Annotated in this window: 48 protein-coding genes, 1 other RNA gene and 5 pseudogenes (2 of these 54 cut by a window edge); 27 read left to right on the top strand and 27 right to left on the bottom strand. The window is 63.5% G+C overall.

From position 1 onward, the window contains the following. Positions 1 to 1,103, bottom strand: the 5' end (the start) of a protein-coding gene (locus tag AB3L03_RS13520; RefSeq protein ID WP_368508794.1) for an EAL domain-containing protein. 1,774 nt of this gene lie to the left of the window's left edge; the window shows 1,103 of its 2,877 coding nt (coding positions 1-1,103); its start codon is at positions 1,101 to 1,103; its stop codon lies beyond the left edge, outside the window. Between the two features lie 154 nt (positions 1,104 to 1,257). Continuing rightward, positions 1,258 to 2,256, bottom strand: coding sequence for an NAD(P)H-quinone oxidoreductase (locus tag AB3L03_RS13515; protein ID WP_018454625.1), 999 nt, complete (start codon positions 2,254 to 2,256; stop codon positions 1,258 to 1,260). A gap of 111 nt (positions 2,257 to 2,367) precedes the next feature. Between AB3L03_RS13515 and AB3L03_RS13510 the strand changes: the two genes are divergently transcribed. Both AB3L03_RS13510 and AB3L03_RS13505 read left to right on the top strand, forming a co-directional pair. After that, entirely contained in the window at positions 2,368 to 2,559 is a 192-nt protein-coding gene (locus tag AB3L03_RS13510; protein ID WP_007605502.1) for a DUF1192 domain-containing protein, read from the top strand. Positions 2,560 to 3,091: 532 nt separating this feature from the next. After that, the gene (locus tag AB3L03_RS13505; RefSeq protein WP_018454623.1) at positions 3,092 to 3,601 is read left to right on the top strand and encodes a DUF1465 family protein; all 510 of its coding nucleotides are present in this window, start codon (positions 3,092 to 3,094) and stop codon (positions 3,599 to 3,601) included. Between the two features lie 88 nt (positions 3,602 to 3,689). Here AB3L03_RS13505 and rpmE read toward each other — a convergent pair whose 3' ends face one another. Continuing rightward, positions 3,690 to 3,917, bottom strand: coding sequence for a 50S ribosomal protein L31 (rpmE, locus tag AB3L03_RS13500; RefSeq protein WP_018454622.1), 228 nt, complete (start codon positions 3,915 to 3,917; stop codon positions 3,690 to 3,692). 213 nt (positions 3,918 to 4,130) lie between these two features. Here rpmE and AB3L03_RS13495 point away from each other — a divergent pair, with 213 nt between their 5' ends. The 4 genes from AB3L03_RS13495 (at position 4,131) to AB3L03_RS13480 (ending at position 7,097) form a co-directional block, all read left to right on the top strand. Continuing rightward, complete coding sequence (locus tag AB3L03_RS13495; protein WP_368508793.1) at positions 4,131 to 5,957, top strand: ABC transporter ATP-binding protein/permease; 1,827 nt, start codon at positions 4,131 to 4,133, stop codon at positions 5,955 to 5,957. A 413-nt stretch (positions 5,958 to 6,370) separates the two neighbouring features. Further along, a complete protein-coding gene (locus tag AB3L03_RS13490) occupies positions 6,371 to 6,580 on the top strand; it encodes a hypothetical protein (protein ID WP_085361611.1) in 210 nt (69 codons plus the stop codon). Between the two features lie 25 nt (positions 6,581 to 6,605). Further along, positions 6,606 to 6,779, top strand: a complete 174-nt coding sequence (locus AB3L03_RS13485; RefSeq protein WP_162847278.1) for a hypothetical protein — start codon at positions 6,606 to 6,608, stop codon at positions 6,777 to 6,779. A gap of 147 nt (positions 6,780 to 6,926) precedes the next feature. Further along, positions 6,927 to 7,097 carry a hypothetical protein gene (locus AB3L03_RS13480; RefSeq protein ID WP_157642917.1) on the top strand — a complete coding sequence of 57 codons (171 nt, stop codon included), beginning with the start codon at positions 6,927 to 6,929 and terminating at the stop codon, positions 7,095 to 7,097. Between the two features lie 15 nt (positions 7,098 to 7,112). Here AB3L03_RS13480 and AB3L03_RS13475 read toward each other — a convergent pair whose 3' ends face one another. The 4 genes from AB3L03_RS13475 to AB3L03_RS13460 form a co-directional block, all read right to left on the bottom strand. After that, the gene (locus AB3L03_RS13475; RefSeq protein WP_018454617.1) at positions 7,113 to 7,331 is read right to left on the bottom strand and encodes a hypothetical protein; all 219 of its coding nucleotides are present in this window, start codon (positions 7,329 to 7,331) and stop codon (positions 7,113 to 7,115) included. Between the two features lie 110 nt (positions 7,332 to 7,441). Continuing rightward, entirely contained in the window at positions 7,442 to 7,888 is a 447-nt protein-coding gene (locus AB3L03_RS13470; RefSeq protein ID WP_368508792.1) for a GNAT family N-acetyltransferase, read from the bottom strand. After that, the gene (locus tag AB3L03_RS13465) at positions 7,888 to 8,916 is read right to left on the bottom strand and encodes a peptidoglycan -binding protein (RefSeq protein WP_018454615.1); all 1,029 of its coding nucleotides are present in this window, start codon (positions 8,914 to 8,916) and stop codon (positions 7,888 to 7,890) included. Before AB3L03_RS13465 ends, AB3L03_RS13470 begins: the two co-directional genes overlap by 1 nt. A 4-nt stretch (positions 8,917 to 8,920) precedes the next feature. Continuing rightward, a complete protein-coding gene (locus tag AB3L03_RS13460) occupies positions 8,921 to 9,940 on the bottom strand; it encodes a flagellar motor protein MotA (RefSeq protein ID WP_018454614.1) in 1,020 nt (339 codons plus the stop codon). 218 nt (positions 9,941 to 10,158) lie between these two features. Here AB3L03_RS13460 and AB3L03_RS13455 point away from each other — a divergent pair, with 218 nt between their 5' ends. The 4 genes and pseudogenes from AB3L03_RS13455 to AB3L03_RS13440 all read left to right on the top strand — a co-directional run. After that, a complete protein-coding gene (locus AB3L03_RS13455; RefSeq protein WP_368508791.1) occupies positions 10,159 to 11,178 on the top strand; it encodes a cyclopropane-fatty-acyl-phospholipid synthase family protein in 1,020 nt (339 codons plus the stop codon). A 231-nt stretch (positions 11,179 to 11,409) separates the two neighbouring features. Continuing rightward, positions 11,410 to 12,603: an efflux RND transporter periplasmic adaptor subunit gene (locus AB3L03_RS13450; protein ID WP_085351844.1), complete on the top strand. Its 1,194-nt coding sequence runs from the start codon at positions 11,410 to 11,412 to the stop codon at positions 12,601 to 12,603. A gap of 6 nt (positions 12,604 to 12,609) precedes the next feature. Then, positions 12,610 to 15,762, top strand: a complete 3,153-nt coding sequence (locus AB3L03_RS13445; protein WP_368508790.1) for a multidrug efflux RND transporter permease subunit — start codon at positions 12,610 to 12,612, stop codon at positions 15,760 to 15,762. 261 nt (positions 15,763 to 16,023) lie between these two features. After that, a pseudogene (locus AB3L03_RS13440) lies at positions 16,024 to 17,157 on the top strand (AAA family ATPase); the annotation flags it as partial. A gap of 38 nt (positions 17,158 to 17,195) precedes the next feature. On the opposite strand, the gene AB3L03_RS13435 reads toward AB3L03_RS13440, so the two are convergent. The 9 genes and pseudogenes from AB3L03_RS13435 to AB3L03_RS13395 all read right to left on the bottom strand — a co-directional run bounded on the left by AB3L03_RS13435 (position 17,196) and on the right by AB3L03_RS13395 (position 27,116). Next, a complete protein-coding gene (locus AB3L03_RS13435; protein WP_018454609.1) occupies positions 17,196 to 17,981 on the bottom strand; it encodes an inositol monophosphatase family protein in 786 nt (261 codons plus the stop codon). Between the two features lie 84 nt (positions 17,982 to 18,065). Beyond that, on the bottom strand, positions 18,066 to 19,160 hold the full coding sequence (locus AB3L03_RS13430) for a tetratricopeptide repeat protein (protein ID WP_018454608.1): 1,095 nt from the start codon (positions 19,158 to 19,160) through the stop codon (positions 18,066 to 18,068). A gap of 8 nt (positions 19,161 to 19,168) precedes the next feature. After that, entirely contained in the window at positions 19,169 to 19,843 is a 675-nt protein-coding gene (locus tag AB3L03_RS13425; RefSeq protein WP_018454607.1) for a thiamine phosphate synthase, read from the bottom strand. A gap of 3 nt (positions 19,844 to 19,846) precedes the next feature. Beyond that, positions 19,847 to 20,873: pseudogene (locus tag AB3L03_RS13420) on the bottom strand (class I fructose-bisphosphate aldolase). A 274-nt stretch (positions 20,874 to 21,147) separates the two neighbouring features. Further along, on the bottom strand, positions 21,148 to 22,215 hold the full coding sequence (gene fba / locus AB3L03_RS13415) for a class II fructose-bisphosphate aldolase (RefSeq protein ID WP_007599942.1): 1,068 nt from the start codon (positions 22,213 to 22,215) through the stop codon (positions 21,148 to 21,150). A 67-nt stretch (positions 22,216 to 22,282) separates the two neighbouring features. Continuing rightward, a complete protein-coding gene (pgk, locus tag AB3L03_RS13410; protein WP_204513311.1) occupies positions 22,283 to 23,479 on the bottom strand; it encodes a phosphoglycerate kinase in 1,197 nt (398 codons plus the stop codon). A gap of 152 nt (positions 23,480 to 23,631) precedes the next feature. Beyond that, entirely contained in the window at positions 23,632 to 24,639 is a 1,008-nt protein-coding gene (gene gap / locus AB3L03_RS13405; RefSeq protein WP_368508789.1) for a type I glyceraldehyde-3-phosphate dehydrogenase, read from the bottom strand. A 147-nt stretch (positions 24,640 to 24,786) separates the two neighbouring features. Beyond that, the gene (gene tkt / locus AB3L03_RS13400) at positions 24,787 to 26,772 is read right to left on the bottom strand and encodes a transketolase (RefSeq protein WP_085351770.1); all 1,986 of its coding nucleotides are present in this window, start codon (positions 26,770 to 26,772) and stop codon (positions 24,787 to 24,789) included. 185 nt (positions 26,773 to 26,957) lie between these two features. Further along, complete coding sequence (locus AB3L03_RS13395) at positions 26,958 to 27,116, bottom strand: hypothetical protein (RefSeq protein ID WP_158091727.1); 159 nt, start codon at positions 27,114 to 27,116, stop codon at positions 26,958 to 26,960. On the opposite strand from AB3L03_RS13395, the gene AB3L03_RS13390 reads away from it, so the two are divergent. The 5 genes from AB3L03_RS13390 to AB3L03_RS13370 all read left to right on the top strand — a co-directional run bounded on the left by AB3L03_RS13390 (position 27,115) and on the right by AB3L03_RS13370 (position 29,599). Continuing rightward, positions 27,115 to 27,405, top strand: coding sequence for a DUF4164 domain-containing protein (locus AB3L03_RS13390; protein ID WP_007599949.1), 291 nt, complete (start codon positions 27,115 to 27,117; stop codon positions 27,403 to 27,405). The genes AB3L03_RS13395 and AB3L03_RS13390 overlap by 2 nt on opposite strands. Continuing rightward, positions 27,402 to 27,785: a cell division protein ZapA gene (locus AB3L03_RS13385; RefSeq protein WP_007599950.1), complete on the top strand. Its 384-nt coding sequence runs from the start codon at positions 27,402 to 27,404 to the stop codon at positions 27,783 to 27,785. Before AB3L03_RS13390 ends, AB3L03_RS13385 begins: the two co-directional genes overlap by 4 nt. Before the next feature lie 48 nt (positions 27,786 to 27,833). Continuing rightward, a non-coding RNA gene (gene ssrS, locus AB3L03_RS13380) (6S RNA) lies at positions 27,834 to 27,993 on the top strand. Positions 27,994 to 28,200: 207 nt separating this feature from the next. Next, positions 28,201 to 28,797, top strand: coding sequence for a 5-formyltetrahydrofolate cyclo-ligase (locus tag AB3L03_RS13375; RefSeq protein WP_085361600.1), 597 nt, complete (start codon positions 28,201 to 28,203; stop codon positions 28,795 to 28,797). Further along, on the top strand, positions 28,775 to 29,599 hold the full coding sequence (locus tag AB3L03_RS13370) for a TIGR00282 family metallophosphoesterase (protein WP_085385086.1): 825 nt from the start codon (positions 28,775 to 28,777) through the stop codon (positions 29,597 to 29,599). The genes AB3L03_RS13375 and AB3L03_RS13370 overlap by 23 nt, the downstream gene beginning before the upstream one ends. A gap of 190 nt (positions 29,600 to 29,789) precedes the next feature. On the opposite strand, the gene AB3L03_RS13365 is transcribed toward AB3L03_RS13370, so the two are convergent. From AB3L03_RS13365 to AB3L03_RS13345, 5 genes are all read right to left on the bottom strand, one after another. Further along, complete coding sequence (locus tag AB3L03_RS13365) at positions 29,790 to 31,133, bottom strand: cytochrome c (RefSeq protein WP_085351771.1); 1,344 nt, start codon at positions 31,131 to 31,133, stop codon at positions 29,790 to 29,792. Further along, the gene (locus tag AB3L03_RS13360) at positions 31,130 to 33,307 is read right to left on the bottom strand and encodes a molybdopterin cofactor-binding domain-containing protein (protein ID WP_368508788.1); all 2,178 of its coding nucleotides are present in this window, start codon (positions 33,305 to 33,307) and stop codon (positions 31,130 to 31,132) included. Before AB3L03_RS13360 ends, AB3L03_RS13365 begins: the two co-directional genes overlap by 4 nt. 8 nt (positions 33,308 to 33,315) lie before the next feature. After that, the gene (locus AB3L03_RS13355) at positions 33,316 to 33,780 is read right to left on the bottom strand and encodes a (2Fe-2S)-binding protein (protein ID WP_018454596.1); all 465 of its coding nucleotides are present in this window, start codon (positions 33,778 to 33,780) and stop codon (positions 33,316 to 33,318) included. 389 nt (positions 33,781 to 34,169) lie between these two features. Continuing rightward, entirely contained in the window at positions 34,170 to 36,113 is a 1,944-nt protein-coding gene (locus AB3L03_RS13350) for an ATP-binding protein (protein ID WP_368509053.1), read from the bottom strand. Positions 36,114 to 36,486: 373 nt separating this feature from the next. Further along, positions 36,487 to 36,822, bottom strand: a complete 336-nt coding sequence (locus AB3L03_RS13345) for a hypothetical protein (RefSeq protein ID WP_083926372.1) — start codon at positions 36,820 to 36,822, stop codon at positions 36,487 to 36,489. Between the two features lie 175 nt (positions 36,823 to 36,997). On the opposite strand from AB3L03_RS13345, the gene AB3L03_RS13340 reads away from it, so the two are divergent. After that, positions 36,998 to 37,261, top strand: a complete 264-nt coding sequence (locus tag AB3L03_RS13340; protein WP_368508787.1) for a hypothetical protein — start codon at positions 36,998 to 37,000, stop codon at positions 37,259 to 37,261. Beyond that, positions 37,227 to 37,616 carry a hypothetical protein gene (locus AB3L03_RS13335; protein ID WP_240544094.1) on the top strand — a complete coding sequence of 130 codons (390 nt, stop codon included), beginning with the start codon at positions 37,227 to 37,229 and terminating at the stop codon, positions 37,614 to 37,616. Before AB3L03_RS13340 ends, AB3L03_RS13335 begins: the two co-directional genes overlap by 35 nt. A gap of 740 nt (positions 37,617 to 38,356) precedes the next feature. Here AB3L03_RS13335 and AB3L03_RS13330 read toward each other — a convergent pair. Together AB3L03_RS13330 and AB3L03_RS13325 are read right to left on the bottom strand one after the other, a co-directional pair. Next, positions 38,357 to 39,781 carry a methyl-accepting chemotaxis protein gene (locus tag AB3L03_RS13330; protein WP_368508786.1) on the bottom strand — a complete coding sequence of 475 codons (1,425 nt, stop codon included), beginning with the start codon at positions 39,779 to 39,781 and terminating at the stop codon, positions 38,357 to 38,359. A 108-nt stretch (positions 39,782 to 39,889) separates the two neighbouring features. Next, positions 39,890 to 41,638 carry a methyl-accepting chemotaxis protein gene (locus AB3L03_RS13325; protein WP_368508785.1) on the bottom strand — a complete coding sequence of 583 codons (1,749 nt, stop codon included), beginning with the start codon at positions 41,636 to 41,638 and terminating at the stop codon, positions 39,890 to 39,892. Positions 41,639 to 41,843: 205 nt separating this feature from the next. On the opposite strand from AB3L03_RS13325, the gene AB3L03_RS13320 reads away from it, so the two are divergent. From AB3L03_RS13320 to AB3L03_RS13295, 6 genes and pseudogenes are all read left to right on the top strand, one after another. After that, positions 41,844 to 42,590: a YebC/PmpR family DNA-binding transcriptional regulator gene (locus AB3L03_RS13320; protein WP_085361596.1), complete on the top strand. Its 747-nt coding sequence runs from the start codon at positions 41,844 to 41,846 to the stop codon at positions 42,588 to 42,590. A 71-nt stretch (positions 42,591 to 42,661) separates the two neighbouring features. Then, complete coding sequence (ruvC, locus tag AB3L03_RS13315; RefSeq protein ID WP_018454591.1) at positions 42,662 to 43,189, top strand: crossover junction endodeoxyribonuclease RuvC; 528 nt, start codon at positions 42,662 to 42,664, stop codon at positions 43,187 to 43,189. Beyond that, entirely contained in the window at positions 43,186 to 43,803 is a 618-nt protein-coding gene (gene ruvA / locus AB3L03_RS13310) for a Holliday junction branch migration protein RuvA (protein ID WP_018454590.1), read from the top strand. Before ruvC ends, ruvA begins: the two co-directional genes overlap by 4 nt. Further along, a complete protein-coding gene (gene ruvB, locus AB3L03_RS13305; protein WP_026232771.1) occupies positions 43,800 to 44,858 on the top strand; it encodes a Holliday junction branch migration DNA helicase RuvB in 1,059 nt (352 codons plus the stop codon). Before ruvA ends, ruvB begins: the two co-directional genes overlap by 4 nt. A gap of 128 nt (positions 44,859 to 44,986) precedes the next feature. Then, a pseudogene (locus tag AB3L03_RS13300) lies at positions 44,987 to 45,903 on the top strand (metallophosphoesterase). A gap of 70 nt (positions 45,904 to 45,973) precedes the next feature. Continuing rightward, positions 45,974 to 46,063: pseudogene (locus AB3L03_RS13295) on the top strand (acyl-CoA thioester hydrolase); the annotation flags it as partial. Here the strand turns inward: AB3L03_RS13295 and AB3L03_RS13290 are convergent. From AB3L03_RS13290 to AB3L03_RS13280, 3 genes and pseudogenes are all read right to left on the bottom strand, one after another. Then, on the bottom strand, positions 46,036 to 46,599 hold the full coding sequence (locus AB3L03_RS13290) for a hypothetical protein (RefSeq protein WP_368508784.1): 564 nt from the start codon (positions 46,597 to 46,599) through the stop codon (positions 46,036 to 46,038). The pseudogene AB3L03_RS13295 and the gene AB3L03_RS13290 sit on opposite strands and share 28 nt — an antisense overlap. Further along, on the bottom strand, positions 46,596 to 47,738 hold the full coding sequence (locus tag AB3L03_RS13285; protein ID WP_368508783.1) for a recombinase family protein: 1,143 nt from the start codon (positions 47,736 to 47,738) through the stop codon (positions 46,596 to 46,598). The genes AB3L03_RS13290 and AB3L03_RS13285 overlap by 4 nt, the downstream gene beginning before the upstream one ends. Before the next feature lie 781 nt (positions 47,739 to 48,519). Next, positions 48,520 to 48,684, bottom strand: a pseudogene (locus AB3L03_RS13280) (IS256 family transposase); the annotation flags it as partial. A gap of 440 nt (positions 48,685 to 49,124) precedes the next feature. Here AB3L03_RS13280 and AB3L03_RS13275 point away from each other — a divergent pair. Together AB3L03_RS13275 and AB3L03_RS13270 are read left to right on the top strand one after the other, a co-directional pair. Continuing rightward, positions 49,125 to 49,568 carry a hypothetical protein gene (locus AB3L03_RS13275; protein ID WP_368508782.1) on the top strand — a complete coding sequence of 148 codons (444 nt, stop codon included), beginning with the start codon at positions 49,125 to 49,127 and terminating at the stop codon, positions 49,566 to 49,568. A gap of 587 nt (positions 49,569 to 50,155) precedes the next feature. After that, complete coding sequence (locus tag AB3L03_RS13270) at positions 50,156 to 53,260, top strand: efflux RND transporter permease subunit (protein WP_368508781.1); 3,105 nt, start codon at positions 50,156 to 50,158, stop codon at positions 53,258 to 53,260. Between the two features lie 1,225 nt (positions 53,261 to 54,485). Here AB3L03_RS13270 and queD read toward each other — a convergent pair. Continuing rightward, positions 54,486 to 54,848, bottom strand: a complete 363-nt coding sequence (queD, locus tag AB3L03_RS13265) for a 6-carboxytetrahydropterin synthase QueD (RefSeq protein ID WP_368508780.1) — start codon at positions 54,846 to 54,848, stop codon at positions 54,486 to 54,488. A gap of 752 nt (positions 54,849 to 55,600) precedes the next feature. Between queD and AB3L03_RS13260 the strand changes: the two genes are divergently transcribed. Both AB3L03_RS13260 and AB3L03_RS13255 read left to right on the top strand, forming a co-directional pair. Further along, positions 55,601 to 56,098, top strand: coding sequence for an MATE family efflux transporter (locus AB3L03_RS13260; protein WP_368508779.1), 498 nt, complete (start codon positions 55,601 to 55,603; stop codon positions 56,096 to 56,098). Position 56,099: 1 nt separating this feature from the next. After that, positions 56,100 to 56,247 carry the 5' portion of an MATE family efflux transporter gene (locus AB3L03_RS13255; RefSeq protein WP_368508778.1) on the top strand. Its footprint extends 719 nt past the window's final position, so the window shows 148 of its 867 coding nt (coding positions 1-148); it begins with the start codon at positions 56,100 to 56,102; its stop codon lies beyond the right edge, outside the window.

Below are 56,247 nucleotides of genomic sequence, written 5' to 3'. Positions count from 1 at the left end.
ACGAGGCCGCCGAGCAGGGCAGGGCCGACGATGTCGTTGGTGACGGAGCCTGCGACCGTCATGCCGGCCGCGACCACCCAGACCACCAGCAGGAACCAGGTCGGGATCAGCAGCACCGCGCGGTCGAAGCCGTGGGTGGAGAGATAGACGATCAGCGCGAAGCCGGCGAAGGCAATCAGCACCAGCGAGATGCGCGCGATGCCGGAGGCCACCGCAGGGTCGAACAGGGCCAGCGCAACGAGAGAGCCCAGGAACGAGAGCCAGCCCACCGTGATGTGCGAATAGCGCACGTGCCATCGACTGAGATTGAGATAGGCGAACAGGAACACCAGCAGCGTCGCCGCCAGGATCGCCTCACCCGCCGCGCGCCAGATGCGCTCGGCGTTGTTCGACATGTCGAGCACCTTGCCCCAGAAGCCGAAATCGACGCCGATATAGACCAGCACCGCCCAGGCCAGCGCCGCGGCGGCCGGGAACATGATGCTGCCCTTGACCACGAACAGGATGGTCAGCACCAGCGCCAGCAAGCCGGAGATGCCGATCACGATGCCCTGGTACAGCGTGAATGAGTTGACCTTGTCCTTGTAGGATTCCGGCTCCCACAGATAGAGCTGCGGCAGCTTGTCGGTGCGCAGCTCCGCGACGAAGGTGACGACGGCGCCGGGATCGAGCGTGACGCGGAAGACGTCGGCGGTCGGGCTCTCCTGTCGCTCCGGCCGGTCGCCGGTCGAGGGCGTGATGGTCGCGATGCGCGACAGCCCGAGGTCGGGCCACAGCAGCCCCGAGGAGACTATACGGTAATGCGGGGCGACGATCAGGCGGTCGAGCTGGTCGTCGGTGTTGTTGGCGAGCGCGAACACCACCCAGTTCTGGCCGCCTTCGCGGGCGCGCACCTCGATGCGGCGGACGATGCCGTCGGTGCCGGGCGCGGTGGAGACCTGGATGCGGTCGGCGTCGCTGCGCTGATGCTCGAGCACACCGGTGAGGTCGATCGCGGGCGCGTCACCGCGGACGCTGACAGCGTCCAGCGCGCGCGCCGGGAACGCGCAGACGAGAATCATGAGGCCCAGCGCTATGGGCGCGAGGCACCTGATCAGACGCAAGGTCAGTTCTCCGCGTTCGACGCAAACTCTTCGGTGCAGGCTCTTCGGTGCACGGCGTTTTCCGAACGGAACAAGGTGGTTCGGTGCGTCGCGATAGATGCCACGAAAGCGAGGAAAATCAAAGGGTTTCCGGCTTGCCCTGTGGGCCGTTGGCCTAGACCTCCAACACAATTTTGCCAATATGTGCCGAGGTTTCCATCCGCCGGTGCGCGTCGGATGCTTTTTCCAGCGGGAAAGTGCTGTCCATCAGCGGCTTGACGCGGCCTTCGCGCAACAGCGGCATCACTTTCGCCTCGATCGCGGCCACCATCGCCGCCTTGTCCGCATTACTACGGGGGCGCAGCGTCGAGCCGGTATGGGTCAGGCGCTTCACCATCACCTTGGCGATGTTGACGGTGACCTTGGGCCCGTTGAGGGTCGCGATCTGCACGATGCGGCCGTCGAGCGCTGCGGCGTCATAGTTGCGATCGACATAGTCGCCGGCGACCATGTCGAGGATCAGATTGGCGCCGGCATTGTTGGTCTCCGCCTTGACCACGGCGACGAAGTCTTCGGTCTTGTAGTTGATGGCACGATCCGCGCCGAGCTTGAGGCATGCATCGATCTTGTCCTGCGATCCCACGGTGACGATCACCTTGGCGCCGAAAGCTTTTGCGAGCTGGATCGCCATGGTGCCGATGCCGGAAGAGCCGCCGTGGATCAGCAGCGTCTCGCCGGCCTTCAGGGCGCCGCGCTCGAACACATTGTGCCAGACCGTCATCAGTGTTTCCGGCAGTGCGCCGGCTTCCTTGATCGACAGCGACGGCGGCACGCTCATCGCCTGACCGTCCTGCGCGATGCAGTACTGCGCATAACCGCCACCGGCGACCAGCGACATCACCTTGTCACCGATCTTGTGCCGCTTGGCGTTGCTGCCGACGGCCACCACTTCGCCGGCGATTTCGAGGCCGGGCAGGTCGCTGGCGCCGGGCGGCGGCGGATAGGCGCCGGAGCGCTGCGCGACGTCGGGCCGGTTGACGCCGGCGGCCTGCACCTTGACCAGGATCTCGTCGGGGCCGGGCTGCGGCAGCGCCCGTTGTTCCGGCACCAGCACTTCCGGTCCGCCGGGTTTCGAGATGGCGACCACGGTCATTTGCGCGGGCAGCTTGTCCATGATGTGTCCTTGAGCAAAGGTGCGGGATGGAACGAGGCCATTGCTTAGCCAGCGGGGTGCAGGCTGGCAACCGCCTCAGCCGCTTGTGAGGCGAACGCAGGAGGAACCAGGATGGCGATGGAAGACGACGACCGCCCGCGCAAGAAGATCAGCCATGACATCGGACAGGATCTCTCACTGTTGTCGGTGGAAGAACTGACCGAGCGCATCGCGCTGCTCAAGGGCGAGATCGCAAGATTGGAAGAAGCCGCAACAAAGAAACGCGCCTCGCGCGATGCGGCCAACAGCGTTTTCAAGAAGTAGGCTCGAAACAATAGCTGTCGTCCCGGCGGAGGCCGGGACCCATACGCCGTGCGAGCAGTTTTCCGAAGACTCGGAGTTGCCGGCTCGCGCGACGACTTTTCCCTGTGGCTAAGGGCCCCCCGTGCGCAATTGCGCACTAGGCCGGGGCGACGGGGAGAGTTTGTTCCGCAGCTCACTCGGCCACTGACCGACATGGCTAACGAACCCTCAAGATAATCGCTCGTTTACTCCACATTAAGCTTTCGAGTTTATGACTGGGAACTGTCCTTGTTTGGACACCGAGTGGCTCCTGTCCACTCTGTTTGACGCCTCCCTGTTATCAACTTTCAAAGCCGCCGGTTTTCCGGCGGCTCTTTTTTTGCGCCCAGCTCCGCTTTTTTGCGTCTCGCACCGGTTGAATTCCGGGCAAAGACCCGCGGAAACCATATCCGCGCTTGTCACTGGACTCGGCGTCCGGCCCGCGCAATGATTTGTTCATCATAAGCCGGCGCCAAAGCCGGGCAGTCAGACAGTTGCGTAAGGGGCGTTAACCATGGAACGTTTGCAAGCCGAAGGCGCTCTCGTTCAACTCAGCGAGCGGTTCACCAATTCTGCGGCGTTCGGCGTCCTGTTCCGCGAGGGCATGGACTTGGTCGAGGAGACCGCCGCCTATCTCGATGGCGCCGGCCGCACCGAGGCCAAGGCGCTCGATCGTGCCGTCAGCCTCACCTATGCGACCGAGAGCATGCGTCTGACCACCCGCCTGATGCAGCTCGCCTCGTGGCTGCTGCTGCACCGCGCCGTGAAGGAAGGCGAGATGACGCTGGGCCAAGCCAATCGCGAAAAGACCAAGGTCAAGCTCTCCGCCGCCGATCCCGGCTCAACCGACACCATCGAGAAGCTGCCGTCGCAGCTCCAGGACCTGATCCATCGCTCGATGAGCCTTCAGACCCGCGTGCGCCGCCTGGACAACACCATCCACACCCCGCCGGTCGATCATTCCTCGATCGGCAACCCGCTGGTGCCGCATCTCAACGCGCTGAAGGCGGCGTTCGAGCGGTAAGCTCCCGTCATCGCGACGAGCGCCCCCAAAACAAAAAACGCCCCCGGCTCTCCGGGGGCGTTTTCGTCTCCAGCCTCGAGGGGCCGGATCAATCCTTTTTGAGAAAGCCCGAAAACTTCTTCTGGAAGCGCGAGACGCGGCCGCCGCGATCCAGCAGCTGCGCGTTGCCGCCGGTCCACGCCGGGTGCGACTTGGGGTCGATGTCGAGGTTCAGCGTGTCGCCTTCCTTGCCCCAGGTGGAGCGGGTCAGGTACTCGGTTCCGTCGGTCATCACGACCTTAATCGTATGATAGTTCGGGTGAATTTCGGCTTTCATGGCAATTCCTCGGCGCCCCGGCGCCTCACTTGAGTGGCTATCGAATGACGGATTTGGCGCGGTCTATACCCCACGGGCCCCTGTAAAACAAGCCATTGCAGGGCCTTAGTCGGGGGACCGGGCGGCCCCCTAAGGGACATCCCGGATTTGCCACTCCCGCTCGCCCGGCCTATCTGGAGCGGAGCACCTCTCTTTGTCTTTTGGTCGGATCTCATGAGCGCAGTTGAACGGCTTGAAACCGGGCCCGCGGAAGCCCCGTCGATCGAGGCCGACCTGATCGAGGCGCCGGCGAAGAGCCGCGCGAAGCTGCGGCCGCTGCTGGCGCTCGCGCCCTATGTCGCCCGCTATCGCGGCCGGGCGGCGCTGGCCTTCGTGGCGCTGACGATCGCGGCGCTGACCACTCTGCTGGTGCCGGTCGCGGTGCGCAGGATGATCGATTTCGGCCTGACGCCTGAGGGCATCGAGCTGATCAACAGCTACTTCTCGGTGATGATCGCCGTCGTCGCCGTGCTCGCGCTGGCGAGTGCCGCCCGCTACTACCTCGTGATGACGATCGGCGAGCGCATCGTTGCCGATCTCCGGCGCGACGTCTTCGCCCATCTGCTGTCGCTGTCGCCGGCCTTCTTCGATTCCGCGCGCAGCGGCGAGCTGGTGTCGCGCCTCACCGCCGACACCACCCAGATCAAATCCTCCGTCGGCGCCTCGGTCTCGATCGCGCTGCGCAATTTGATGATGTTCTTCGGTGCTGCGGCGATGATGGTGATCACCAGCCCGCGGCTGTCAGGCTTCGTGCTGCTGGCCATTCCCCTCATCGTGCTGCCGCTGGTCGCCTTCGGGCGCTGGGTGCGGCGTCTGTCGCGCAATGCGCAGGACACGCTGGCCGAGGCCTCGGCCTATGCCGGCGAGCTGGTTGGCGCGATCCGGACCGTGCAGGCCTATACCAGCGAGAGCCTCGCCGAGAAGCGCTTCGGCGGCGAGGTCGAGCAGGCCTATGAAGCCGCGCGCACGTCCACGCAGGCGCGCGCCGTGCTCACCGCCATCATCATCTTCATCGTGTTCGCAAGCGTGGTCGCGATCCTCTGGATCGGCTCGCACGACGTGCTGATCGGCACCATCACGCCGGGCCGGCTCGGCCAGTTCGTGCTCTATGCGGCCTTCGCCGCGGCCGGCCTCGGCCAGCTCAGCGAAGTCTGGGGCGAGATCTCGGCGGCATCAGGCGCTGCCGAGCGCCTGTTCGAGATCCTGCATGTGCAGCCCGACATCACGGCGCCCGCGTCGCCGCGCGCGCTGCCGGTGCCGGCGCGCGGCGAAGTCGGCTTCGACCAGGTCAGCTTCGCCTATCCGGCGCGGCGCGACGTCAATGTGCTCGATGCCGTGTCGTTCGCCGTGCGTCCCGGCGAGAAGGTCGCGATCGTCGGTCCGTCCGGCGCCGGCAAGAGCACGATCTTTCATCTCTTGTTGCGCTTCTACGATCCGCGCAGCGGCGCGATCTCGCTCGACGGCGTGCCGGTCAAAGCCGCCGATCCCCGCGAATTCCGTTCGCGTATTGCGCTGGTGCCGCAGGAATCCAACGTGTTCGCGGCCAGTGCCCGCGACAACATCCGCTTCGGCCGGCCCGATGCCACCGATGCGGAGGTCGAGCGCGCGGCCGAGCTCGCGCACGCCGCCGAGTTCATCCGCCGCCTGCCCGAAGGTTTCGAGACCCCGCTCGGCGAGCGCGGCGTGACGCTATCAGGCGGCCAGCGCCAGCGCATCGCGATTGCCCGTGCGATCCTGCGCGATGCGCCGCTGCTGCTGCTGGACGAAGCCACCTCCGCGCTCGATGCCGAAAGCGAGACGCTGGTGCAGACCGCGCTGGAAGAGCTGATGCGCCACCGCACCACGCTCGTCATCGCGCACCGGCTCGCAACCGTCTTGTCGTGCGACCGCATCCTGGTGATGGACCAGGGCCGGATCGTCGAACAGGGTACGCATGCGGAGCTCGTCGCTGCGAACGGGCTCTATGCCAGGCTGGCGAGGTTGCAGTTCGAGGGGGCGTGAGGCGAGGTAGTCTGGACTGCCGCTTCATTCAGGCTGTCATCCCCCGCGCAGGCGGGCGATCGAGACGGAAGTGATCAAGCGATAAGCCGCGGCGTACTGGATTCCCCGCCTCCGCGGGGAATGACAGCGGAGCTTTTGGCGAGAGCGTCGCACCACGTGGTCTCCCTTCGTAGCCGGGTCGATAGCGGACATTTGTCGATCTGATCGGCTGCGCGATTCGAATCGGCCACATCGTAAGGTGATCGATGGAAGCGGCGCTGCTGGCTGTCGCAGAACATGGGCGTCGTCGTTTTGATGAGTTTCGGAATGCTCGTCGTTGGCTTCAGGAATTTCGGACAGCGTTGGCGCGCGCGGAGGGAGTGGACGGCCGCGGCTGCTGAAGCTAGGGTTCGGGCCGACCCAGGAGACGCCAAATGCCTTATTCGACAGCCGACCAGACCCGAGGCGAGCGCAACGGCAAGCTTGTCGCCGACGTCTTCTGCGCGCTCTTGCTTGCTACCTTTTCCGTGGTCTTCTTCGGTTGGCTCGGCGGTCTGGCCGCCTTCATTGTCGTCGAAAGTTGCCTGCTCGCAATCGATTGGGTGATTCCTAGCAAGAACGATGCGGCAGGCGTTGTTCGTTGAGCTGACGGAGTGGACGGTGTTGTGAATGATTGTTCTGATCGGTCCGGTACTGTTCATCCTCCTCATCCTGTTCGCTATTCGACAGCAAAAGCGCGGCCTTGCGGGGTGGAAAGCGGCGCTGCTTGTTGTCGCTGGTAGCGGCGTCATCGTTGTGCTGAGTTTCGGATTGCCCATCGTGGGCTTCCGGAATTTCGGATAGGGCAGCCCGCGCCCCTGAGCCGAGTGGATGAACCTTGCAGTTCCCCCGGATGTGGCGCCTAATCAGGTATCGCCGGCCAAAGGCTCGTCCGTAGGCGTCGGTGCCTGAGAGATGATTTGTGCTCCCGCCTCAATGGGAGTGCGCCTCATGGCCCCGCCATTCAGCAAGGAAACCCACGAACTTTTGGAGCGGGCGCAGCGAGCGATCGATGAGTCGATCCGGCTTCGCGAAGACAGCCAACGCGCGATCCGCCAAGCCGAAAGCTGGCAGTTCGAGCTTGAACTCCGCTTGAGCCGAGAGCGCACCGCGGCGAGTTGACGGCAGCACTGCTTATCAGCACTTCGGCGACAGCGCCGGCACGTTCGGCCATGGCCAGTTCTTCCAGCTCCCGTCCTCATCAACGCAGGCCGATGGCCCAAGGCCATTCGTCGGAGCACTCGTCGTCTTGACCGGCGTGGCGAGGTGCTGGTCGACATAGCTCGTCGAAACATATCCGGCGACGATGACGCCGAGCAGGACCGAAGACCCCTTGGCCAGATCGCTCAATTTCATCGGTCATCTCCATCCGCTTGCCGGCGCAACTTGCGGGCACAACGACTAGCTGACGTCCTGGGATCCCGACGTGACGGCCGTCACGCGTCCAGAATCAAGATCGCCAGAATCTAAGGTTGCCAAATCATCTTCAGCACCGGACGTCCCGAGGTCGGGTTCACCTCGTCGCCGGCATGCGCGAAGCCGTTGCGCTCGTAGAAGCGGATGGCGCGGCTGTTGTCCTTGTTGACAAGCAGTGTCACGCCCGCCGGTGACAGGCGCTTGGCCTCATCCACCAGCAGCCGCGCCGCGTCCGAGCCCCAGTGCGCGGGATCGACCACGAGCTGGTCGAGATAACCGTCGCCGTCGATGGTGACGAAGCCGGTCAGCGCGCCGTCCTGCTCCGCGACCACGATCGAAGCCTTCGGCACCAGCTCCTTGCGCCAGCGCTCGCGCCACCAGTCCAGGCGGGCCGCGAAGTCGATCTGCGGATAGGCCTGCTGCCAGGTGCGATGCCACAGGTCAATCGAAGCGGCCTCGTCCTCGGGACGGTAACGGCGGAGGTGGAGGGCGCTCACTACCGCTCCGTCAGCTTCAGCTCGATGCGGCGGTTGCGCTTGTAGGCTTCCTCGGTGTTGGCCGTGTCGAGCGGCTGGAATTCGCCGAAGCCGGCGGCGACCAGGCGCTGGGCCGGCACGCCGAGCGAGATCAGGTACTGCACCACGGAGATCGAGCGCGCGGCCGAGAGGTCCCAGTTCGACTTGAAGTTCGGACCGTTGACCGGGCGCACGTCGGTATGGCCGTCGACACGCAGCACCCAAGGGATCTCGTTCGGGATTTTCTTGTCGAGATCGATCAGCGCGGTTGCGAGCGTGTCGAGCTCGGCGCGGCCTTCGGGCAGCAGCACCGCCTGTCCGGTGTCGAAGAACACTTCGGACTGGAATACGAAGCGATCGCCGACGATGCGGATGTCGGGGCGGTTGCCGAGGATGGCGCGCAGGCGGCCGAAGAATTCCGAGCGATAGCGCGACAATTCCTGCACGCGCTGCGCCAGGGCGACATTCAGGCGAGAGCCCAGGTCGGCGATGCGATTTTGCGATTCCTTGTCGCGCTTCTCGCTAACGTCGAGCGCCTCTTCCAGCGCGGCCAATTGCCGCCGCAGCGCGCTGATCTGCTGGTTCAGCACCTCGATCTGCGCCAGCGCCCGGGCCGAAACCGCCTTCTCGGAATCCAGCGCCTTGCCGAGCTCGGAGGACTTGCCTTGCGCATCGTTGCCGGCCGCGGCGAGCCCCTCATAGAGGCCCTTGATGCGGTCGCGCTCGCTCTCGGCCGAAGCGAGGCCGGCTTTCAGTGACGAGACCTGGTCGTCGAGCGTGAGCTTGCCGAGCTTCTCCAGCGACAGTAATTCGTTGAGCTGCGCGATCTTGGCGTTGAGCTGCTCCAGCGCCTTGTCCTTGCCGGTGACCTCCTGCGACAGGAAGAACTGCACGACCAGGAACACCGACAGCAGGAACACGATCGACAGCACCAGCGTCGACAGCGCGTCGACGAAGCCGGGCCAGTAGTTGAAGGAGGTATCGCCGCGGCGACCGCGCGCCAGTGCCATGTCGCTAACCCTTCTCGGGCTGACGCGCGATGCGCTCCAGCAGGCGCCGGATCTCGCGGTTCTGCTCGCCCTGGCCGTCGGCCCATTCGCGGATCATCTGCTGCTCGGTCCGCATATGCGAGACCAGCGCCTGAATGGCTTCGGCGAGGCTCGCCATCGCCGCGGTGGTGCCGCGGCTGCCGCTACCCTCCTCGAGCACGGAGCGTAAGCGCTCGACCACGGCCTGAAGTTCGCCGCTGGCAATGCCACCGCCAGTGCCGGCAACAGCCACCTCGCCGCTGCCATACTCGCGCACCGTGGTGGCAAGCCAGTCTTCGAGGTCGGTGTAGAAACGGTTCTGCGCCTGGCTCGATTGCAGGTCGAGGAAGCCCAGGATGAGCGAGCCGGCGAGGCCGAACAGCGAGCTCGAGAACGAGATGCCCATGCCGCCGAGCGGGGCGGCCAGCCCCTCTTTCAGCGTGTCGAACAGGGCCCCGGAATCGCCGCCGACCTTGAGCCCGTCGATCACCTTGCCGACCGAGCCGACCGTCTCGATCAAGCCCCAGAACGTGCCGAGCAGGCCGAGGAAGACCAGCAGCCCGGTCATGTAGCGGGAGATGTCGCGGGCCTCGTCGAGGCGGGTCGCGATCGAATCGAGCAGGTGCCGCATGGTGGTCTGGGTGATCGACATCCGCCCGGTGCGCTCGCCGCCGAGGATCATCGCCATCGGCGCCAGCAGCTTGGGGTGGCGGGCGGGCGCAAGGCCGGGATCGGCGATGCGGAAATTGTTGACCCAGGAGACTTCGGGATACAGCCGGATCACCTGGCGGAAGGCCAGGATGATGCCGATGAACAGCACGCCGCCGATCAGGGCATTGAGGCCGGGATTGGCGAAGAAGGCCTGGATGATCTGCTTATAGAGCACCACGCCCACCAGGGTGCAGAGCACCAGGAAGACCAGCATCCGCACCAGGAAGACGCTGGGCGAGGAAAGCTTGGTGTATTCGATGTCGAGGGAGGAGCGGGGCGAGGCGCCTGGCGGCATGGCCGGTATCATCCGTTAACTTGCTTGCGGGGCGCACTATGGCACAGCGCCAGCCCAAAAAAAGCGCCGGATGCGCCGATTTCGGGGAGAGCTGGGGAACCCAAAGCTGAAACCGGGCTTTGGTAAGGACGTACTTTGCAAATCGTCGGTATTCCACAGGTTCAAGTCGCACTTTTTCCCTTGGCGCCAAAACCCGCCGCCCAAGACGGAGTCGTCGCATGAGCGTCGTGTCCGCGATCATCGGGACTGCCGAACGGGTGCCGTTGCCTGATGTCGTGATCCGCGCGGCGATCCAGCGCCTGTGCTCGCGCACGGTGACGCGCCTGTCCGCGCTGGGCGAGGCGGACGATGCCGCCTTCGCCGGGCGGATGATGCTGCGGCCGATCGCCGAGGACGCGGATGCCGAGCACGACGAGGTGCCCGCTTCGTTCTTTGCGAAGGTGCTCGGCCCCAACCGCAAATACTCCTGCTGCTTCTACAAGACCGACGCGACCACCTTGCGGGAGGCCGAGGAGGAGGCGCTGCGCCAGACCGCCGAGCATGCCGCAATCGCCGATGGTCAGACCATCCTTGAGCTCGGCTGCGGCTGGGGCTCGCTGTCGCTGTGGATGGCGCGGCAGTTTCCGCACGCCAAGGTGACGGCGGTGTCGAGCTCGCAGGCGCAGCGCGCCCATATCGAGGAAGAGGCGCGGCTGCGCGGTCTTCTTAATCTGCGGGTGGTCTGTGCGGACATCAACGTGTTCGCGCCCGACGGGCAATTCGACCGCATCGTGTCGGTCGAGATGTTCGAGCACGTGATGAACTGGCGCAAGCTGATGACACGCCTGCGATCATGGCTCGCGCCGGAGGGGCGGTTCTTCATGCACATCGTCGCTCATCGCTCCGGCTCTCACCTGTTCGACCGGGCCGATCGCGACGACTGGATCGCGCAGCGCGTCTCAACCGGCGGGCTGATGCCGAGCCATCACCTCGTCAGGCAATTCGACGATATTTTCACAGTCGAGAAGGAATGGTGCTGGAGCGGCACGCACTATCAGCGCACCGCCAACGACTGGCTCGCAAATTTCGACGCGCATCGCGACGCCATCGAGGCGGCCTTACGCAACATCCATGGCGAGGAGACCGCCCAGCGAATGCGACGCTGGCGCTGGTTCTTTCTCGCGACCTCGGGCCTGTTCGGCTATGCCAACGGAACCGAGTGGGGCGTCAGCCACTACCGGATGAAGGCGGCGGGGTAATTGCGGTCTTCTGACGCAGCACGCGGTGATGGAACCGGACTCACAATCGGGTGAGACGCGAAAAACGCCGTGAACTCAGCACCCTAGGCCGTGTGACATTGGGCCGCCCGCAAGGTGCGTTGCGTCGCAGCACGTCCGCTCTATTTTGACCGCATCAGCCGCGTGCCATGGCCCAGAACGGGCCTCGCGCCGAGCGTGATCGGTTTCAACAATATCGGGGCACCCCATTTCATGTCAGGACTTCGCGCGCGATCGGCATGCGTTGCAATGATGCTCGCGGCCTTTACGCCGCTGTTGGCGGGCTGCGACGAATCCAGCTCCGCCATTTCAGCCGCCCAGCCCAACGACCCCGACGTCAGCATCGTCATCGTCAAGCCGCAGCCGCGTGCCGTGGTGCGCGAGCTGCCGGGCCGCATTGCGCCGACGCGCGTGTCCGACGTGCGGCCGCGCGTGTCCGGCATCGTGGTCGAGCGCCTGTTCCGGCAGGGCAGCGAGGTGAAGGCCGGCGATCCACTGTATCGGATCGATCCGCGTCCGTTCGAGGTCGAGGTGATGGCCAACGAGGCTGCGGTCGCCAAGGCCGAGGCCGCGTTGATGCAGTCCCAGCAGCAGGCGCGCCGCATCGCCACGCTCACCAGCCAGCGCGCCGCGCCCGAAGCCGAGAACGAGAAGGCGATCGCGGCCGAGCGCCAGGCCCATGCCGAGGTCGAGGGCCGCAAGGCCGATCTCGCGCGCGCAAAGCTCAATCTCGACTATGCCACCGTACGCGCGCCGATCGACGGCGTCGTCGGTGCCGCCCTGGTCAGCGAGGGCGCGCTCGCGGTTCAGAACGAGACCAATCTGGCCACCATTCAGCAGCTCGATCCGATCTATGCGGATTTCACCCAGTCGGTGAACGAGCTCAACCAGCTCCGCCGCGCCTTCGAGAGCGGTGACCTCGAGCGCATCGCGCCCGACGCCGCCAAGGTGCATCTCGTGCTCGACGACAACACCCTCTACTCGCTCGACGGCAAGTTGCTGTTTTCGGATGCCAAGGTCGACGCCAATACCGGTCAGGTGACCTTGCGTGGTGAGTTCCGCAATCCCAAGCGCGAATTGCTGCCGGGCATGTATGTCCGCGTCCGCATCGACCAGGGTCTCGATAGCGATGCGATCGCCGTGCCGCAGCAGGCGATTCAGCGCAATGGCGGCGGCGGCAGCGAGGTGTTCGTCGTCAAGGACGACAATCGCATCTCGGTGCAGCCGGTGCGCACCGGTTCGGTGCAGGACGGCATCTGGTTCGTCACCGACGGCCTGAAGGCTGGCGACAAGGTCGTGGTCGAAGGCTTCCAGAAGTTCGCCGCCGGCGACAAGGTCAAGCCGCAATCCTGGTCGGAAGCGGATGCGACCGCCGACAACCGGCACGCCCAGAAGCTGATGCGGTAATAGACCATGGCGAGCTTCTTCATCGACAGGCCGATCTTCGCCTGGGTCGTCGCGCTGTTCATCTGTCTGGTCGGCGCAATTTCGATTCCGCTGTTGCCGATCGCGCAGTACCCGATCATCGCGCCGCCCTCGATCTCGATCTCGACCAGCTATCCCGGTGCCTCGCCCGAGAACCTCTACAACAGCGTCACGCGGCTGATCGAGGAGGAGCTCAACGGCGCCTCCGGCATCCTCAATTTCGAATCGACCAGCGACTCGCTCGGCCAGGTCGAGATCATCGCCAATTTCGTGCCGGGCACCGATACCAGCGCCGCCTCGGTCGAGGTGCAGAACCGCATCAAGCGCGTCGAGGCGCGGCTGCCGCGCGCGGTGATCCAGCAGGGCATTCTGATCGAGGAAGCCTCCAGCGCGGTGCTCCAGATCATCACGCTGAACTCGACCGACGGCAGCCTGGATGAGGTCGGCCTGGGCGACTTCATGATCCGTAACGTGCTGGGCGAGATCCGCCGCATCCCCGGCGTCGGCCGCGCCACGCTGTATTCGACGGAACGTAGCCTGCGCGTCTGGGTCGACCCGGCAAAGCTGGTCGGCTATGGCCTGACCGCCGACGACGTCAACAAGGCCATTGCCGCGCAGAACGCGCAGGTCGCTTCGGGCAGCATCGGCGCCGAGCCGTCGACCTCGACCCAGCGCACCTCCGCGCTGGTGCTGGTCAAGGGCCAGCTCTCGTCCCCGGATGAATTCGGTACCATCATCCTGCGCGCCAATGCCGACGGGTCGACCGTGCGGCTGCGCGATGTCGCGCGGATCGAGGTCGGCGGCCTCAGCTACCAGTTCAACACCCGTCTCGATGGCAAGCCGACCGCCGGTCTTTCCGTGCTGATGTCGCCGACCGGCAATGCGCTGGCGACCGCGAGCGCCGTCGAAGAGAAGATGAAGGAGCTGTCTCGCTTCTTCCCGGCCAATATCGGCTACGAGATTCCATACAACATCACGCCCGTGGTCGAGGCCTCGATCAAGAAGGTGTTGTCGACGCTGGTCGAAGCCATCGTGCTGGTGTTCGTGGTGATGTTCCTGTTCCTGCAGAACATCCGCTACACCATCATTCCGACCATCGTGGTGCCGGTGGCGCTGCTGGGCGCCTGTACCACGCTGCTGCTCGCCGGCTATTCCATCAACATGCTCTCGATGTTCGGCATGGTGCTCGCCGTCGGCATCCTCGTCGACGATGCCATCGTCGTAGTCGAGAACGTCGAGCGCATCATGGCCGAGGAGGGGCTGCCGCCCAAGGAAGCGACGCGGAAAGCGATGTCGCAGATCACCGGCGCCATCATCGGCATCACGCTGGTCTTGATGGCCGTGTTCGTGCCGATGGCGTTCTTCCCGGGCTCGGTCGGCATCATCTACCGCCAGTTCTCCGTGACCATGGTCGCCGCGATCGGCTTCTCGGCCTTCCTCGCGCTGTCGCTGACGCCGGCACTGTGTGCGACGCTGCTCAAGCCCGTCGCGGCCGGTCATGGCCATGTCAAGAAGGGCGTGTTCGGCTGGTTCAACCGCATGCTCGACGGCAGCAAGGAGGGATATTCCCGCACCGTCGGCTTCTCGCTGAAGCGCACCGGCCGCTTGATGCTGGTCTATGTCGCGCTGCTCGCCGGCCTGTCCTGGGCCTTCGTCAATCTGCCCGGCGGCTTCCTGCCCGTCGACGACCAGGGCTTCGTCACCACCGACGTGCAGACGCCGTCGGACTCGTCCTACGGCCGAACCGAGGCGGTGATCGAGAAAGTGGAAAAATACCTGGCGCAGCGTCCGGGCGTCGACAACGTCACCTTCCTCACCGGCTTCAGCTTCTCCGGCCAGGGCATGAACACCGCGCAGGCCTTCATCACCCTGAAGGACTGGTCGGAACGCGGGCCGAAGGATTCTGCGGCCGCGATCGTCGCCGACATCAACCGCGATTTGTCGTCGTCGATCCGCGACGCAAAAATCTCCGCGCTGCAGCCGCCGCCAATCGACAATCTCGGCAACTCCTCGGGCTTCTCGTTCCGTCTCCAGGACCGCGGCCAGAAGGGTTATCCGGCCTTGATGCGCGCCGCCGATCAGTTGATCGCGGAGGCCAATGCGAGCGCTGTGCTGCAGAAGGTCTATGTCGAGGGCCTGCCCGAGGCCGGCGTGGTCAATCTCGTGATCGACCGCGAAAAGGCGGGCGCCTTCGGCGTCACCTTCGAGGACATCAACAATACGATCTCGACCAATCTCGGCTCGAACTACATCAACGACTTCCCGAACCGCGGCCGCATGCAGCGTGTCGTGGTGCAGGCCGATGCCCGCGACCGCATGCGGACCGAGGACATCCTCAACTACAACGTCAAGAACAGCCGCGGCCAGCTCGTGCCGTTCTCGTCCTTTACCACCGTGGAATGGGCGCGCGGACCGACGCAGATCGCCGGCTTCAATTATTATCCGGCGGTGCGCATCTCGGGCGAGGCGAAACCCGGCTTCACCTCGGGCGATGCCATCGCGGAGATGGAACGGCTTGCCGGCAAGCTGCCGCGCGGCTTCGGCTATGAATGGACCGGGCAGTCGCTCCAGGAGAAGCTGTCGGGCTCGCAGGCGCCGTTCCTGCTCGGGCTCTCGGTATTCGTGGTGTTCCTGTGTCTGGCCGCGCTTTACGAGAGCTGGACCATTCCGCTCGCGGTGCTGCTCACCGTGCCGCTCGGCATCGTCGGCGCGGTGGTCGCGGCGATGCTGCGCGGCCTGCCCAACGACGTCTATTTCACCGTCGGCCTGATCACCATCATTGGCCTTGCGGCCAAGGACGCGATCCTGATCATCGAGTTCGCCAAGGATCTGCGGAAAGAAGGCAAGCCGCTGGTGGACGCCACCATCGAGGCCTGCCGCCTGCGCTTCCGCCCGATCCTGATGACCGGCCTTGCCTTCATCTGCGGCGTGCTGCCGATGGCCATCGCCCATGGCGCCGGCGGCGCCAGCCAGCAGGCGCTCGGCAGTGTCGTGATGGGCGGCATGATCGCGGTAGTGATCCTGGCGCTGCTGATGGTGCCGGTGTTCTTCGTCTCGGTGCAGCGCGTGCTGGGCGGGGATCGGGAGAAGGCGGCGAAGCAGGGCGAGATGTACGGGCCGCCGGCGCCGGCCGAGCTGTAGGTGAGGTGGCATGCCCCGCGCAGGCGGGGCATGCCGTACCCCGCGGCCTTTCCGTATCCGAGCGGCGTCTCTGGAATACTGGATCATCCGCCTTCGCGGATGATGACCGTCGGGTTTGCGCTGGTGAGAGTCGGCCATTGAACGCCGGATCGGTCGGCTTGATTTCTCGGAGGCCTCAATCCAGACTGCACCCCTGGATTGAAACATCGTATTCGCACCTTACTGCGAATGCGGAGATAGCCCGCCGATTGAGAGCATGTGATGCGTCCGACCGACATTGCGATCTCGAACTATCGCTCCATTCGGCGGCTCTCCATACCCATCCATCCCCTGTCGGTGTTCGTCGGCGAAAATGGAGTCGGCAAGTCCAATCTCTACAAGTCCTTGTCGCTGTTGCGCGACGCGGCGACCGGTCAGATCACCCGCACGATCGCCGATGAAGGCGGTTTGAATTCGGTCTGCTGGTCCGGCATACGCAAGCGAGGCGAAGACGGGCGGCTGCGGCTGTCGGCGACATTCGACGGCATGAGATATTCCATCGAGCTCGGATTTCCCAGCCCGCTTCAGGCGGCATTTTCCGGCGAGCCGATGATCAAGGCCGAAACGATCGAAACGACGCGCGGCAAACGCACGGTCAAGCTGATGGAGCGGATCAATTCGCTCATCAGCGTCCGCGGCGAGAGTGGCGCCTGGAACGCTCACAAGGATGCGGTGCTGCCGTCAGAGACCGCGCTTGCGGCTTTTTCCGATGGCAAGCAATGCCCGGAAATCGACCTGATCAGAAATGCAATGCTGGGCTGGCGATTCTATCATGACTTTCGCACTGATCCGGCGTCACCGATACGAAAGCCTTGTCTGGCGATCGCAACGCCCTCGCTCAGCGCCGATGGCATCGATCTGGCTGCCACCCTGGCGACCCTCTATGTCATTCGGGAAGACGCCGACGACCTGCAGGACGCGATCCAGGATGCATTCCCGGGTGCCGAACTCCGCGCATGGGAAGAAAATGGCAGGTGTGAATTCGATCTGCAATTGCCGGATATGCCGCGGCCGTTCAGGGCTCATGAACTATCCGACGGGACGCTGAAATACATCTGCCTGCTCGCGGTATTCATGGGCTATCGGCTGCCGCCGTTCATTGCGCTGAACGAACCCGAGACCAGCCTGCATCCGTCGCTGCTTGCGCCGCTGGCCCGGCTCATCGCCAAGGCATCGCGCCGCGCCGACATCTGGATTGTCACCCATTCGGAACAGTTGATGGACGCACTGCGAAGCGAGAGTTCGGTCCCGCTCCGCCGGGTGATCAAGTCGAAAGGCGCCACGGCGATCGAGGGCCTGACCATCGGCGGTGAATATCGCGACGACGAAGCCGACGAGGACGATGAGGACGACGATTCCAACCGTCGTCGATCGAGCCGTCGTGCTGCTGCGGCCTACTTCCGCAAGATCTTCACCAATTCCCCGTGCACGTATTCATTCCCGCACACGACATTGCCTGTCACCAGCGCGTCGCCCGGCGTATCGATGTCGGTGATCGTTCCGCCCGCCTCGCGCAGCATGATCAGACCCGCCGCGATGTCCCAGGATTGCAAATTGCGCTCCCAGTAGCCGTCGAGGCGGCCGGCGGCGACGAAGGCCAAGTCGAGCGAGGCGGCGCCGAAGCGGCGCAGGCCGGCGACGCGCTCCTGCATCGCGGTCATCTCGCGACGGAATTCCTCGTGGTCGCCGCGGCCGATATGAGGCAGGCCGCAGGCCACCACGCATTCGTTGAGCTGACGGCGGCCGGCCACGCGCAGCCGCTGGTCGTTGAGGAAGGCGCCCTTGCCGCGCTCGGCGATGTAGAGCTCGTCATTGGCGGGATTGTAGATCACGCCGGCGATGATCGTGCCCTCGCGCGAAAGCCCGATCGAGATCGCGAATTGCGGGATGCCGTGCAGGAAGTTGGTGGTGCCGTCGAGCGGATCGACGATCCAGGTGTGGCTCTTGTCGGAGCCCTCGCGCGTTCCGCCTTCCTCGCCGATGAAGCCGTAGCCGGGCCGCGCCTTGGCGAGGTCCTGGTAGAGGATCTCCTCGGCGCGCTTGTCGGCCAGCGAGACGAAATTCGCCGGTCCCTTCAGCGAGACCTGGAGATGCTCGATCTCGCCGAGATCGCGCTTGAGGCTGCGGCCGGCGCGGCGCGCGGCCTTGACCATGACGTTGATAGTTGCGGAATATAGCATGAGCTTCCGGTCTTGATCGGGGAAATGGCGCGAAATCGCGCCTGTTTGAGGGATGGGGTGCCCTGCGGGGGCCTCAACGTCAAGTCATTTGGCCCCGAGCCATTTCCTGGCGGCGGCCTCGGCCTTGGCCCGGTCCTCGGCCGGCAAATCGGACAATTGCTTGTCCAGCTCCGGATCGCCCTTGCCGGAGGTCTTGGCCACCAGATGCCACTTGAAGCCTTCGACCTTGTCCACGGCCGTGCCCATGCCGTTGATCAGCACCCAGGCCAGCCGGTTCTGCGCGATCGCGCTGCCCTGGCGGGACGCCTTGCGGAGCAGGGCGACGGCCGCCGGCTGGTTCTTCGGCGTGCCGGTGCCGTTGAACAGCGCGATGGCGTATTCGACCTCGGCATCGACATTGTCGGTCAGCGTGGCGACCTGGAGCAGACGCACCGCCCGTTCCAAATCCTTCGGCACGCCAGTGCCTTCCTTGTAGAAGGTCGCGAGCGCGTATTGCGCCTCGGGCAGGCCGGCATCAGCCGCCTGGCGCAGCAGCTCGGCGGAGCGCTTGACGTCCTGCGGCAGGGTCTGGCCGTCGAGATAGAGCAGCGCGAGATTATAGGCCGCCTTGGGTTCGCCGAGCTTGGCGGCGGACGCCATCAGCTTGACCGCCTCATTTTTGTCGACCGGGCCGCCGCGGCCGGTCATCCTCAGCATGGCGAGCGCGAACATCGCCTCGCGGTCTCCGGCGTCGGAGGCGCGCTTGTACCATTGCAGCGCCTTGGTGTAGTCGCGTCGGATGCCCATGGCGTTGGAATAGAGCTCACCCAGCATGGTCATCGCTTTGGCATCGCCGGTTTCGGCACGGGCCGTGGCGAGTTCGAAGGCGGTCTTGTACTGGCCGCGCTGATAGGCGCCGTACACCAGATCGACGTTGGGGTTGTCGGTCGGCGGCGCCGGAATCACGGTCGCGGCCGGAGCAGGCTTTGGGGAAGCGGAAGGTTTCGGGGAGGCTGAAGGTTTGGGTGCCGGCGGCGCTTCCTTCTTCTTGGTGATGGTGTGCGGCGTGGCCTTCGGCTTGTCTTTGGTTTTCTCGGCCGAAGCGCCCGGCGTTGCCACCGGCGGCGTGATCTGGAGCTGCGCGGCCGCGGGCGCCGTCAGCAGCAGCGTGGCCAGCATGATGATGCGCGGGAGCTTCATGTCGGGCGCTAGCCGTGCTCCTGGTCTGCAAGCGCAGTCGCATGAGCCTTCTTGATCGCAGCGTCGGCCTCGATCAGCGCAGCCTTGGGTCCGCGCGGATCGGCCCAGATGAAGTCGCCCACCAGCACGAAATCGGCGCCGCTGGCGGCGAATTCGTGGGCCTCCTCCAGCGAGATGGCAAAGCCGACGCAGGGCGGTTCGAACAGCTCGGCCCACCAGTCCAGCCGCTCAGCGATCGCTTGCGACGACGGCCGCTGGCCCTTTGCGTCGGGTTCGCCGAACAGCACGTAATCCGCGCCAATCTCGCCCGCATCCATCGAATGGTGCCGCGTCGTCAGCCCGCCAACGCCCGCGATGCGATCGGGCTTCAGCGATGGCAGCGCCTCTTTCAGCGCGGCGATGCCGGGCAGATGCGCGCCGTCGGCGCCGCCGCGTGCGACGAGCTCAGGATGGCCATCGACAAGCAGCGCCGCGCCCGCTTTCTGAGCCGGCGGCGCCAAGGCCTTGATCCGCGAGATCATGGTGCGCTGATCGGTCTGCTTCAGCCGCAGCAGCACGGCCGCGACATCGGCGGCGGCGAGCAGGCCGGGCAGCTCGGCCAGGAGCGAAGCGGGATCGTCGACGACAGGCGTCGCGAGATAAAGGCGCGGCGCCGGGCGCGGCGGAGGAGATTTGTTCGACAAGATCTAGGCCGCTTTCTGTTCCAGGCTGCTTTTGCCATTCGCCTTTGCAGGCGAGGCCATTCATGCGCGCGCGGTGACTGAATGCGCTTTGTCCGGCCGCGACGTTCTCGGCCTTGCCTGACCAGGCCTTCTGCGGCGCGGCCTGGAGTGCGCGACCATAGGAGAAGGTCAGGCCCCAGGGCAGCGGGCCGAGCTTGTGCATGGCGTTGAGATGCGCCGTTGCCTCTTCATCCGATTGGCCGCCGGAGAGGAAGGCGATGCCGGGCACCGCCGCGGGCACGCACGCCTTGAGCAGCCGTATCGTCTTCTCCGCGACCTCCTCGACGCAAGCCTGCTTCGCGCACTTCTTGCCGGAGATGGCCATGTTCGGCTTCAGCACCATGCCCTCGAGCGCGACGCGCTGCACGCGCAATTCCTGAAACGTCTTGTTGAGCACACGGCTCGTCACCTCATAGCAGCGATCGATGTCGTGATCGCCGTCCATCAGCACTTCGGGTTCGACGATCGGCACGATCTGCGCGGCCTGGCACAGCGCTGCGTAGCGCGCCAGCGCGTGGGCGTTGACGCTGATCGCAGTCATGGAAGGGATGCCACTGCCGATGTCGATCACCGCGCGCCATTTGGCGAAACGTGCGCCGCGCTCGTGATATTTCTTCAGCCGTTCGGCGAGCTTGTCGAGCCCGACGGTGACGAGCTCGCCCGGACACATCGGCAGGGCTTGGGTGCCTTCGTCGACCTTGATCCCGGGGATGGCGCCGCTGCTCTCGATCAGCTTGACCAGGGGCGTGCCGTCCTTCGCGTTCTGCCAGATCGTCTCGTCATAGAGGATGACGCCGGAGATGTAGCGGCTCATGGCTTCGTTCGAGCGGAACAGCATCTCGCGATAGTCGCGGCGGTTCTCTTCGGTCGATTCCACGCCGATCGCGTCGAAACGCTTCTTGATGGTGCCGGAGGATTCGTCGGCGGCAAGGATGCCCTTGCCGGGCGCGACCAGGGCGGTCGCGATCCTGTTCAGCTCAGTCAGATTCATCGAGATGTCCTCCCAAAACGATTCTGCCCTTGCCGGTGAAAATAGACCGTTCTCGGGCAAATGCCGAGTTAACGTTCGTCGCAGGGTAAGGGCTGGGGCAGCGTTGGGCCGGCCGGGCGACTCTTCACCTCGCCCTGCTTGCGGGGAGAGGTCGGATCGCCCTTGCGATCCGGGTGAGGGGGGTACAGGTCCCGCAGTCATCTCATCTGCCGAGAGAGCCCCTCACCCCAACCCTCTCCCCGCGAAGCGCGGGGAGAGGGGAGGATAGAGCAGCTTACGCCACCTTCGGGGCGAGCTCGCCCTTGGCGTAGCGCTTGGCCATCTCGGCCGTGGTCAGCACCTTCTTGATCTTGGAGGCTTGGCCCGCGGTATTGAATTCCTGGAGCCGCTGCTTGCACAGCTTGGTCATCGCTTCCATCGCGGGCTTCAGGTACTTGCGCGGGTCGAACTCTTCCGGATTGTCCTTGAGCACTTTCCGGATCTGGCCGGTCATCGCCATGCGGTTGTCGGTATCGATGTTGATCTTGCGCACGCCGTTCTTGATGCCGCGCTGGATCTCGGCAACGGGCACGCCCCAGGTCGGCTTCATCTTGCCGCCATAGGCGTTGATGATGTCCTGGAGGTCCTGCGGCACCGAGGAGGAGCCGTGCATGACGAGATGCATGTTCGGCAGCTTGCGGTGGATCTCCTCGATCACGTTCATGGCGAGGATGTCGCCGTCGGGCTTGCGGGTGAATTTGTAGGCACCGTGGGACGTCCCCATCGCGATCGCCAGCGCGTCGACCTGGGTCTCCTGGACGAACTTCACGGCTTCATCCGGATTGGTCAGGAGTTGGTCGTGGCTGAGCTTGCCCTCGGCGCCGTGGCCGTCTTCCTTGTCGCCCATGCCGGTCTCGAGCGAGCCGAGCACGCCAAGCTCGCCCTCGACCGAGATGCCGCCGAGATGGGCCATGTCGGTTACGGTCTTGGTGACGCCGACATTGTAGCCCCAGTCACCGGGGGTCTTGCCGTCGGCCTTGAGCGAGCCGTCCATCATCACCGAGGTGAAGCCGGCCTGGATCGCGGTCATGCAGGTGGCCGGCTCGTTGCCGTGGTCGAGATGCACGCAGACCGGGATGTGCGGGTAGATCTCGGTCACCGCGTCCATCATGTGCTTGAGCATGACGTCGTTGGCGTAGGAGCGCGCACCGCGCGAGGCCTGGATGATGACGGGCGCGTCGACCTGGTTGGCCGCGTCCATGATCGCCAGCGCCTGCTCCATGTTGTTGATGTTGAAGGCCGGGACGCCGTAATCGTTCTCCGCCGCATGGTCGAGCAATTGACGCAACGTGATCCGAGCCATCTGTGTTTTTCTCCCGTTTGGGCCTGCAAGGCCACTGCTTGAAGGCGGCTGACGACTTGCCGACCGATTACTTGGTGCGCAGAACTTCGACGCCGGGCAGGGGCTTGCCTTCCATCCATTCAAGAAATGCGCCACCGGCGGTCGAGACATAGGTGAACTGACCGGCCACATGGGCCTGGTTGAGGGCCGCCACGGTGTCGCCGCCGCCCGCGATCGAGACCAGCTTCTTGGCCTTGGTGCGCTCGGCGGCATGCTTGGCGGCGGACATCGTGCCGCGGTCGAACGGCTGCATCTCGAACGCACCAAGCGGTCCGTTCCAGACCAGCGTCGCCGCATCGTCGATGGCGGCATGGACACGTGCGATCGACTGCGGACCGACGTCGAGGATCATGCCGTCGGCCGGGATCGCGTCGAGGCCATAGGCGTGCGACGGCGCGTTGGCCGCGAAATGATAGGCGACGGTAGCGTCGACCGGCAGGATGATGGCGCAGTTGGCGGCTTCGGCCTTTTCCATGATGCGCAACGCGGTCGCGGCGAGATCCTTCTCGGCCAGCGACTTGCCGATGCCGACGCCCTGGGCGTGCAGGAAGGTGTTGGCCATGCCGCCGCCGATCACCAGCGCGTCGACCTTGGTCACGAGGTTTTCGAGCAGGTCGATCTTGGTCGAGACCTTGGCGCCGCCGATGATAGCGATGACAGGCTTGGTCGGTGAGCCCAGCGCCTTCTCCAGCGCGACCAATTCGGCCTGCATGGTGCGGCCGGCATAGGCGGGCAGCTTGTGGCCGAGGCCTTCGGTCGAGGCGTGGGCGCGGTGCGCGGCCGAGAACGCGTCATTGACCCAGATGTCGCCGAGTTTTGCGAGCTCCGCGACAAAGGCCGGATCGTTCTTCTCTTCCTCTTTGTGGAAGCGGGTGTTTTCGAGACAGAGGATGTCACCGTCCTTCAAGCCGGCAACGGCCTTGACCGCGGGCTCGCCGATGCAGTCGTCGGCGAAGGCGACGGGCTTCTTCACCACCTTCGACAGCGCCTCGGCCACGGGCTTGAGCGAGTCCTTGGCATCGCGCCCTTTCGGCCGGCCGAAATGCGCGAGCAGGATGACCTTGCCACCCTTGTCCGAGATTTCGGTGATGGTCGGCGCGACGCGCTCGAGCCGGGTTGCGTCGCTGACGCGGCCGTTCTCCATGGGCACGTTGAGGTCAACGCGCAGCAGCACGCGCTTGCCCTTCACATCGACGTCGTCGAGGGTGCGGAATGATTTCGTCATCGGAGGCCCTTGTCCCGGGCGCACCGCGGCGCGTAGTGCCGCCGTGCAGAACCGGGACCCAAATTGCGGCGAGTCCCGCGGTTAGTTAAACGGGCCCCGGCTCTGCGACGCAGCGCTTCACGCTACGTCGCGTCCGGGACACGAGAGCGGAGTTAGATCACCTTCGACATCGCGACGGCGGTATCCGCCATACGATTCGAGAAGCCCCACTCGTTGTCGTACCAGGACATCACGCGCACCAGCGTGCCGTTCTGCACCTTGGTCTGGTCCATGTGGAATGTCGAGGAGTGCGGGTCGTGGTTGAAGTCGATCGAGACGTTCGGCGCGGTGGTGTAGCCGAGAATGCCCTTGAGCTGCTGCTCGGAGGCACGCTTCATCGCCTCGTTGATTTCCTTCGGATCGGTGGCGCGCTTGGCCACGATCTTGAGATCGACGACCGAGACGTTCGGGGTCGGCACGCGGATCGCGACGCCGTCGAGCTTGCCCTTCAGTTCCGGCAGCACGAGGCCGATCGCCTTGGCGGCGCCGGTCGAGGTCGGGATCATCGACATCGCAGCCGCGCGGCCGCGATAGAGATCCTTGTGCATGGTGTCGAGAGTCGGCTGGTCGCCGGTATAGGCGTGGATCGTGGTCATGAAGCCGGTCTCGATGCCGACGAGGTCGTTCAGCACCTTGGCGATCGGCGCAAGACAGTTGGTGGTGCAGGAGCCGTTGGAGACGACCAGATGTTCCCGGGTCAGCGTGTCGTGGTTGACGCCGTAGACGATGGTGGCGTCGGCGCCGTCGGCGGGCGCAGAAACGAGAACGCGCTTGGCGCCGGCACTCAGATGCGCGGAGGCCTTGTCCTTCGAGGTGAAGATGCCGGTGCATTCCATCGCGATGTCGATGCCGAGATCTTTCCAGGGCAGCTTCGAGGGATCGCGCTCGGCGGTCACCTTGATCTTGTTGCCACCGAGGCTGATCGTGTCGCCATCGACGGTCACGGTGCCGGGGAAGCGGCCATGGACGCTGTCGAAGCGAAGCAGATGGGCGTTGGTCTCGACCGGGCCGAGGTCGTTGATGCCGACGACCTCGATGTCCTTGCGGCCGGACTCGGCGATGGCCCGCAGGATGTTGCGGCCGATACGGCCAAAACCGTTGATTCCGACGCGGACTACCATGTTTCGTCTCCTTCAATGACCGTTGTCATCCCGCACAACGCGCTAGCGCGCCTGCGAGGGTTTTTTTAGGGCGGACGCCCGGTTCGGCCGGGCGGGGCTTGATCATATGGGAAGTTAGGTAGTCCTTTTTTTCGGCAATCTCAACTCTCAGGAAACGCGTTTCAGAACGGCGTTAACCGCGGCCTCGGCGGTAATGCCAAAGTGCTGGAATACCTTGTTGAGAGGGGCGCTGGCGCCGAAGGAGTGCATGCCGATGAACTCGCCATCCTGGCCGATCACGGCGTCCCAGCCCCAGCGCACGGCGGCCTCGATCGCGACCTTGATGGGGGCATTGCCGATGATCTCGTCGCGGCGCTCCTTTGGTTGCGCTAGCAGGAGCTCGAGCGAGGGAACCGAAACCACCCGGGTCGGAATGCCGCGCTCGGCGAGCTGCTTCTGCGCAGCCACCGCCATCTCCACTTCGGAGCCCGAGGCAAACAGCGTCGCCTTGGCTTCGCCCTGGGCGGCCACCAGCTCGTAGGCACCAAACCGGCAGGGGCTCTCGTTCGGTGCGGTGGTGCGCAGTTGCGGCAGGTTCTGCCGGGTCAGCGCCAGCACCGTCGGGCCGTCGATGCGGTTGAGCGCGAGCTCCCAGCACTCGGCAACCTCGATGGAATCGCACGGACGGAACACGCGCATGTTGGGAATGGCGCGAAGTGCTGAGAGATGCTCGACCGGCTGGTGGGTCGGGCCGTCTTCGCCGAGGCCGATGGAATCGTGGGTCATGACATAAACGACCCCGGTCCCCATCAATGCGGCGAGCCGCATCGCGGGCCGCGCATAATCGGTGAACACCAGGAAGGTCGCGCCGTTCGGCGCAAAACCACCGTGCAGGAAGATGCCGTTCATCGCCGCGCACATGCCGTGCTCGCGGATGCCGTAATGGATGAAGCGGCCCTTCGGCGTCTTGGCCGAGAACGCGGTTGCGGACTTCGCCTTGTTGTTGTTGGAGCCGGTGAGGTCGGCCGAGCCCGCCAGAAATTCCATCGGCATCGCGCCGGCAATCACTTCGATCACGGCTTCGGAGGATTTGCGGGTCGCCGCATTCATCGGCTTTTCCAGCAGCTCCTTCTTGTAGGCGCGCACCGCCTTCGCGAGCGCGGCCGGGCGCTCGTGGCGCAGGCGACGCTCGAACTCGGCGCGCTTGCGGCTGCCGAGTTCACCGAGCCTTGCTTCCCATTCCTGTCGTGCCGCCGCGCCGCGGCTGCCGGCCGCGCGCCAGGCCTTGAGCACGTCGTCGGGCACCGAGAACGGCTCCAGCGAAATGCCGAGATTTTCCTTGGCGGCCTTGAGCTCGTCGGCGCCGAGCGCTTCGCCGTGCACCTTGTTGGTGCCGGCCTTATGCGGGGCGCCGAAGCCGATGGTGGTGCGGCAGGCGATCAGCGTCGGCTTGTTTGATTTCTGCGCGCGCGTGATCGCGGCGGCGATTGCGGCCTGGTCGTGGCCGTCGATCTTTTCGGCGGCCCAGCCCGCCGACTTGAACCGCTTCACCTGGTCGACGGAGTCGGAAAGCGAGGTCGGGCCGTCGATCGAAATGCCGTTGTCGTCATAGAGCACGATCAGCTTGTTGAGCTTCCAGTGCCCGGCCAACGCGATCGCTTCCTGCGACACGCCTTCCATCAAATCGCCGTCGGAAGCGATCACATAGGTATGGTGATCGACAATCTTCTTGCCGAACTCGGCGGCGAGCATCTTCTCGGCGAGCGCCATGCCGACGGCGGTGGAAATGCCCTGGCCGAGCGGACCGGTGGTGGTCTCGATGCCCTTGGTGTGGCCGTGCTCGGGATGTCCGGGTGTCAGCGATCCCAACTGGCGAAAGTTCTTGAGCTGGTCGATCGTCATCTCGGGGCTGCCGATCAGATACAGCAGCGAATAGATCAGCATCGAGCCGTGCCCGGCCGAAAGCACGAAGCGGTCGCGGTCCGGCCAGTCCAGCGCGGCGACGTCGAATTTCAGGAATTGGGTGAACAGTACGGTCGCCATGTCGGCGGCGCCCATCGGCAGGCCCGGATGACCCGATTTCGCCTTCTCGACGCCGTCCATGGCAAGGCCGCGGATCGCATTGGCCATACGGTTGTGATCGACCTGCGTCATGTCTGAAAATCCGTCTGAAATGAGGCGCTTGTGGCTGGATTTGGCCGCGCCGGAAGGAGCCTTTCGGCCGCTGGGGTCGCGGCTGGGATAGCATCTCGGTTCCGACAGGCCAAGGCAATCAAACGCCGGTTTGGCCGCAAAAGTTGCTTAGCAGTGCATAGGTTTCGCGGCGGCGTTGCGATTCCCTAGCTTGCCACGTAAATTTCTGCTTCTAACCGCTTGCCGAACCGAGTCTTTTGCCGGACGGCAAGCCCCAGGAAAAGCCCAAAGGAAAACCCCAAGGGCAAGGCCACAGGTTCCGCCGCTGACTGCATGAACGATCGCGTATCCAACAGCTCTGCCATGACCGAGTCCTCGGCCGTCGAGATCGAGATCGCGACCCGCAGGCTCATGGCGGCGCTCGACTCGCTCGAAAGCGCGGTGGAGCGGCGGCGCGATGCCGATCGCGACGAGAACGAGCTCGCGGCGCGGATTCAGGCGCTCGGCGCGGACCGCTCGCGGCTTGCCGATGAGCTCGACGGCGCGCTGGTGAAGGCGCGCAAGCTCGAGCGCTCCAGCCGCGAGATATCCGATCGGCTGGATTCCGCGATCGTCACGATACGCTCGGTGCTCGATACCGGAGAGGACGGATGAGCCACATCAACGTCACCATCAACGGCCGGCAATACCGCATGGCCTGCGAGGAGGGCCAGGAGGTGCGGCTGCTCAAGCTCGCTGAAAGCCTGGAGACGCGGATCCAGTCGCTGCGCGGAAAGTTCGGCGAGATCGGTGATGCCAGGCTCACCGTGATGGCAGCGCTGACCGTCTGCGACGAACTGGTCGATGCCGGCAACCGCATCCGGACCATGGAGCAGGAGCTGACCGAATTGCGGGATTTCCGCAACGCCGCCGTCGAGCGCGCCCGGTTGACCCAGACCGCGGTCGTGAACGCACTGAACTCTGCCGCCGAGCGCATCGAGAAGTCGACCCAGGTCCTGAACCGGACCGTCGGCAACGGGATCGCCATCGGCTGATCGTTCACCGGGCTGGCGATTCGTCAGCATCGTTGTTACATTGCCCGAGCGGGGCTGCGACGCGCGTCAGGAGCCATTATCCCCGGGGCCTTATCGATCCTTTAGGGAACTGTCCCTGGCCGAGCCCGTGGGCTCGGACATATGGTGCCCACCTACTTTCGTAGGGAACTCCGGGATCGAGTGCTTCAACGGCGTTCGCGGCTTCGCACTTTTGTCTTTCTTCTTCTGGTTCGTACCCGTCGAAATTGCGTCCCCGACACGCTCGCGGTTCAGTCTCGGTGTCATGCCCCGGCTTGACCGGGGCATCCAGTACGCCGCGGCGTTGAGGTTCTAGCACTGGCGTTTGTGGATACTGGATCGCCCGCCTTCGCGGGTGATGACAGCGGGACTAGTTCTGCCTCGGGGGAACACGCGCATGTCGAATTCAAAAGCCGAACTCCGTGCCAAAGCCCTCGCGGCGCGCGATGCGCTGAGCGAAAAGAAACGCATCGCCGCCGCCGCCAAGCTCGCCAAGCGCGGGCTGCCGTTCCAGCTTCTGCCTGGCAGCATCGTATCGGGCTATTCGCCGATCCGCAGCGAGATCGATCCGATACCGCTGCTGAAGAAGCTCGCCGAGCAGGGCGCCAGGCTTGCGCTGCCTTGCGTCACTGCGCGCGGCCAGGCGCTGATCTTCCGCATCTTCCATCCGAACGATCGCCTGATGCTCGGCCCGCTCGGCATTCCCGAGCCGTCGCCTGGGGCCGCTGAAGTCATTCCCGACATCATGCTGACGCCGCTCGCTGCCTTCGATCGTCTCGGCCATCGCATCGGCTATGGCGCGGGGCACTACGACCACACCTTCGCGCATCTGCGAAAAACCAAGACCATCGTCGGCATCGGGCTCGCTTTTGCAGCGCAGGAGATCAAGGCGGTTCCGGCACTAGCCCACGACGTGGCGCTGGATTATGTGCTAACGGAATCGGACGTATTCGATTTCCGGAGTTCTGAAGTTGCGCATTCTCTTCGTGGGTGATGTCGTCGGCCGTGCCGGGCGCAATGCCATCGCCGAATATCTGCCCGGCATGGTCAAAGACTGGTCGCTCGATTTCGTCGTCGTCAACGGCGAGAATTCCGCCGGCGGCTTCGGCATCACGGAAGCGATCTATCAGGAGTTTCTCGACGCCGGCGCCGACGCGGTGACGCTCGGCAATCACTCCTGGGACCAGCGCGAAGCCCTGGTGTTCATCGAGCGCGCGGAGCGCCTGGTGCGGCCGGCGAACTATCCGCGCGGGACGCCCGGCCGTGGCGCCGCGTTGGTCGAGACCAAGAACGGCAAGCACGCGCTCGTCGTCAACGCTTTGGGCCGCGTCTTCATGACCCCGTTCGACGATCCCTTCGCGGCCCTCGAGCGCGAGCTCGGCGCCTGCCCGCTCGGCATTGCCGCGGACGCCATCGTCGTCGACTTCCATTGCGAGGCGACCAGCGAGAAGCAGGGCATCGGCTTCTTCTGCGACGGCCGCGCCAGCCTGGTCGTCGGCACCCACACCCATGTGCCGACCGCCGACCACCAGATCCTGTCGGGCGGCACCGCCTACATGACCGATGCCGGCATGACCGGCGACTACGATTCCATCATCGGCATGCAGAAGGAGGAGCCGTTGCGCAGGTTCACCTCCGGGATCCCCTCAGGCCGCTTCGAGCCGGCAGCGGGCGCTGCGACGCTCAGCGGCGTTGCGGTCGAGACGGATGACGAGACGGGGCTTGCGCTCCGTATTGCGCCGGTGCGCGCCGGCGGCAGGCTGGAGCCGACGACGCCGAAATTCTGGCTGAGCTGAATTGCAGCGGCAGATCCCGCTGCACCTTCTCCCCTTGTGGGAGAAGGTGGCGCGAAGCGCCGGATGAGGGGTCGCTTCCGCGAATTCAAATGCGAGTTGGATGCGTGGAGACAACCCCTTACCCGGCTTCGCTTCGCGAAGCCACCCTCTCCTGCAAGGGGAGAGGGTGCAGCGTCAGTCGGCGCGAGAATTACTCCGCCGTCTGCTCCCGCAACTCCGCAACATCCTTCGCCGTCAGCTTCGAGCCCTTCGCGCCGAACCGCGCTGTCACGTAGTTCGCCACCGCCGCGATCTCGTCGTCGCTATAGGCGTTGCCGAACGCCGGCATCGACAGCGCGCCGTCCGGCGTGTCGCGCTTGGTGCCTGACAGCACGATTTGCGCGACGTTGGTGGCGGCGGGGTCGTTGACGGCCCAGGTGCCGGTCAGCGTCGCCATCGGCGAGACCGGGCTTTCGCCGCTCCAGCCATGGCAACTGGCGCAGGCGCTGGCGAACACCATTTTGCCGCGCGCATCCGCCGTGACGCCGTCCTTGTGCGAGGCGGGTGCGACGGGCGCGGTGATTGCGGGCAAGTCGGGCGAGGGCTGCGGCGGCACGCTGCGCAGATAAGCGACGATGCTGCTTATGTCCTCAGGCGCGAACTGGCTAAAGCTGTGGTCGACCGCTTCGCCCATCGGACCCGACGCCGAGCCGTGGCCCGGCGCATGGCCGAGCGACAGATAGGAGACCAGGTCCTCGTCGCTCCAATTGCCGAGGCCGGTGGCCTTGTCGGAGGAGATGTTGAAGGCGCGCCACCCCGCCGTGATCGCGCCTGCAAATTTCTTGCGGTTGTCCAGCGCAAAGCCGAGATTGCGCGGCGTATGGCATTCGCCGCAATGCGCCAGCGCCTCCACGAGATAGGCGCCGCGATTCCACTCCGGGCTCTTCGACGTATCAGGCGCAAAGCGCGTGTCCGGATTGAACACGGCCGACCAGAACATCATCGCCCAGCGCTGGTTGAACGGGAACGACAGCGTGTTCTCCGGCGACTTCGCACGCACCGCAGGCAGGCTGAACAGATAAGCCTTCACCGCCAGCACGTCCTCGTCGGTCATGTAGGTGTACGACGTGTACGGCATCGCCGGATAGAGCCGGGCGCCGTCGTGGCGCTTGCCGCGCTGGACCGCGTTGAGAAAATCCTGGTCGCTGTAATTGCCGATGCCGGTGTCCTTGTCCGGCGTGATGTTGGTGGAATAGAGCGTGCCGAACGGCAGCTTGAAGCCGAGCCCGCCGGAATAGTCCGTCCCGCCGGGCTTGGTGTGGCAGACCATGCAGTCGGCCGCCTTCGTCAGATATTCGCCGCGTTCGACCATGCCAGCCTTCTCGAGCTTGGCCGGCACGCCGGCCGGCTTGCCCGCGCGGTAATCCGCCAGCGCCACCTTGGTGCCGCCGGCAAAGTCGAGCGGGCCGGGGCCGCGGATGAACCAGAGGCCGAGTCCCGCCAGCACGATGGCGATCACGACCAGGCTTGTGAGGATACGCATCTTGCCGCTCATGCCTTTTTCCCCGCAGCCAGCAGTTTCCGATCGATTGGCAGGCGCCGCAGCGCAACGCCGGTTGCCGCGTAGATAGCGTTGCGCAGCGCCGGCGGTCCGGCATTGACACCGGCCTCACCGATGCCGCCGGGCGCCTCGCCGCTCCTGACGACGAAGACCTCGATCTTCGGTGTCTCATTGATGCGCATCATGCGGTAGTCGTGGAAGTTCGACTGCTGCACGCGGCCCTTCTCGATGGTGATCTCGCCATAGAGCGCGGCGGTGAGGCCGAACACCAGGCCTCCCTCGATCTGCGCCTTCACCGTGTCGGGGTTGACCGCGATACCGGTGTCGACCACCGAGACGATGCGGCGGAGCGCGATCTCGCCGATATCGTCGATCTCCGCTTCCACCACGGTGGCGAGGAAGCTTGCAAACGACGGTTGGACGCAGACGCCGCGGCCGACGCGCGGTGGCAGCGGTTGGCCCCAGCCGGATTTCTCGGCGGCAAGATTGAGCACCGCGAGCATGCGCGGATTCTTCGTCAGCATCGAGCGGCGGAATTCGACCGGATCCTTGCCGGCCTTGCGCGCGAGCTCGTCCATCGCGCATTCGACCGCAAACACGTTGTTGTTCGGACCGACGCCGCGCCAGAAGCCGGTGGGCACCGCCGGCGGTTCGGCGCGGACATATTCGACATGGAAGTTGGTGAATTCGTAGGGTGCATCCACGGCGGCATCGACCGCGTCGATGTCGATACCCTTCTGGAACGCCGGCGGCAGCCAGCGCGCCAGCACGGCGGAACCGGCGACCTTGTACTTCCAGGCCCCGACCGTGCCGTCGACCAGCGACGCCGTGACCTGGTCGCGATAGACCGGACGGTAGACGTCGTGCTGGATGTCCTCCTCACGGGTCCATATCACCTTGACGGGATAGTCGACCTGCTTTGCGATCTTCACGGCGGCCACCACCATATCCGGCTCGAGCTTGCGGCCGAAGCCGCCACCGAGCAGATGCTGGTTGACAATCACCTTGTCGACCGGGAGGCCCGCAGCCTTCGCCGCCTCCGACTGCACGCGCGTCATGATCTGCGTGCCGGTCCAGATCTCGCAGGCATCCGGCCTGACGTGAACGGTGGCGTTGATCGGCTCCATCGAGGCATGCGCAAGGAACGGCAGTTCGAAGCTTGCTTCGAACCTGTCGCCGCTGGCGAGCCCCTTGGCGATGTCGCCGACCGATTTCGCGACCACGCCGTCCTTCTCGCTGGCGGCGCGCAGATGCTGCCAGACGTCCTTCGTGCTGAGCTTCGCGTTCGGTCCCTCGTTCCACTCGATCTTGAGCGCATCGAGGCCCTTCTTTGCGGCCCACATGTGATCGCCGATCACCGCGACCGCATCCTCGAGCACCACGACCTTGCGTACGCCCGCAATTTTGACCGCCGCGCTGTCGTCGACCTTGCCGACCTTGCCGCCAAAGACCGGGCAATTGGCGATCGCGGCGATCTTCATGCCGGGCAGGATCGCGTCGATGCCGTAGACGACCTTGCCATTGACCTTGTCCGGCGTGTCGAGCCGCTTCAGCGGCTGGCCGATGATGACGAAGTCCTTGGGGTCCTTCACCCGGACGTCCTTCGGCGGCGTTTGGCCCTGTGCGGCCAGTGCCAGTTCGCCATAGCCGAGCTTGCGGCCGCTTGCGGCATGCACGACCTCGCCTTTCGATGTCGTGCAGCTTGCCGGCTCGACCTGCCATTGCGCCGCTGCGGCCTGCACCAGCATCGCCTTCGCGCTGGCGCCGGCGGCGCGCAACGGATTCCACCAGGCGCGGATCGAGGTCGAACCACCCGTGGCCTGCAGGCCGAACGCCGGATTGGCGTAGAGCTTGTCGTTGGGCGGCGCGTGCAGCACCGCAACCTTTGCCCAATCCGCGTCGAGCTCTTCGGCCAGGATCATCGCAATCGAGGTATAGACCCCCTGGCCCATCTCGACTTGCGGCATCAGGAGCACGGTGCGGCCGGTGTCTTCGACCCGGATGAAGGCGTTCGGCGCGAATTTGCCGTCGGTCGTGTCCTTCGGCTGCTCCGGCTCGTTGACGGCGGCGCGGAGCGGCAGATGGAAGGCGAGCAGGAAGCCGGTGGCGAGACCGCCGGTCAGAACCGCACGGCGGGAGACGTCAGGAAGAGTCTTGTCGGTGATCATGGCGGACCTCACGACTGACGGCCGGAGGCGGCTTGCTTGATGGCCTCGCGGATGCGCACATAGGTGCCGCAGCGGCAGATGTTGCCGGCCATCGCGGCGTCGATGTCGGAATCGTCAGGGCTGGGCGTTGCCGCCAGCAGTGCCGCGGCCGACATGATCTGGCCGGACTGGCAGTAGCCGCACTGGATCACTTCGGCATCGAGCCAGGCCTTCTGCACCTTTGCGCCCGCTGGCGTGCTGCCGACATGCTCGATCGTGGTGATGGCGCGGTTCGCGACCGCGCTGACCGGCAAGACGCAGGAGCGGACTGCCTTGCCGTCGACGTGCACGGTGCAGGCGCCACACTGCGCAATGCCGCAGCCGAACTTGGTGCCGGTCATCCCAAGGACGTCGCGCAGCACCCACAGCAGCGGCATGTCAGGTGGCGCGTCGAACGATTTCGTTTCGCCGTTGATGGTGAGAACAGTTGCCATATGCATCCCCTTGCTCGCTCGATCGCTTGCGGCGATCTAGTCAGCGAATTTGCGCGCACAATAATCATATCGATGCGAAACGATGAAGCGTCGACATGTCCGGCAATGCATTTTTGCGCAGTGAGCGCGTCAGGCCATGACGTTCACGAATTTGTGCGGCGATCACTGCAGTAATTTTGGGCTAATTGATATGATAATCGTCATTTTCTAACGCATTTTGCTCACAAGCGTCATTGATGGCCACAGATGATCGTGCGAATGCGCAAAATCATGCGATGACGAAAGTCGTGCGATTGTGGAAGTCGATCGACGGCGCGATCAATTGCCGCGACTCATTGTTGTGCCCTCTCCCCTTGTGGGAGAGGGCAGCGACGCTGGTAGACGCAGGCTCATTCGGGTGAGGGGTCCGTCTCCGCGTACGGGCGCCGTTTTGGATCAGCGACAAAGGGAAGCCTGATCGTGAACGAGGCACCGCCATGCTCCCGATTGCTCGCTGATATGAACCCGTTGTGTGCTTCGATAATGGTGCGCGCAATGGACAAGCCCATGCCCATGCCTTCCGCTTTACTGCTGTAAAACGGCTCGAAAACCTGTTTCAATTTGTCTTCTGGAATGCCGGGTCCGCGATCTGACACGGATAGCTCGGCGAATTGATCGACGCGCGCAGTCCGGATGCTGATAGTGCGGCTTTCGTGAGACGTGTCCTTCATAGCCTCGACCCCGTTCAGCACAAGGTTCAAAATGACTTGTTGAAGCTGAATGCGGTCGCCGAGGATCGGTAGCGCATCGGGCGTGATCACGTTGACCATTTCGAATTTTCGGCTGACGGTTAGCGCCAAAAGAAATCTGACCGTCTCTTGCACAACCTCATTGAGGTCCAGTTGCTTCAATTCGAACGGCGCCTTTTTTAGGAGGCTGCGCATCCTGCGAATGACCTCGGTGGCACGCCGGTCATCCTGTAGAATATCGTTCACAATTTCCCTGAGTTCAACGACATCGGAAAGTGCAGCGATATCGGGACGCTGCGATTGCAGGATCGCGGCTGCGGTTTCGGCGTTCGTCAGAATAGACCCAAGCGGCTGGTTGATCTCGTGAGCAATCGAGGCGGTCAGTTCGCCAGCGGTCGCGAAGCGATTAACGTGGGCGAGTTCAGTCATGCGCTGTCGCGACTGTACTTCGGCGAATTGACGACGGCGATGCTCACGTAGCAGGATAGCAATAAGCCCGGCTTGTATGAGAAAAACCGCGACGACGGATGCGATCAGCCATAAATACCGTTCCCACACCGATGGCTCGCGGAAGTAGACCGTGCTGCCGGGCGGCAGGTGGCTGTCGCTGATCCCGAACCGCTGCATTTGCCGCCAATCGAACCTTGGCAGCTCGAATTGGCTGGGTGCGACCTTTACGTCGCCAGCTTTTTCACCGTTTAGAATACGGATTGCCGCCGCGGCTGCGATAGTCATGCCCTTCTCAGTCGAATGCATGGAGCCGCCGACAATCGAGCCATCAAAAAATCCGTCAAGATAAGAAAATATGGGAGCATTGGCGGCAGCCGAGAGCCTGTGCAATGCGGCAGCGCCCTCATGTGTAACACCCGCCGCATCAACGCTCATCAGATGCCAGAAGATGGCGCTGTGAGGTGGAAGATGTGCCGCGTCTTTCAGGATATCTTCAAATGACAGCTTGTTATACCATCGTAGTTCAACCCGCCCGCTGAACGGTGCGAGTTCTCGCTCCAATACCCCTTGCCAAAATGTTTCATTGGGCGAAGCCCCATTCACGACGGCGATCACTTTCGTGTCGGGCAACACCTTCAGAATAGTTTCGATGGCGGCAGGAAAATTATGAGCCGCAGCGGCCACGGTGTCATACTCGGTCAGCTTGTCGTATTGGACCCGTCGCGCCTCGACGGAAGTAAACATCATGGGTGTCTTGGGGAAAAGCTGAGCGCGATACCGCTGCACAAACTCGGCAGCTGGCGCACCGAGGGCGACAATGAGGTCGGGAGGTTTGGCCCCGTACAATGCTTGGAGGTAACCGATAAAGGGTGCGAGCGCCTTGTCGTCGTCCACACGGGCGCTTAGCAGCGAGTGGTCCTGAAAGTCGATTGGGACTTTCGATTGCTTGATCATTTGGGGGCGAAGAAACTCAGCGAAATCGGTCCACGGTTTGAAGCGGAGGCCGAATGATTGCAGCATCAAAACGCGCTTGGGCTCAGGATCAGCCGCCCGACCCGGCCCCAGTGTTGCCAGCAACAATGCGACGACCAGCGGGGCGGCGAAGGTCCGCCTGCAAAAGGATCGCCAGGATAGTGAGAACAGGCAAAACCGCATTGCCATCCTAGTCCCCTCGGTCCCGGAGCCTAATGGCACGGCCGAATGTTTAATAGGCCGAAAAACGGCTGTCGGCGGCTTGGCCGGGGAGAGCGATCAGGACTGGACCCAGCGGCAGCGGACCGCAACGATTCCGGGGACAATGAATTCCAGCCGAAATCTTGGTTTTACTGCACGCGCTAACGGTGGCTGAAAGTTGAAGCTCGGGGTTCGCCCGAGCTTCAACAGGAGCAAGCCATGCGAAGCCCGAAGCCGTTCACCGTCTATCAGCCGGTCCCGGCTAAAGCCCGAAGCCCGCTCTTCGCCGTTCACGCCTATTCGCTCGATCAGGCGCGGACTTGAGCGCGAGGCGATGGAAGTCGCGGTCGACGGGTTAATAGGCGCAAATATAGTTTCCGTAAGCATCGTAGCAACTGCGGCGGTACGCAGCAGTGCCAACGGCAGCCGCGCCTACCGCTGCCGCTCCCACACCGTAGCCCCGATAGCCGTAGCCGCGATAGCCGCCCCGGTAGCCGTAGCCCCGGTAGCCTGCGCCGCGCACCGCAACAGCGCCGCCGCCTCGCGGTCCTCGAACTGCGACCGCACCGCCGCGATAACCGCCGCCACCCCGATAGGCACCTCCGCCGCGCCGAGCCTCGGCATCATCGGGGATCAAGCAGGCGGTGAGCAAAACGAAAGCGGCAAGAGAAGCAAGAATGAAGCGGAGCATGACAGAAACCCTTCCATGAATTCCTTAAGCCCCGCTCGCGAGATTGCGGCTCTCTCCGCGCAGGAGCTTGATGTAGATCAATCGAACCCGCCCACTGCGGCGACTACGCTATGTTCTGCCGCACCTGAGAAGGCGATGAGCCTCAGTTGCGCAAGTTCCAAGAGAGAGGTCCGCCATGCATCCGAGCAAGCGTCTTTCGATCAGGTCAGCGACTGTTGCCGGGATTGCTGCCAGCGCCCTGTTGGGCCTTGCAGGTCTCACGCTCAATCCAGGCCCAGCCAATGCGGTCGTGTATTGCCAATACACTGCCTACCCAGCGGGTTGCGTTGCTCGGGCAGGCGTCGTGCTCAGGCCCCGCCCGGTGGCGCGCGCCGCAGTCCGTCATAACGCCGGCGGCAATGCGAATGGTGGCGTCAATCGTGTCGGAGCCAGGCGGTAAAGGCCGGTTTCGCAAGCCAGGAAGAAGCCGCCATCGCTTCGTCCCGGTGGCGGCTTTGCTTTGTCTGGCGGGGATAGGCCACCGTACCGACGGGGCGGCTTTAGGCATGAAACACACTTGGTACGTCACTTTTGAAGTGCCGCTGGATGGCACACTGTCAAGACGGCGACATCCGCGGCTAACCAACACGTTTGAAAGCGAAGCAGCAGCCAAGGATTTTGCGCGAACCAAATTCAACGACGGACTGATCGTCAGTGCAGGGACTGTCATCCCTCACTTTCCGAGAGTGTCGATCCCATCGGCCGAAATCCCAACGTGGCTCGAAGCACCGAACCAAGTTGATCCAGATCAATAACTAGGCCACCGACGCTGGTGACATGCTCTAAGGGGCAGCAACCGGGAGCCTGACCATGAATGAACGTTCGGAGCCGAAACAGGTCTGTCGTCGCAACGCACTAACCTTCCTTGGATACGCAGGGGTGTTTGGGCTTGTGGTTTCGTCCTCAATTTTGGCGGCCTCAGAGGCTGTTGCTCAAACCACTGCGCCAGCCGCCGCGCCTACCACGCCGCCAGCGGACGCGCCGAAGTCAGGCACAGAACGCCGCCAGGAGCGGCGCAGCGGGCGAACAGAGCGCCGCCAGGAACGCCGCACGGGACGCACAGAGCGGCGCCAAGAGAGGCGTACGGGACGCGACGAGCGACGGGACGCTCGCGACGGCACCCCGGCCGCCACGACGACCACCGAGCAAAAGAAGTAGTCCGTTCATTGCCAAGCACAGCTACCGGGCCGCCCAAGCGTAGGCCCGGAAGGCCGTACAGCGCGCGGCCAGCGCCGTCTACGGAAAGCGGGGCGGGGCTATGGAAATCGGCTTCTCTCGCGAGGGGAGAAGAGGAGGGGGTGGAGATTTCGGAATAATAGCAGTATACGCCTGTTTTGCCCGACGGCGCAAGCGCTTCAGAGGCGCCTGGATCGACGGATTCATCTGGCGCTTAAGCCGTTGATTCTACTCGCCCCGGCTACTGTGCATGGGGTTGTTTTCGAGGTTTTTGATTCAGGGAGGCCATGCGCCCGCCGCAAGCGCGTCGCGACGACCCTCAGCTCTGCCGAAAGCCCATCCGGAAGGCGCCCCAGTGCTTGCCGCGGATCATGATCGGCGAGGATAAATCCTTCATCAGCACGAACTGCCCGCCGCCCATGTCGCGGCGATAGGTCTGCAGCAGGAACGGCTTGGTGTTGGCCGCGACCTTCTGCACCGCGCGATCGGTGAACAGGCGGCGGTTGCGGCAATTGGCGTTATTCCAGACCGGGTCCTTGCCCTGCGGCAGGCGGTAGTTCGGGTTGTGCGTCGGCAGATAGCCGCCCTTCGCCCAGGCGACGCAGAACACGATGCGGGGATCGGATTTCTGGATCGGGTCCTGGATCGCGGGCAGCACGCGGTCTGTGAAGTCGACATAGTCAGTGTTGTACTGCTTGGGATCGGTGCCGGGGATTTCCCGATAGTTCTCGTCCATGAACTGGTCGAGCGTGATCTCGCCGCGGCCGATGGCGGCTTCGAACTCGTCCGAGATCCGCTTTGCGGTCTCGACGACAATTCGGATCAGCGGCGCATCCGATGTCTCGACGCCGCTGTCGGCGATCAGCGCAATCAGCCCTTCGGACGTGTCGAGCAGTTTGGTCACGCGTTGATCGGCGTTCTTGAGATCGCGTGAGGAGAGGTCGACGCCCTTGGCGAGCTCGTTGAGCTCGCTGATGACGGTGTCGCAATGTCCGAGGTTGGAGGTTGCCGCGCGCGTGACGCTGCCGATCTCGGCTTCCACGGAGGCGAAGCCCTGCTGGACCCGCGAGATGATGCCGGAGATCCGCTGGGCGCCTGCGCCGGCCGTCTTCGCGCGCTGCGAGGCATCGCTGCTCTCGCCGATCAGACCTTCGATCTGGCCGTCGAGATCGCGCACGGTGTCGGAGATCTGGTGCGTGGCCTGGCGGGTGGCTTCCGCGAGGTTCTTGACCTCGCTTGCCACCACCGCGAAGCCGCGGCCGGCATTGCCGGCGCGTGCCGCCTCGATGGTGGCATTGAGCGCGAGCAGATTGGTCTGCTTCGCGATCGCCTCGATCGAGCCGGACACTTTTGCCACTTGTGCCAGCGCGGAGCCGACGGCGCTCAAGCGCGCCTCGATCCGCTCCACCGCTGCAACGAGCTCGGAGATGTGGCTCACCGCGGCATCGACTGCGCCGCGCGACTGCGCGATCTCGCCGACCGCCGCTGACGTGGTCGTTTGCACCGCCTGTGACGCATTGGCGATGTCGTGATTGGCCGACACCATCGTTTCGGCAGTTTCCTGGAGGTGGTGGAAACGTTCCGACTGGTTCGCGACGCGGCTTGCGACTTCCTGGACGTTGCCGGCGATGTCAGCCAGTTCCACGCCGAGGCCGCCGATGCGGTCGGCGAGCTGATCGATCAGCCGTTCGGAAAGTGTTCGGTTGGAGCCGGTGTCCAGTACTGCAAGTTGTACGACGGACATGTCTTGAGAGTCCTCCAGTCAGAGCCATTCGCCGGCTCTCCGCGGCATTCCCATTCCAATATCGATCTTAGAGGTGATTCGCGCTTTGGCGTCTTGCCTGAGCGCGCACTAGAGCTTGTAGGCCGTCCTGAATCCGCCCCAGTGCCGGCCTTGCACGCGGATCGGAACGTCGATCTCGCGCATCATCACCGTATTTCCGTTGCCCATGTCGCGTGCATAGCTCTGCACCAGATACGAGCGCAGGTTGCGCGCGGCAGCCAACCCCGCCGGATCGTTGAACATCCGCCGGTTGCGGCTGTTGGCCGTGTTCCAGGCGGCATCACCCGGCCGCTGCGGATGCGAATAGATCCTGTTGTGCACCGGCAGGAAGCCGTTGCGATCGACCATGGCGCAGAATGCCATGCGCGGGTCCTTCGCCAGAAAGGCTTCCTGGAACGCCGGCAGCGCGCGGTCGGCCCAGTCCAGATATCTGGTGCGGTACTGCTGCGGATTGGTTCCGGCGATTTCGGCATAATCGGTGTCGAAGAGGTCGTCGATCTTCACCTCGCCGCGGGCAACCGCCTGCTCGAAGATCGCGGTCAGCGCGTTACCCGCCTCCATGGCGCGGGTGACAAACTCCGTGTTCTCCTCGTGGATCGACCACAGCCTGTCCTCGATCTTCTCGCGGAGCTCGTCATTGGGACTAACGAATTGCGCGCGGGCACCGGCCTTGGATTGCTCGACCACGCGCAGGCGGCAGGCGCCGACGCCTTCGAGGGTGCCTTCGACCATGGCTTGCGATGCAAGGCGGCCCGCGTCCGCGCCGCCGATCAGCACGCCGTCCATCGCTATCTCGTAGACCGGCAGCACGCCGCGGGCGGTTTTTAGCTTGAGATGGCAGGGCAGCCGCTCGGTCTTGCGGCGGTCATCGTGCTCGCTCTGGCGCAGCAGCACGGCGCAGCGCGATTTCAGTTTCTGTGCGAAGGCGGTCACGGCCTTGCCTGCGCTGGCGACGCTCTCGCCGTGGCTCTCGGCCGCCTTGGTCGCAGCATCGATCTCGGCTGCGCTTTCGCCGACCGAGATGATGAACTGCGACGCGCTGGTCGCGTTGCCGGAGACTTCGCTGGTGGTGGCGTTCTGTTCGGCGACCGCGCCGTTGACGGTCTCGAACACCGGGCGGATGGCCTCAATCGCCTGCGAGATGCGGTGCACCGCATCCGCGGAGCCGGCGGCGTCGCGCTGCAGCGCGTCGATCTTCTTGGTGATTTCCTCCGTCGCGCCCTGGGTCTGCACCGCGAGTGCCTTGACCTCGGTGGCGACGACCGCAAAGCCTCTTCCCGCGGCGCCCGCGCGCGCGGCCTCGATGGTCGAGTTGAGCGCGAGCAGCGTCGTCTGCCGCGCGATCTGTGCGATCAGATTGACCACGTTGCCGATGGCGGCCGAGGATTCGCGCAAGCGATCGACATTGGCGCGGGCTTCCTGTGCCGCGGCGCTGGCCTCGTCGGCGAGCTTGCCGGCCTCGCGAACCTGCGCCCCGATGCCCAGCGCCGACTGGGTGAATTTGTCGGCGGCATGGGCGAAGGTGGAGGCATTCGATTGCGCGGCGTTGGTCCGGCCGGTCAGGGCGTCGGTGCGGTCGCGGATGGCGGCAAGTGTCGTGGCGGTCGCCTCGGCGCCGCCGGCCACCGAATTGGCGGCGCGCTCGAGCTGGCGAATCATGGCGCCCAGTTCGAGTTCCAGCAGTTCCAGGATTTCCTTGGCCGAATCGCTTTCGACGGCCGCGGCAGGCTCGGAATGGGCCGCCGGCTGCGCAGCCTGCGGGGCAGCCGCAGGTGCAGCCATGTCCGGCAGACGCTTCCGAAATAGTCCGAATGCCATCAGGTCTCTCTTGTCGCGGGACGGTCGGAGGCTATTTTCGCAGGCTGGAATGAAATCAGGGTTAACGATGCCTGACATCTAGGCACGGGCCCGTACGGTGTTACCTTAAAGTCGTAGAGCCTCTTTCTTTCCAAGGGGGTGGCGGCCTATAAGGCCGCGCTTCCCACGCTCACCTTGGCGCACGAGTCCCTAGAGAAGATCACGCATGGCCGGACATTCCCAATTCAAGAACATCATGCACCGCAAGGGGCGGCAGGATGCCCAGAAGTCGAAACTGTTCGGCAAGCTGGCACGGGAAATCACCGTCGCGGCCAAGCTGGGGACGCCCGACCCCAACATGAACCCGCGCCTGCGTGCCGCCATCACCGCGGCGCGCCAGGAGAACATGCCGAAGGACAATATCGAGCGCGCCGTCAAGAAGGCGCTCGGCAGCGACAGCGAGAATTATGACGAGATCCGCTACGAGGGTTACGGCCCAGGCGGCGTTGCCGTCATCGTCGAGGCGCTGACCGACAATCGCAACCGCGCGGCTTCCGACATCCGCTCCTTCTTCACCAAGTCCGGCGGCAATCTCGGTGAAACCGGCTCGGTCTCCTTCATGTTCGACCGAACCGGCATCGTCGAATACGACCGCAGCATCGCCTCCGACGATGCGGTGCTGGATGCCGCGATCGAGGCCGGCGCCGACGACGTGATCTCGAGCGAAGGCGGCCACGAGATCTACGCCTCGACCGAAGGCTATCGCGACGTCGCCAAGGCGCTGGAGGCCAAGTTCGGCGAGCCGCGCAAGGCCGCGCTGATCTGGAAGCCGCAGAACACGGTCGCAGTCGACGACGAGACGGGCGAGAAGCTGCTCAAGCTGATGGACCTGCTCAACGAGCACGACGACGTCCAGCACGTCTACGCCAATTTCGAGGTGTCGGACGCGCTGCTGGCGAAGATGGGCGGGTAGGGGGGCACTTCCCCTGTTACTTCCGTTCTGTTTCTGTTTCCCCCACGGCGGCCAGCCGCTATCACTGGCTCATGACGACGCTCCCGATTCGTGGCCCCGTTCGCATCATCGGCATCGACCCTGGCCTGCGCCGCACCGGCTGGGGCGTGATCGAGGCCGAGGGCAACCGCCTGATCTACGTCGCCTGCGGCTCGGTGGAGCCGCCGGACGATTTGCCGCTGGCGAGCCGGCTGCTCGCGATCCATGAGGGGCTGGCCGCCGTCCTGTCCAGTCACAAGCCGATGGAAGCCGCGGTCGAGCAGACTTTCGTCAATAAGGACGGCGTCGCGACGCTGAAGCTCGGCCAGGCCCGCGGCGTCGCCATGCTCGCGCCTGCGATGTTCGGCATCAGTGTTGCCGAATACGCGCCGAACCAGGTGAAGAAGACGGTGGTCGGCGCCGGCCACGCCGACAAGCAGCAGATCGCGATGATGCTCAAGATTTTGCTGCCGAAGGCCGATCCGCCGTCCGCGGACGCCGCCGACGCGCTCGCCATCGCCATCACCCATGCCCATCATCGCCAGAGCACCGCGCTGCGGCTGAAGGTGGCAGGCTTATGATCGGCAAGCTCAAGGGCCTGATCGATTCCTACGGCGAGGATTTCGTCATCCTCGACGTCGGCGGGGTCGGTTATCAGGTGCATTGCTCGACGCGCACGCTGCAGCATCTGCCCTCGCCGGGCGAGGCCGCCGTGCTGTCGATCGAGACCTATGTTCGCGAGGATCAGATCAAGCTGTTCGGCTTCCGCAGCGACCAGGAGCGCGAATGGTTTCGCCTGCTTCAGACCGTGCAGGGCGTCGGCGCCAAGGTCGCGCTCGCTGTGCTCGGCACGCTTGGGCCGTCCGACCTCGCCAACGCGATCGCGTTGCGCGACAAGGCTGCAGTGGCGCGCACGCCGGGTGTCGGCCCCAAAGTCGCAGAGCGCATCGTCACCGAGTTGAAGGACAAGGCGCCGGCCTTTGCCAATGTCGATCCGGCGGTCGTGCACCTCGCCGGCGCCGTCGACGACCAGCGCGCGCCACGGCCCGTGGCGGACGCGATCTCCGCGCTGGTCAATCTCGGCTACGGCCAGCCGCAAGCTGCCGCGGCCATTGCATCTGCATCGCGCAGCGCGGGTGAGAATGCGGAGACCGCGCAGCTCATTCGCCTTGGCCTGAAGGAGCTCGCGAAGTGAGCGATCCTAAGGCCAACCGCATGGTCACGCCCGAGCGCCGCAGCGACGATGTCGGCGACACTGCGCTGCGTCCGCAATCGCTGTCCGACTTCGTCGGCCAGCAGCAGGCGCGCAAGAATCTGTCCATCTTCATCGAGGCGGCGCGCAAGCGCGGCGAGGCGCTGGATCACGTGCTGTTCGTCGGTCCCCCCGGCCTCGGCAAGACCACGCTGGCGCAGATCGTGGCCAAGGAACTCGGCGTCGGCTTTCGCGCGACATCAGGCCCGGTGATCGCCAAGGCCGGCGATCTCGCCGCGCTGCTCACCAATCTCGAAGAGCGCGATGTGCTGTTCATCGACGAGATCCATCGCCTGAGCCCGGCGGTGGAAGAAGTGCTCTATCCCGCGATGGAGGATTTCCAGCTCGACCTCATCATCGGCGAGGGTCCGGCGGCGCGCTCGGTGAAGATCGAGCTGTCGAAATTCACCCTCGTCGGCGCCACTACCCGCGCCGGCCTGCTCACCAATCCCTTGCGCGACCGCTTCGGCATTCCGGTCCGGTTGAATTTCTACACCATCGAGGAGCTGGAAAGCATTGTCACCCGTGGTGCCCGCGTGCTCAACGTCGGCATGAGCGCGGATGGCGCCAACGAGATCGCGCGACGCGCGCGTGGCACGCCGCGTATCGCCGGCCGGCTGCTGCGCCGCGTGCGCGATTTTGCTTCGGCGGCCGATGCCGACAGGATCGATCGCAAGATTGCCGACCACGCGCTGAGCGCGCTCGAGGTCGATGCCGCCGGCCTCGACGCGATGGACCGCCGTTACCTCACGACCATCGCGCAGAACTATGGCGGCGGCCCGGTCGGCGTCGAGACGATGGCCGCCGCTCTGTCGGAGCCGCGCGATGCGATCGAAGACATCATCGAGCCCTATCTGATCCAGTGCGGCTATCTGCAGCGCACTCCGCGCGGCCGCCTGCTCACCTCGCACGCCTTTCGCCATCTCGGCATCAGCGAGCCATCGCGCGATGCGGCGGCACAGTTCGGCCTGTTCGGCACCGACGAGAGCGACGACTGATCTGCGCAAGTACGGACGGTCGGGCCGTCATGAATTTCCGGTGATTTCGTGCAGAGGGTCTGCACAAAAGCACCCCATTTCCGCTTCAATAGGGTCGCATCAACAAGCTGCATCACGATCAGGCTGCCATGATCACGCGCCGTCACCTCATCCGTTCCATCGGCGGACTGTCCGCCCTCGGCGCATCGACCGCGGCCTATGGCGTCGGCGTCGAGCCGGTGCTGCGGCTTCGCGTCACCCGCTATCATCCAACCCCGCGGCAATGGCCGGCGGATTTCCCGCTGAAGATCGCCGTGATCGCCGACATCCATGCCTGCGATCCCTGGATGTCGCTGGAGCGGATCGAAGCCATCGTCGATCGCACCAATGCGCTGAATGCGGATATCATCGTGCTGCTCGGCGACTATGTTGCCGGTCTGCACCAGGTCACGCGCATCATTCCGGCGAGCGAATGGGCCAAGGTGCTGGCCGGCCTGAAAGCGCCGCTCGGCGTCCATGCCGTCATGGGCAACCATGACTATTGGGCGGACAGGATCGTCCAGCAGGCTGGACACGGGCCGACGGTCGCGCATCGCGCGCTGGAGACGGCCGGCATTCCCGTCTACGAGAACGACGTCGTGCGGCTCGCCAAGGATGGCCGTGCATTCTGGCTCGCCGGCCTTGGCGATCAACTCGCCTTTCTGCCGGCGCGACGCTTCCGAGCACGGGACGCTTCGGCGCCGACGATCTCGACGCGACGCTTGCCAAGGTCACCGACGACGCGCCGATCATCCTGCTCGCGCATGAGCCCAATATCGCGCCGCGCGTGCCCGCCCGCATCGCGCTGCAACTGTCCGGCCACACTCATGGCGGCCAGGTCCGCCTGCTCGGTTGGTCGCCGGCGGTTCCGCCACAGCACGGCCTCCGGCTCGCCTATGGCCATGTCCGGCTCAAATGCGACGTCATCATCTCCGGCGGCCTCGGTTGCAGCATCATGCCGCTCCGCGTCGGCGTGCCGCCGGAGATCGTCGAGGTGACGCTGGGGCGTGGGCCGGCGGTGGTCTAGCCGCGCTTGCGCAGCCGGCCGTTTTTGCGCAAAACGGGCTGGTTACCGAAAAAGCGAAGAGGCTCGCGACGTGACAGCTCATCTCGACGGCGAGATCCGCGACGGCCGCCACCATATGCAGGTCCGCGTCTATTACGAGGACACGGATTTCCCTGGCTTGCCATTGTCGTAGTATGCAAACGTGCTGATCTCTCGCTCCTTGCTGCGGTTTTCGGGAAAAAGGTTCTTTCCGTAAAGCGCGGAGCTGTTCAGGTAGGGCGTATATTCGTAGGGCATCCGCTTGCGAACCGGATGCACTACTATGCATTCAATCAAGTTGCGGAAGGCAATGCGAGTTTCGATCGCCTTCGGATTGGTTTTGAGCGCGGTGATAAGCCTTCTAACCTCCGAGGAGTATCGGTCACTGAATTTCGGGCGATCGAAGCCAACTAAATTTTCGCCGCCACCGCCCAGCAGCCGCAAGCGCTCTTCAACGCTTTCCCGCTCCAGATCGCACTCATCGATCCGCTTGAGCAATTCGTCCGGCTTGCGGCGGCTATTTGCGATGGCATAAGAGAGGCGTTCGATCTCGGTAGTCAATACGCGGCGTCGACGCTCTAGCTTATTGTGTTCGCTGCCATTGTTCCGATCGTTTTTGCGCTCCTCCTTCCAAGTACGCATCGCCTCTTCAATGGCTTTCGGCGAAAGCAATTTCACCTGATTTTTTCGGAGGCATCCTCGAGCAGAACGTCCATATCAAAGCTACGGGTGTGCTCGCAGGTGCCCCGCTGATGCGCGCTCGCGCATGCCGCGCGCGGCGCACCGTTACGCGAGGATTGAGCGATTCGCATATGGCCATTGCAGACGCCACACCGGAGCACACCGGCAAGCGGGTGCTCATGGTTGCGCGGACTCACGGCGCGACGCCGCGGCTGGCCAGTCGGTCCGAACATAGATACCGCGCGCACCCTACGAACCTTCTGCGCTAGATCCCAGAGCCCTTGCGGAACGATCCGCAGCTCTGGCTTTTTGACGATAATGTGGCGTTCTGCTGGATTGCAGCGCTTCTGTTTCTTCTGCGTCTCTGGGTTAAGAATTGTCGAGCGAACGTTCCAATGTATCTCGCCGATGTATAGTTCGTTGCCGATAATGCCGCGACCATGCCGACCGCCTGTGATGCACTGATGGTTCCAGGTGGTGCGACCCGCCTTGTTCTTGTGACGAGTTGCCCCTGGTGAGGGCACGCCTTCGCGGGTGAGGTCAGCGGCGATAGTTCGGGTCGAGCGGCCCGCTGCATATTCTTTGAAGATGCGGAGCACAATCTTTGCTTCGTTCTCATCGATTACGCGCTCGCCGGGCGCGCCCGGCCTCGGCCGATAACCATAGGCGTATGAGCCCGGAATTCTTCCGTTCGCAACAGCGTTGTCATGGCCGCGCCGAACCTTTTCGGCGAGCTGCGGCTTGTAAATCGTGTTGTACAGACTTGCGATGCTAATGTCAGTGGCGGTCGCGTAGACTCCTTTCTGATCCATCAGCTCAACGCCGTTGAACTCGAAAACCTGCTTGAGACGCTGGATGGTTGCGGGATCGCGCGACAAGCGGTCGAAATGCTCAACGACGACTACGTCAAACTGCCGGCTTCGCACACCGTTGAGCAAGCGCTGATAGCCGTCCCGCGCACCTTCGGTAAGACCAGATTTTGCGGCATCCACAAACTCGCCGACGACATCGAGGTTGTTGCGCAATGCGACTTTGCGGCAGAGTAACAGCTGACCGTCAATCGAGCTCACCCTTTGCATGTCGCTCGAATAGCGCGCGTATATTACGGCCGTTTTCTTCGATGACGGGTCCGTCATGCCGGTCCTCTATCGGCTGCCCCGAGCCATGATGTTCATCCCGTGCGATCTGACGTCCGATGGCGCGCGCCAACTCAAACCAGATTTCCTCATTGTCCGGATTATCCCAGCTCTGAGGATGGGAGGGGGCAAGCGGTCGAATGGTCGCTCGTTGTCTTCGGAAAGATCGGATGCGGGTAGGCATTTGCAAACTCGCGAGCGGAAGCTAGCGTAAATTTCCGCGCTGCGCTACGGCCAAGCCGCAGCGATTACTCGCAACGCGTCCCTCATGCTGGCTTCGGCAGCTTCGAATGAAAATGAAATTCGTCAAGTGCCGCAGCGTGCGTGAGGGCATTCCTGGCGATGAGGCGCGTAGTCCAGAGTAGAAATGCTAAGCAAAGCGGAGTAAAAATACTTGCGGGTGGCGGCGGCGTAAGTTTGTTATCGGGTGCGGGTGCGGGTGCGGGTGCGGGTGCGGGTGCGGGTGCGGGTGCGGGTGCGGGTGCGGGTGCGTAGGAGCCGTCCTCGGTTCCCCACAGATTGTAGTGGCTGCCGCAGAGCCCGGCGAACTGTACGTTCAGCCCAGACGCGGTGGTCCGAGCCCAAGGAGCCTTCGATGATTGGGTCTTTTCTTATTCCGCTTGTTCGATCGCTCTTGCGTCGAGGCTCCAAGAGCTAGCAATCGCGTCTTCGTGAGCTCCGCAGTAGCGCGCGAAAAGCACTGTCAGAAATACTCGTGTTTCTCAGCATGCTGTAACTGGCGCTCGGGCAACCGGTTCGCCGGCAAGAGAGCCGGGCCCGGTCAGCTGGCAGCCGGAAGGCTGACGCTCGAATCATCGCTCAAAGGCGCGATGGTTTCCAGCGTCATGTAACGGGCACGCTGGACGGCCCATTCATCGTTCTGTTCGAGCAGGACCGCTCCAATGAGGCGAACCATGGCATTCTCCTTGGGGAACATGCCGACCATATGTCCAAACCGGTTCACAGCCTTGCCGCACCACATCCACAAAGACGATCTGCTTCGGGCGTTTCGCCGACAAAAGCCGGCAGGCCGGCGCGGAGGTCGATGGGACAACGGAGGCAAAGTACGAAGAGGGGCTCACGGACCAATCCGCGATCTCTGGGCACGGGTCCACACTGTCCCTACCGGCTACAGCCGGTGCGGCGCGTCTACATCCCCAAGCCGACGGGGGTAGGCGGCCTCTCGGTGTGCCGGCCGCTAGAGGACAAGATCGTCCAAAGCGCGGTGGCCGAGGTGTTGAGCGCCGCCTATGAGGTCGAATTCCTCGGGTTCTCCTACGGCTTCCGGCCGGGGCGGAATCCTCAGATGGAGCTTGATACCCTGCATCCGGCTATCATGACATATCCAGTGTCTTCGATTCGGTCGACCACGAGTGGCTGCTGCGGATGGTGGCGCACAGGATTGCCGATCCTCGTATCCTGCAGCTCATCGAGCTGCGGCTGCGAGCTGGCGTTCTTGAGAGCGGCGAGAAGCAAGACACACGCCGCAAAGGGCAGGATCAGTCCGCTCCTTCCAACATCTTCCTGCATTACATCCTCGATCTCTGGGTCGACCACTGGAGTGGTCGCCATGCACGCGGTCGCGTTGTGACCGTGCGCTTTGCGCACGACTTCGTCATCGGCTTCGAGAGCAAGGCAGATACCCAGGAAATGCTCTTGGCCCTCAAGGCGCGACTGGCCGACGCTCCATGCGGACAAAACCCGGTTGATCGAGTTTGGCGCGGTTCGCGGCCCTCCCGCGTCAGCCGCGCAGCGAGGGTGGCCGAGACCTTCGCCTTCCTGGGGTTCACTTACTTTGCGGGCGGACCCGAGATGGCCGGTTCATCGTGAAGCACAAGACCGAAGGGAAACGCCTGTGCTCTCGAGCAACATCACAAGTCTCGCGCGGCTCATGCGGGCGTCGCTCGTCGACAAACGTTGGTATAGGTTATGCAACCCGTTCTATATCCCCCGCTTACCTCTGTAGAGTTGAGCTGCCCGTCGGCTTGTCTGTAGTTTCAGCGTCGAAGCTGGATCGTCCGAAGGGTGGGGCGGCGCGAAATCCTAAGCTGAGTTGATAAGTGTGCTGCAAGGCATTGCTGCCATTGACGCGTGGGACGAGGTTAAATGGAAATACGTCAGCCCACTTCCGCGTTGGAGGTCCATCAGCACATTGTGTGCTCCCTCCAGAAGCAAGACCCAGTGATCTTGGACATCGGCTGCTACGACGGAGCTGACTCTTTACATTGTCTGCGGCTTTGCCCAGAGGCTCAGCTCTACTGGTTCGAGCCGGCCCCCCGGGGCGGTTGCTAGCTTAAGAGAAACATGGGGCTCTACCCTGAGAAGGTGCCCCTACCCACAGTCGCCGCGTTGATGACTGTTGCTGTAGCCTGGCTTACTGGCGAATTTCCGTCAGTCTCTTGAATGCGAGCATCGCGATGGCATTTACCGAGCTCTTCATCAAACGTCCGATATTGTCTATCGTCGTCAGTCTCCTGATCCTGCTGACCGGCATTGGTGCGGCCACCGTTTTGCCAATCCGGCAGTATCCTAAGCTGACCAACACGGTCGTCAATATCACAACCTCTTATCCTGGCGCCTCCGCCGACATGATCCAGGGGTTCATCACCACGCCCCTTGAGCAAGCGCTCGCTTCGGCCGAAGGCGTTGATTACATTACGTCCTCCTCGGTGCTCGGTGCCTCGACGATCCAGGTCTATATCAAGCTCAATTTCGAGCCCAACGAGGCGCTCACTGAAGTGCTCTCCAAGGTCAACTCGGTCAAATATTTAATCCCTAAGGAATCGAACGATCCGGTCGTCACCAAATCTGCCGGTCAGACTACAGCTGTCATGTATATCGCCTTCTCCAGCGAAGAACTGACGGCCAGCGCGATCTCCGACTATCTCTCGCGCGTGGTGCAACCGATTATGTCAACTGTAGACGGCGTCGCAGCAGCAGACATCCTCGGCGGCCAGAGTTTTGCGATGCGGTTATGGCTCGATCCCGCGAGAATGGCGGGCCACGGCGTGTCGCCAGCTGATGTTTCGGCTGCAATCGCGGCCAACAACTTCCAGGCTGCGGCCGGCCAGACTAAGGGCTATTTCACTCTCTCCGACGTCACGGTCAACACTGATCTGCGGAGTGTTGATGACTTCAAGCGCATGATCGTCAAAGCCAACGACGGCGGCTTTGTGCGCATGGAGGACATCGCGACAGTCGAGCTTGCGGCGCAGAGCACAAACGCCAGCGTCGCGATGAACGGCGAACACGCGATCTTCGTCGCCGTGCAGGCGAGCCCAGAAGGTAATCCACTGAACATAGCGCGAGGCGTTCGGGCACTGCTTCCAGAAATGAAGCGCAGCCTGCCGCCATCGCTGAAGATGGAAGTGGCCTACGACTCCACCAAGTTCATCCAATCATCGATAGACGAGGTGGAGAAGACGCTCCTTGAGGCCGTCGCGATCGTGATGTTGGTGATCTTCCTGTTCCTGGCCTCCCTGCGGTCTGTCATCATTCCGGTCGTCACCATTCCGCTGTCCATTATTGGCGTCTACGGTATGATGCTGGCGCTGGGGTTCTCATTCAATCTGCTGACCCTCCTTGCGATGGTGCTTGCGATCGGTCTCGTGGTTGACGACGCAATCGTCGTGGTGGAGAACGTTCATCGCCATATGGAAGAAGGTGCGTCGCCCGCGCAGGCCGCTACAAATGGCGCGGGCGAGATCGTCGGCCCCGTCCTCTCCATGACGATTACGTTGGCCGCCGTGTACGCCCCCATCGGCTTTCTCGGCGGCCTCACCGGCGCGCTGTTCCGCGAATTCGCGTTTACACTGGCGGGTTCGGTGATCGTGTCGGGCGTGATCGCGTTGACGCTGTCGCCCATGATGTGCGCGGTCTTCCTGAAGAGCGCTGAAGAGGGGCGGTTTGCAAAGTTTGTGAATCGTGTGTTCAGCGCCGTGACGCGCTGGTACGGCCGCAAGCTCGACCGCTCGCTCGACTATCGCCCGATTACCGGGCTGTTTGCGCTGACCATGCTGGGCCTCGTCGCCTTTCTGTATATGCATACTTCCAAGGAACTCGCACCCGAGGAGGATCAGGGTATCGTATTCGCACTGACAAAAGCGCCGAAATACGCCAATATTGATTACCTGGATTATTACGGCGCCAAGCTCGACAAGGCACTCCAGAAGTTTCCCGAGACGGATTTTCGCTTCGTGCTCAACGGCATCAGCGGTCCGCAGGGCGGCATGGCCGGGATGTTGCTTAAGCCTTGGGCCGAGCGCAAGCGCTCATCGATCGCTCTGAAATCGCTGGTCCAGGCCGAGCTGTCCAAACTGGAAGGCATCAACGCATTTGCCTTTAGCTTGCCGCCGCTTCCGGGCGGTTCGGGCGGCTTACCAGTGCAGATGGTGATCAAGTCGACGCTCGGTTTCCAGTACATCTACGAGCAGATGTCGAAGCTGAAGGATGTCGCGCGCGAGAGCGGTCTGTTCATGGTCAGCGACTCTGACCTTGAGTTCAACCAGCCGGGGGTGCGAATCAAGGTCGATCGATCCAAGGCGAGCGACCTTGGCATCACCATGCAGAACGTCGGTAGCGCGCTCGCGACCCTCCTTGGCGGAAACTACGTCAATCGCTTCAACCTGCAGGGTCGCTCCTACGAAGTGATCCCGCAGGTGCCGCGCGAGAAACGCCTGACGCCGGAATCACTTGGGAGCTATTATGTCAAGGCAGCGGCGGGCTCGATGCTGCCGCTATCGACCGTGGTCTCCATCGAGACTGCGACCGATCCGAACGCACTCACCCACTACAACCAGCTCAACTCCGCGACCTTCCAAGCCGTACCGATGCCCGGCGTCACGATCGGTCAGGCTGTGGACTTCCTCGAGAGCGAGGCAATGAAACTGCCCGCAGAGTTCAGCCACGACTTCCTCGGGGACGCCCGTCAATATGTGCAGGAGGGTAACAAACTGGTCATCACCTTTGCGTTTGCACTCATTGTCATTTTCTTGGTGCTTGCGGCGCAGTTCGAAAGTCTGCGCGATCCCCTCATCATCATGTTCAGCGTTCCCATGGCAATCGCCGGCGCCTTAATCCCGCTATTCTTTGGCTTGGCGACGATGAACATCTACACCCAAATCGGACTGTTGACATTGGCTGGGCTGATATCCAAGCACGGTATTCTGATGGTCCAGTTCGCCAATCAGCTGCAGCTCAAGGAGAGACTCGATCCCCGCTCGGCCATCGAGATGGCGGCGCGCGTCCGCCTCCGTCCAATCTTGATGACCACGGCGGCGATGGTCACGGGCCTCTTACCTTTGTTGACCGCAACGGGTGCTGGCGCCGCGAGCCGCTTCTCGATCGGGCTCGTGGTCGTCGCGGGCATGTCCATCGGCACGCTGTTCACGCTTTTCGTGCTGCCGGCGCTCTATGTCGCGATCGCGTCGGATCACCGCGCCGACGCGAGTTCCGATCACGTCCAGAACGCCGCCGAGCTCGCCTTCATCGGAGCATCCGATGCCCACCTGGCCAAGCGATGATCCTAGCGATCAACTCGGGTTTGCTCGATCGCTCCGCTAGCGTAGGGGCGCTGCTCGCCGACCGCGGTAACTTGATCGCACTGGGTGCCTGCAGTTCATGGCGGCGGACAGGAAGGATGATCCGCGGTTGCTGCGCTTCGTCTCGATCTACTGCTTGCCCGAGGTGAAGGACTACATCGCGACCAAATACGGCCGCTTCATTGTGCAGATGTGGTGAGCGACGGATGCCTGGGAGGGTTTCACGGGCCCTTGCGCGTCCGGACCTTCAAACCGGTGGTGCGAACCTTGGGGGAATCATGTGTTCGGCGAAGAGCGCGTCGCGGATCCGTTTCTGCTCCGACAGGCGGATGCTGTTGTTACCTGATCGAGCAGGCCACCGCCACGTGATTTGCCGGACATCAGGACAGCATAACTCGCAAGAGGATAGTTGCCAAGAAATTCAATTCGCGCGAATTCTGGGCGCGCAACGAGCCGGCGCAAGGCGCGATAGTCCGGCGGTTGCTCGAGCGCGGCCGCCATTTCGGCTAAGGTTTGGGGATCGTAGGCTCCCGGGATGAACCCGCGGTCGGTGCGGGCCTGACTGCACTCAATCGGATGCGGCGGGGCGAGGCATCGGTTCCTGTGGACAGCTGTTCGTCCGGTTTACGTCCGCAGCTATCGGCTGGGTGGAAATAACCAGTCGGCCAAGGGATGCATCCGTGACCAGTCAGCGCGGACGCTCGAGTCCGGCACCTCGCCAGCTTCAATTGAGGCTTCGCCCGTCGAAGTGTCGAACGGGGGGTATTGACGGCGATGTCTACGGCGAGCTCGCGCACATGCGGGTTGCGCGATCTTGCATCCACCCGTGCTCCTCGCATTGGCGGCTAGCGCCGACCTGCTGCAGCACGAAGTCGCCCAGCCGCAGCGTCGGGGATGGCGGGTCGTCTCGCCGGTACAATCAGCATCGAATTCGCTCCTCAGGACGAATCCCCTCAAATCGTTCCGGCGGTTAGCACAACGCGGGATTCCGAATCGTTTGGCCGGAAGCTTTTCGAATGCGGTCACGTGATGGGCCATCATAGCCAAACCGGGCGCTCCCGTCGGATCCAAGGGCTCTTCTGTGAGCGCGGAAATCTGGCCGCGGGCGAGGCGGATGAAGAGCCGAATCGCAGATCGAGCAAGTCCGCTTCTGAGCCGAAGAACGACAGGCGCGCCGCATCGACACAGTCCCAAATGAGCGCTGAATTCAGCGATCGGGCCCGTCATATTCCGCCCAACTATCCGTCGTCTCGTACACCCTCACGCTCGAGAGTTGGGCGAGGCGCGGTTTCGCGTGCTCCCAGATCCAGATGGCGATATTTTCTGCCGTCGGATTTTCCAGTCCCGGGACGTCGTTCAGGCAATCGTGATCGAGCTTCTTTATAAGAAGGCCAAACGCTTCCTCCATGTTGAAGAAATCCATTACGAATCCGGTGTGCGGATCGACGGCCCCGTTCAGCACGACCTCGACGCGATAGGAATGACCATGCACCCGATGACAGCGATGTGTCTGCGGGACGTTTGGAAGTCGGTGCGCTGCCTCGAACTTAAATGCTTGCGATATCTTCATGTGATGCCGAGTGTTTGTGGGACTGCACGCTGAGCCGCCATTTCGGCTGAGCCAAGCAGTACGAGATAGCCCGCCGCTCGACGGCGTCAGGGCGGTCTTTCGATCGAAGCAGAAATGTCCAAGCCACGCTCATCGAACCGGTCTGGCAGGCTGCCGGTTGCGGCCACACGAATTTTCAGTTCGTGTCCGCGAGTGACGGCCAGCGCGGCGCGATTTACTGACGCAAATCCAGTCACCACGCTGGCCGGGGCCGGCAGCCTGCCGTTCGTCTCGATCGCGCTGAGGAACCCGATATCGTGTACAGATTGCAGGACATCATCGAACCACCACAGTGGTTCTGAGCACGTTCATTGCTTGTGCCATGCAGATGATGGAGCGTCTACTACAAGATCCGGTAGATGCCAAAACCAACTTGAGGCTCTAGGGTCTGGCCGCGTTTCCCCGCCGATCATCATCCCGAGAAGTGAACGCAACCGGCACGATGCTCAACCAAAGGGCGGAACGGCACAATATGACTAGCAGAACCTGGGGGCTACCCTCGAACACCTCAGTCAGTATTCGCTACAACTGACGGGAGGCGTATGCCCAGGCAAAAATCAGCTTTGAAAACGTCAACATATCCAGGCGATCACGGCGTGCCAGAGCAGATCCGGAGAGGATTGCGCTGAGTACGCCATCGTCGAATTTGGAAAAGTTCACTCGTCCGTGAATGGACCGATACAGAATTCGCCCTCGACAGCAAGCGCAATGTGATGCCAAAGAAAAAACAGCACGTCGATCTATCGGACCAGAATCTCTTGAGTCTTATCCTGCGGCTCGCCATTCCGTCTGTTGTTGGATTATCGATCCATGCGCTGCAGCAGGTCGTCAATGCGATCTTTGTTGGCGCCCTAGGCGCGCAGGCGATCGCAGCTGTTAGCATGACCTTGCCGATCGTGGTCCTGCTCGCCGCAGCCGGACAGGGGATCGGTGTTGGAGCAGCGTCGTTCATATCTCGTCATCTGGGCGCTCGTGAGTACCTAGAAGCGAGTCGAGGCGCAAGCACGGCACTCGCGCTCGCCGCTCCGATCGGTGTCACAGTCACCCTCACTCTGCTTCCAAATCTGCCAGGGATATTTGCAACGCTCGGAGCTACCCCAACCATCATGCCCGTGGCGCTCGACTACGCGGGAACGGTTTTGTTGGGGTACACCCCGATGCTACTAAATACCGTCAGCGGGTGTAAGAGCCGAAGGCTATACACGATTTAGCATGTGGGTGATGATGACCGCGTTTATCCTGAACGCTGTGCTTGATGCCGTCTTCATATTTTCACTTGACCTTGGCGTGCGAGGCGCATCCCTCGCAACGCTGGTGTCTCAGATCTCTGCTGTCGGACTGTATATCGCGTATTTTACGA

This window comes from Bradyrhizobium lupini, from assembly GCF_040939785.1.
Taxonomy (GTDB): domain Bacteria; phylum Pseudomonadota; class Alphaproteobacteria; order Rhizobiales; family Xanthobacteraceae; genus Bradyrhizobium; species Bradyrhizobium canariense_D.
The sequence above is the reverse complement of the archived record's forward strand: the minus strand, read 5'-3'. Positions and strand labels throughout refer to the sequence as shown.

What these genes read in the sequence shown, in the direction of transcription:
- AB3L03_RS13330 (WP_368508786.1), bottom strand. Translation starts at nt 39,781, where the DNA reads ATGTCCGTCGTACAACTTGCAGTACTGGACACCGGCTCCAACCGAACA.
- AB3L03_RS13285 (WP_368508783.1), bottom strand. Translation starts at nt 47,738, where the DNA reads ATGACGGACCCGTCATCGAAGAAAACGGCCGTAATATACGCGCGCTAT.
- AB3L03_RS13430 (WP_018454608.1), bottom strand. Translation starts at nt 19,160, where the DNA reads ATGAAGCTCCCGCGCATCATCATGCTGGCCACGCTGCTGCTGACGGCG.
- tkt (WP_085351770.1), bottom strand. Translation starts at nt 26,772, where the DNA reads ATGACGCAGGTCGATCACAACCGTATGGCCAATGCGATCCGCGGCCTT.
- AB3L03_RS13510 (WP_007605502.1), top strand. Translation starts at nt 2,368, where the DNA reads ATGGCGATGGAAGACGACGACCGCCCGCGCAAGAAGATCAGCCATGAC.
- AB3L03_RS13395 (WP_158091727.1), bottom strand. Translation starts at nt 27,116, where the DNA reads ATGGCAGAGCTGTTGGATACGCGATCGTTCATGCAGTCAGCGGCGGAA.
- AB3L03_RS13270 (WP_368508781.1), top strand. Translation starts at nt 50,156, where the DNA reads ATGGCATTTACCGAGCTCTTCATCAAACGTCCGATATTGTCTATCGTC.
- pgk (WP_204513311.1), bottom strand. Translation starts at nt 23,479, where the DNA reads ATGACGAAATCATTCCGCACCCTCGACGACGTCGATGTGAAGGGCAAG.
- AB3L03_RS13455 (WP_368508791.1), top strand. Translation starts at nt 10,159, where the DNA reads ATGAGCGTCGTGTCCGCGATCATCGGGACTGCCGAACGGGTGCCGTTG.
- AB3L03_RS13460 (WP_018454614.1), bottom strand. Translation starts at nt 9,940, where the DNA reads ATGCCGCCAGGCGCCTCGCCCCGCTCCTCCCTCGACATCGAATACACC.
- AB3L03_RS13360 (WP_368508788.1), bottom strand. Translation starts at nt 33,307, where the DNA reads ATGATCACCGACAAGACTCTTCCTGACGTCTCCCGCCGTGCGGTTCTG.
- AB3L03_RS13435 (WP_018454609.1), bottom strand. Translation starts at nt 17,981, where the DNA reads ATGCTATATTCCGCAACTATCAACGTCATGGTCAAGGCCGCGCGCCGC.
- AB3L03_RS13490 (WP_085361611.1), top strand. Translation starts at nt 6,371, where the DNA reads ATGCCTTATTCGACAGCCGACCAGACCCGAGGCGAGCGCAACGGCAAG.
- ruvA (WP_018454590.1), top strand. Translation starts at nt 43,186, where the DNA reads ATGATCGGCAAGCTCAAGGGCCTGATCGATTCCTACGGCGAGGATTTC.
- AB3L03_RS13390 (WP_007599949.1), top strand. Translation starts at nt 27,115, where the DNA reads ATGACCGAGTCCTCGGCCGTCGAGATCGAGATCGCGACCCGCAGGCTC.
- AB3L03_RS13505 (WP_018454623.1), top strand. Translation starts at nt 3,092, where the DNA reads ATGGAACGTTTGCAAGCCGAAGGCGCTCTCGTTCAACTCAGCGAGCGG.
- AB3L03_RS13325 (WP_368508785.1), bottom strand. Translation starts at nt 41,638, where the DNA reads ATGGCATTCGGACTATTTCGGAAGCGTCTGCCGGACATGGCTGCACCT.
- AB3L03_RS13385 (WP_007599950.1), top strand. Translation starts at nt 27,402, where the DNA reads ATGAGCCACATCAACGTCACCATCAACGGCCGGCAATACCGCATGGCC.
- AB3L03_RS13355 (WP_018454596.1), bottom strand. Translation starts at nt 33,780, where the DNA reads ATGGCAACTGTTCTCACCATCAACGGCGAAACGAAATCGTTCGACGCG.
- AB3L03_RS13260 (WP_368508779.1), top strand. Translation starts at nt 55,601, where the DNA reads ATGCCAAAGAAAAAACAGCACGTCGATCTATCGGACCAGAATCTCTTG.
- AB3L03_RS13515 (WP_018454625.1), bottom strand. Translation starts at nt 2,256, where the DNA reads ATGGACAAGCTGCCCGCGCAAATGACCGTGGTCGCCATCTCGAAACCC.
- AB3L03_RS13465 (WP_018454615.1), bottom strand. Translation starts at nt 8,916, where the DNA reads ATGGCACTGGCGCGCGGTCGCCGCGGCGATACCTCCTTCAACTACTGG.
- AB3L03_RS13495 (WP_368508793.1), top strand. Translation starts at nt 4,131, where the DNA reads ATGAGCGCAGTTGAACGGCTTGAAACCGGGCCCGCGGAAGCCCCGTCG.
- AB3L03_RS13375 (WP_085361600.1), top strand. Translation starts at nt 28,201, where the DNA reads ATGTCGAATTCAAAAGCCGAACTCCGTGCCAAAGCCCTCGCGGCGCGC.
- gap (WP_368508789.1), bottom strand. Translation starts at nt 24,639, where the DNA reads ATGGTAGTCCGCGTCGGAATCAACGGTTTTGGCCGTATCGGCCGCAAC.
- AB3L03_RS13350 (WP_368509053.1), bottom strand. Translation starts at nt 36,113, where the DNA reads ATGCGGTTTTGCCTGTTCTCACTATCCTGGCGATCCTTTTGCAGGCGG.
- AB3L03_RS13480 (WP_157642917.1), top strand. Translation starts at nt 6,927, where the DNA reads ATGGCCCCGCCATTCAGCAAGGAAACCCACGAACTTTTGGAGCGGGCG.
- rpmE (WP_018454622.1), bottom strand. Translation starts at nt 3,917, where the DNA reads ATGAAAGCCGAAATTCACCCGAACTATCATACGATTAAGGTCGTGATG.
- fba (WP_007599942.1), bottom strand. Translation starts at nt 22,215, where the DNA reads ATGGCTCGGATCACGTTGCGTCAATTGCTCGACCATGCGGCGGAGAAC.
- AB3L03_RS13320 (WP_085361596.1), top strand. Translation starts at nt 41,844, where the DNA reads ATGGCCGGACATTCCCAATTCAAGAACATCATGCACCGCAAGGGGCGG.
- queD (WP_368508780.1), bottom strand. Translation starts at nt 54,848, where the DNA reads ATGAAGATATCGCAAGCATTTAAGTTCGAGGCAGCGCACCGACTTCCA.
- ruvC (WP_018454591.1), top strand. Translation starts at nt 42,662, where the DNA reads ATGACGACGCTCCCGATTCGTGGCCCCGTTCGCATCATCGGCATCGAC.
- AB3L03_RS13485 (WP_162847278.1), top strand. Translation starts at nt 6,606, where the DNA reads ATGATTGTTCTGATCGGTCCGGTACTGTTCATCCTCCTCATCCTGTTC.
- AB3L03_RS13275 (WP_368508782.1), top strand. Translation starts at nt 49,125, where the DNA reads ATGGTGGCGCACAGGATTGCCGATCCTCGTATCCTGCAGCTCATCGAG.
- AB3L03_RS13340 (WP_368508787.1), top strand. Translation starts at nt 36,998, where the DNA reads ATGCATCCGAGCAAGCGTCTTTCGATCAGGTCAGCGACTGTTGCCGGG.
- AB3L03_RS13450 (WP_085351844.1), top strand. Translation starts at nt 11,410, where the DNA reads ATGTCAGGACTTCGCGCGCGATCGGCATGCGTTGCAATGATGCTCGCG.
- AB3L03_RS13335 (WP_240544094.1), top strand. Translation starts at nt 37,227, where the DNA reads ATGGTGGCGTCAATCGTGTCGGAGCCAGGCGGTAAAGGCCGGTTTCGC.
- AB3L03_RS13445 (WP_368508790.1), top strand. Translation starts at nt 12,610, where the DNA reads ATGGCGAGCTTCTTCATCGACAGGCCGATCTTCGCCTGGGTCGTCGCG.
- AB3L03_RS13345 (WP_083926372.1), bottom strand. Translation starts at nt 36,822, where the DNA reads ATGCTCCGCTTCATTCTTGCTTCTCTTGCCGCTTTCGTTTTGCTCACC.
- AB3L03_RS13365 (WP_085351771.1), bottom strand. Translation starts at nt 31,133, where the DNA reads ATGAGCGGCAAGATGCGTATCCTCACAAGCCTGGTCGTGATCGCCATC.
- AB3L03_RS13475 (WP_018454617.1), bottom strand. Translation starts at nt 7,331, where the DNA reads ATGAAATTGAGCGATCTGGCCAAGGGGTCTTCGGTCCTGCTCGGCGTC.